Origin of the sequence: Pseudoalteromonas sp. SG41-2 (assembly GCF_014164535.1) — a bacterium.
GTDB lineage: Bacteria > Pseudomonadota > Gammaproteobacteria > Enterobacterales > Alteromonadaceae > Pseudoalteromonas > Pseudoalteromonas rhizosphaerae.
Map to the genome: position 1 here is coordinate 229,881 of NZ_JACJFK010000003.1, position 54,151 is coordinate 284,031.

Below are 54,151 nucleotides of genomic sequence, written 5' to 3' on the forward strand. Positions count from 1 at the left end.
TTTTTATTTGTTTAAATGCGTAAAGGCGATTGTATGGCTGTGCGGGTTTTGCGAAATTTGAATTTGTGTCATTTTAGGGACGTTTTGCAAGTTGTAATTGTCGACTGCCCAAGCTAGCATTTGCTCGATATTTAGTTCAAGTAATTCATCTTTGGGCGCCAATCCTAAAAATTCGAATGCACTCAGCAAAGCCGGTTTGGGGTTACTTTTGCTAATAGCTGGGGCATAGTTTTGTTTTGATAATTTAAACCCAGGTTTAGCGACTGCTAATGGTAAATGTGCGTAATGGGGGGCCGTGGCAGCTAATTGTTTAAATAAACTCAATTGGCGTGCGGTTGGTTCAAGCAAGTCTGCGCCGCGTACGACATGAGTGATACCTTGGGCAATATCGTCTGCGACCACCACTAGTTGATAAGCAAATAGCCCATCACTGCGCTTTATTAAGTAATCTTCGTGGGCGAGATCATGAGCTACATTTATCTCACCTTGAATGAGATCATGGTATTGGCATGTAGCATGTTGCTGAATTAACCGCAGTGCGCTGCTGTTCTGACTATGCTTTAAATGACGACAATGGCCTTGATAAATACCGCCAAGCGCTTTAATTTCTTTGCGCGAGCAGTGGCAAGCATAAATTAGGTGCTGGTTATTTAGATTATTAATGGTATGCGCATACAAGTCATGGCGTTGAGTTTGATAGACTACGTCTTCATCCCAGTACAAACCATAGGCTTCTAAGGTATTGAGAATATCTTTAGCGGCGCCGTCTACAACACGTGTTGTGTCGATATCTTCAATACGGACTAACCAAGTGCCTTGGTTGCTTTTCGCGTCAAGGTAGCTGCCCACAGCCGCCACAAGAGAACCAAAATGAAGTGGTCCAGAAGGTGACGGCGCAAAGCGACCGCGATAGTTGCGCATAGGCGCAGTAACGGCTGTGGTAGACATTGATTAATTACTAGTAATTAACCACGTCCAGATTGTTTTTCTTTGATTTCCGCAAGCGTTTTACAGTCTACACACAAGTCAGCTGTAGGACGTGCTTCTAAACGGCGGATACCAATTTCAATCCCGCACGAATCACAAAAACCAAAATCATCTTCTTTGATTAATTGGATCGTTTTTTCAATTTTTTTGATCAGTTTACGTTCACGGTCACGAGTACGAAGTTCTAAAGAGAACTCTTCTTCTTGTGCTGCGCGGTCAACTGGATCAGGGAAGTTAGCTGCTTCGTCTTGCATATGCGATTTAGTACGGTCAACTTCATTGCGTAAATCGTTGCGCCATGCTTCCAAAATAGTTTTGAAATGAGTGCGTTGTGCATCATTCATATACTCTTCGCCCGGCTTTTCCTGGTATGGTTCTAATCCGGCCTGAGCCAATAACCCTAATTTTTTTTGGTCTGGCATAACTTTCTCCTAAATCCTTAATATAATGCCCAGCATGAGCCGGCGGCTATAAATAACAGAATCCTATGGCCTAGGCAAATTTATTTTTCATTAATTAGTCTCACTTAAACCGCATCAATAAAATTAAAAAAGGTACGATAAGTGGTTTTTACACCGATTACTTTTAAATAAGTGCTTAAAAACTTGCCTTGTTATATGGGCGAAAACCTTAAAAACAAGTCGCTTTTAATTAAAAGTAAGCTTTTCTGTTAGTGTAATTTCAGCGCTCGAAATATCGGCTTTATAAGCAACTACTTCGACACCTTTAGTTATTGCTAAATCAACTAGTTGGGCGTACTTTTCGTCAATGTGGCGCGCCGCACTAACTTGCTTAATCCCTTGATGTAATACAGCAAACAGCAGCACTGCACGGTGGCCTTGTGCAACCATTTCAATTAATTCACGAATATGTTTTTGACCGCGAAGAGTTTCGGCATCAGGGAAGTAACCTTGGCCACTTTGTGGATCATTTTGACTGAGTAAAGTGACAGATTTTACTTCTACATAGCAGTCTGGGCGTTGGGGAGCTGTCAGTAAAAAATCGATACGGCTATTTTCATCACCATATTTAACCTCTGGCTGTATTTTAGTGTAGCCGCTAAGCTCGCTGATTAGCGCTGCGTGCAGTGCTTCTGCAACGATTTTATTCGCGATTGCCGTATTGACACAGATCAGATGGCCAAACTGGTTTTGCGTCAATTCTAATGAATGAGGATATTTTCTTTTTTGATTGTTACTGGTGGAATAAAAGGCTGCAAAATCAGGCTCCGCGCAACCAGTCATTTTACCTGTGTTGGCACAATGGGCGGTAAACTCTGAGCCATCGCTAAGGCGTAAATCGGCTAAAAAACGTTTGTAGCGTTTGATCAAAGTAGCGTGTTGGAGTGGTGTTGTATATTTCATTATTTTAGTTATTTGGTCTCAAGCAGTTGGGAAGTTGTTGTGGCTATAGTAAACTCATCGTCACAATTTTAGCGCAAAGAGTATTCTAACATGTCTGAAAAATTTGTTGTTCAATTAAGCGAGCAGGGTGCTGCATCGCATTGGGGCGAAACCGCCACGTTATCTTTTAATGAGCACGGTGCAACGGTTCATTTATCTGAACAAGAAACATTAGTAAATGTACAAAAAGCCGCGCGCAGTATTGCCAATCAAGGCGTTAAAAATGTCGTGCTAGCTGGTGATTGCTGGTGTACAGAAACACAGTGGGCTTTTTATCAAGGGTTTGTATCGCCTAAGTCATTACACGGTGTTGAATTTGCTGAAAATGCTAAAACAGATAGCCAAGAGCTTGCTTCATTACTTCGTTCTGCTACTTGGGCGCGTGAAATGATCAATGGCACGGCGGATGACATTTTCCCTGAAAGTTTAGCTGGTAAAGCTGCTGAATTTATTCAATCACTAGCTCCTGAACACGTGAGCTATCAAATCATCAAAGGTGATGCGCTACTTGAGCAGCAGTGGATTGGTATCCATGCTGTTGGTCGCGGTAGTGAGCGCCCGCCTGTATTACTTGCACTTGATTACAATCCAACTGGCGATGAAAATGCGCCTGTGGATGCAGCGCTTGTTGGTAAGGGGATTACTTTTGACTCTGGCGGTTATTCAATTAAAGCCAGCGAAGGTATGTTAGGTATGAAGTGCGACATGGGCGGTGCTGCAACGGTTACCGCAGGTTTGGCATTGGCTATTAGTCGCGGTATTAATAAACGTATTAAACTGTTTTTATGCTGTGCTGAGAACCTTATTTCAGGCCATGCATATAAGCTGGGTGATATCCTTACCTATAAAAACGGCACGACAGTTGAGATTGTTAACACTGACGCTGAAGGACGCTTAGTACTTGCTGATGGCTTAATGGCTGCAGCTGAAACAGGTGCTCCTTTAATTATTGATGCGGCGACACTAACAGGCGCTGCGCTAGTTGCTGTTGGTCAAGAGTACAATGCCTTATTTGGACTTGATAAAGAGTTTGTACGTGAAGTTGAAGGCTTTGCTGGACAAGAAATGGAAGGCGCGTGGCCACTACCACTTGAAAAGTGGCATCAACAAAACTGTCCTTCACCATACGCTGATACAGCTAACAGCCGTGCCCAAAAAGGCGGTGGTTATGGTGGCGCATCAAATGCTGCTGGTTTCTTGTCACGCTTTGTACCAAACGACGGCAAAGGCTGGGTGCATATGGATTTAGCGGCAGCGTTTAATATGGGTAGCACGAGTCAATGGGCTGCCGGTGCGACAACAGTCGGGATGCGCACAGTTGCACGTACTTTACTAGAAAAAGCGTAATCTTGAATATGTTTAAAAAAGCGCCGTTTTAGGCGCTTTTTTGTTGGCTATAAAAATGTAATTACAAACAGAAACAAGCTTTTTTAGTTTATTTGCGCTAAAATCTCGCCCCACTTTTGCATTTCAAGTGATTAAGGTTTGAAGTTATATTTCTTACATTAAAAGCGCTGCTTTTATTTAAGTCTTATTCATAAACTATACTTGAATGATCAACTCACACTGGGAATTCTAATTATGTCAGATAAGTGCTACATCACAGCGCAACAATTGCTTGAAGATTCATTTCGCGTTGCGGCGCAAGTATACCAAGATGGTTTTCGTCCTGATTTTATTATTGGTATTTGGCGTGGTGGTGCCCCAATTGGGATTGCAGTGCAAGAGTATTATGATTATAAGGGCATAGAGACAGATCATATCGCGGTGCGAACTTCATCATATTACGGTATTAATAAGCAGTCGAAAGAAATTAAAGTACATGGCTTACACTACATTATTGAAAATGCTAACGCAGGTGACTCGTTATTGATTGTTGATGATGTATTTGATTCAGGGCGTAGTATTTTTGCACTGAAAGAAAAGCTTTCGGAATTGATGCGTTTAAACTTACCTAAAGATATCCGCATTGCATGCCCGTATTACAAACCAAAAAATTCTAAAGTAGATATGAAGCCTGACTACTACATTCATGAATCAGAAGAGTGGTTAGTATTCCCGCATGAATTATCGGGTTTAACACCTGATGAGATCATCGCTGGTAAGACAGATTTAGTAAAAATACACGATATTTTATTAGCAAAATAAATCTATCGAGTAAAAATAAAAAAGGCCTTAACTAGGCCTTTTTTTATTTATCAATTAGCTGTCTAAACTAATATTATTTATAGATTTCAAACGCTTCTTTTAATCGTGCTAAATGAGCATATACGTAACTGCTTGACATACGATCTTGGTTTAAGAAAGTATTATCGAGGTCGATTGACGATTTGAGTATTGTCGCACTACTGGTGTTTATCAAATTTACTTTTTGATTAATTATAGTATTTACGCTATGTGTCCAGCTTTTAGTCCCTGTAACTTGCCAATTACCTGCATCCATATCTTTGCGTGGTGATAATGGAATACTAAAACCAATCCCCACTTTCTCTACGTCAGTGTCACTATACATTACGGTTATATTTGCATCACCAAACCAGAACTTAGTTTCAAGTTTATAGCCGGTATCTTCATTCCAGAATTGTCCACCAGAGATATGGAAAGAGACATCCTTTTCAGCCCATAAATAACGGTATGAATAAACCGAGTAGTCGCGTTTATCAGTGTCATAATCTTTATACTCAAAGTAGCCTAACTTTGCTTGTATCTTGTGGCGGCCTGCGGGGCTTTGCCATGCAGTTTCGTTGGTAATACCTGTATAATCAAAGTAATCTTGGAATAAACCGACTTGAGTCTGGTTATATATGTTAAACGGTAAAGCGAATGTTTGATATACAACGGCACGTTTAATCCCCGTTTCTTGGCGTGAATTACTAAATACACTACCTTTTTCAAAGTGATCTGTATTAGCTACATTAACTTGCCCAGTAATATTTACACCTGCACCTTGCCATAATGGTACATGTAAATCGGCTTGTAGAGCTAACGAGTAATCATAAACACCTAATTCAGTTGCATATCGTGATGATAACGATGGTGAAAATGAAACTCTAGGTACAAAATAAGGGCTCGTGCTTTGGGTATTTCCGGCCCATTTTACACCCACAGCATCTTTATCACTAAATTGAGTGCTGACCATTAAATCAGGAGTGATATTTTCATCAATAAAGCGACGGTAATTATCTAAATACCCATTGACTTGTAACAGTGGGATATCTTGTTTTGCCAAGCGAACAATAAATTCATTATTGCCAGTAGCAAAGCTTTCAGTTATGCGGCCTAAAACAAGCCCCAACGCATCAATTTCATTACGATTAAATACTGAGTTTTCAAATTCAACAATGATTTGTTTGCTCTCGCTAATACCAACACGGATATTTTCAAAACCATCGTTAACTAAGCTGCTTTTTAAGCTGTGAATTTGTTGATTGTTATTTTGTGCAGTGGAAACTTGTTGATTTTGTTTGGTCGCTGTTAATACTTTTACTGGTTCCGCAGATACTACTCGACTAACAGACTCTTCCGTTTGATTTGGGGATGTAGCAAGAGTTGCTCTCGTACGCTGATTTGAACTCTTAGATAACTTTGCCGCTGCAACTGGTTGAGGTGCTGGTTTTAGATTGTGGTAGTTATCTTGTGCTTCATCACTGAGCGGCATGCTAATATTGACACCCCAATAAGTATCATCACTAGCAAGTTCTGTATTTGAGTAAAAGCGGCTATTAAATGAAACCGTGGCAATATCATAAAGCCACTCTTTTGGCACCGTAATACGGGCGCCTAAATTAAATGCTTCTGCATCATGCTCAGCGAGTACTGAAAGCCAAGTGTAAGGTTGATATTCAATACCAGCAAACGCGCCGTCTAGTTGCCCTGTAAGCGTGTCAGATGCGCCAATACCGGCACTAAAGCGAAAATCCCACCACTGTTTAGAAGCAACAGCATAAAACGCTTCATACTGATTGGCTGCGCCACCGAAATCTTTAGCGCCAACAGCGACACTAAACCAGTCTTTTGGAATGAATGGAATTTGGTATTTGGCATTAAATGATAAGTCGCGGATTTGGCCTTTATTTTCATAGCTAAATGTTATGTCGTGCATCGACGATGAGGTAATCCTACCACTGACTTCTAAACCTTCAAAAAGTCCAGCTGAAAATGTAAAGTTATGACCGTCGGTGTACTTTCCTCTAGCTTCTAGCTGGTTACTGTAACCTATATCAATATTACCTTTGTCGATTACAACAGCGGTAGGAGTGTTGAAAATACCGGTAAATCCATTATATGCAATACCATGATTAATGTTTTGATCAGCAAAAACGGAGGTACTGGCACTGAGTGCGCAAAGTGTCGCGAGGGTTGTTTTATTATAAGTCACGTGATTAACCAATTTAGATTAGAGTTAGGTTTTAAACTTTTAAAACCCGATAATTATTTTAGCTATAAATACTATAAACCAAAAATAACTTAATAACGAGATAAACAAAAGCCGCGCAAATGCGCGGCTTTAGGAAGTACAGTTCTACCTCAGATTAAGAACCAGAACCAGAACCAGAACCAGATACTGGTACAGTATCAACTTCACACACTACTGGGATATCAAATGTAGCTGCAGTTGTGTTTGCCGCTACTGGAGTAGATGTCCACACATTAGTGTTGTAGTTAAGGTAACTAGCAGAGTAAGTGCCACCTTGCTCTAAGTTCAGGTTGAAAGTACCTTTCGAGTAAATAGTTTGCTTGAAGTTGCCATCTTTAAACAATCTGACTAGCGCAGGTGTTGCAACCGGTGGAGTACCTATTTCAAAATCTCCGGTATTGCTACACACTAGCTGTGTTGTTATTTTTTTAGTTACAATTGTTGGCGGAGCAATTGTAAGTGTTAGATCTTTATCATTTAAGTCACAGATATTGCTTACAGATAATGCCGATGCAGTGCTATCAGTGTCAGTTGACAAGCCATCTAAAACGTTAACACCATTGCGCAATACTTTAACTTTAACCGGGAAACCTGGAGGGTTGTTAAACGTTGCTGATCCATAATTACCGTTACGGCTAGTGAAAGATCTTCTATAGCCATTAATTTCAAGTAAAATAGTTGTTTCAGCTATATTAGCGTCACCATTTCTATCTAAAATATCAAATTTTACACTTGAACATTTATTGTTGTTGAAGTAATCAAGGTTCCAGTAAGATAGGTGATTTACATCTACTGATACATCAAATGTTGATGCATTACCGCTATCAGTTACTTCACCGTAGCTTTCGAATCCCCATTTACCAGCTTCTTCATCGTAACTCCAAACTGGGAAGATATCACCAACCGCAATTTTACGAGCTACAGGAGCTGCAACAGTACATACACCATTTTTGAAGCCATTTGCTTCGGCGTATGCTTTGATATCAGTAGTACCGGCAGGTAAAGTTACAGGACAAGGGTTTGAAGTCTTTTTGTCGACCTGCATTGCAACAGTGATTGAATTGCCTGCACCAAAAGATTTCACTTTATTACCAGCATCATCAACTAGCTCGATAGCAACAAAGCCACCTGAAGTAAATGAACCTTGCACTTGATCAGTACTGTTAGGATCAGAAGCTACAGATAGAGCTAAACCTCCAGGGAACGCATCTAATGACGACGAGGTTGCAGCTGCAGTTTCGGCTTCTTCATCATTACGTGTTGCTTCATTCGCAAAGTAGGCAACAGTCATTTTTGGAACTGTCGTTAACGGTTGATTATCTTTATCTAAAAATTGCGTGCCGCTTTTGATTTTAACGGTTGAACCGCCAACAGCAACACCTGCTTTGTTAATTGCTTGTGGTAATGTAATCTCTGTTTTATCGCCAGAAATTGATAACCCTGAAGCTGGGTCATACGACACAGTGGTATTTTCACCTTCAGGTACTAATGCAGTTAATTCTTTGGTGTCAGCAACAATCGCTACATCAGAATCTGCAAGTGTACGTGGTGTTAAACGAACTTCTTGTGCTACAACGTTATCAGTTGGTGATAACGTTAAAGTACCAGAGTTGTTTAAATATCCAGCAGCAGAAATAACATAGTCATAGCTAACACCATTAGCTGGGATAGAGTCTACTGTGTATGCAAACGAACTAGCTGTTGATGATTTGTCGGTATCAGCTAAAGCGTTGCCTGCAGCTGTTAAAAGGCCGTCTTCAGAAGAAGTAAAGCTAATCGTTGCTGTAACCGTATCAGCTAAAGCAGCACCCTTTACATCTACGATATTAACAGTAACTGAACCTGCTTGAGCTTCAATTGCTACTGGTGGTACAGCAACATCAACGGTTGGTTCAGGTGGAACTGGTGGCTTTACATAATCATTGTTGTCGTTATCGCTAAAACAGCCACTTAAAGTTGCTGTCAGACCAAGTGCAAGAGCTAGCTTGGTGAGCTTGAATTTATTATTTCCCATAATCGTTACCTTTCTTTCCTTTCTCTTTAAAGTAAACAGACTTAATTGCAGTTCTATAAATGTACCGAAGCGCGCACCAGGTCAGGCTTGCACCTATAATACAATAATTTGTTCATCAAGGATAAGCGCACATTATATATACGTCAAGTGAACATTATATATACTTTTATTAATTAAATAAGAAAATTGTTACCCTGTTATGTAATAAATCTCTTATTTAATTTTTACGGATTTAGCGCAGCTTCGTTATTAGCTTACTATGCTAAAGTAGTAGGCTGCGGTTGTAAATGTAAATAGTTGCATTTTAGGCAGTTAAACGTTGTTTTTTTCGGCTGAATTTTAATGTGAGTCAACTTCATAGCTGCGAAAAACTATCCACGTAATCGCTAAGTTTATCTAAATCAACCGCTTTGAGTCCATCATTTGAGCGTGCGACTAAACCTCTTTCCACCAGTTCCGATACTACGCGGCGATAGGCTCGCTCTGTGGTGGCAAAACGCTCAGCTTCAGCATTTACCGTTGGGTATGCGCGCAGCAGGGTGGGGTTATTATTTTCGGCACGTAATAAACAGTCTTTGGCGATATTGTAACCCAATGGCAACAATAGTTTATCTAAATTAATTTTTTGGTTTTCTTGAAACTTAGCGGCAATAGTTTGTGCTGTGTATAAACTCAGTTCTGGCTTTTCAAGTAACAGGGCACGCCAGTGCTTTAGCTCTATTAGGTTGTAGCTAACGTCACTGAAGCAGGTAACTGTATAAATGCAGGGATTATTGTTTAGCGCTTCAATTTCACCAATTAAGGTGTTGTTGCAATCAAGTTGGCCCAGCAGTAAGCGGCGGCCATTACCGACATCATAACTAAACGATACGGTGCCGCTTCTGACTAACACTAATTTTGTAAGAGGTTGATCTTGGTGGATCAGTACTTCTTTTTTAGATTGTTGATAACGGCTGCCAGCAAAGGTTAGTAGCTGGTCGACGAGATAACTAGAAAAATGATATTGAAACATCAACAATGCCCTTCGGACAATTGTCCTATTTATTACATCTTAATGACGTTAGCATTAAGATTCTAAGAATTTACGCTAACTTACTAGCTTAGTTAACTCGGTTAATTAAGCTTAATACCTGATATCCCGTGTAATGATTATTAAAGTGTGCTTTTAGCAGCTTTGGGTTTTTAGTAAGTTAGCCTTTTTATACTATTGCTATATTGTGGAATAACTTTGCCTAAACTACAACATTTGCAATGCTAACCTAAAGTACCGGAGAGAACAAATGAGTTGGGAATATTTGGGGTATTTTGCCTCAGCTTTACTTATTGCCTCTTTAACTATGAGTGATGTGAGCAAACTTCGTTGGTTTAATCTTGCCGGTTGTATTGCTTTCACAGCCTACGGTATTGCGATTGCTGCATGGCCTGTGGCTATCACTAATGGTTTGCTAACCTTCGTAAATATTTATCATTTAATTAAGCTCAAACGTCAACAACAAAAACCGCAATAATAGCGTGGTTTATTGCGCCTTACTCTGGTTATCAATTTGCGCTTTTTGGTAGCGTAATTCACCGCCAATCCATGTTTGATTTACGACAATGGTAAAAATTTCTTGTACTGGCACTTTAAAATAGTCTTTGTCGATTAAAATAAAGTCAGCCCACTTTCCTTGCTCTAAACTACCTAATTTAAATTCTTGATGTGCGGCATACGCAGCACCTAACGTGAATGCTCTGAGTGCATCTTCTCTGCTCAGTGCTTCAGTGACTCGCCAGCCATTAGCGGGTAATTGATTGTGATCTTGGCGAGTAACTGCTGAATACAAACCGTCAAAGGGGTTGGCCAGTTCAACTGGATAATCTGAGCCTGCAGCTACTACTGAGCCTTGCTTTAAAAACGTTTGCCATGCATATGCACCTTGTAATTGTGTATCGCTAAGGCGCTGCTCTGCCATATGCATATCAGAAGTTGCATGCACCGGTTGCATTGATGGAATGATTTTAAGTGCTTTGAAGCGAGGAATATCTGCTGGATCAACTATCTGTGCGTGCTCTATACGGTTACGTAGTAAAATCCCGCCGGTTTTTTTAAATACATTTTGATAGGCATCTAACACAATATGATTTGCTTTATCACCGATGGCATGGGTATTGGCGCTAAAACCATGGTTAAAGCTCAATGTGTACAGCTGTTCTAATTTTTGTTGAGTTTCGAGCATTAAACCTTGGTGATTCTTTCTATCTGCATAATCGGCCAGTAGTGCGGCGCCACGGCTTCCTAACGCACCATCAGCATATATTTTTACACTACGAATAGACATGAAATCGTTAAGATCTTTATAGCGACCGGCTCTGAGCATATCTTCAAGGGACGGATCTATTGCACTTAGCATTGCAACAATGCGCAGCGGTAAGGTGCCTTGTTCAGCTCTTTGCTTGTAAACTTGCCATGTTTGTTTATCAATCCCAGCATCGTGGGTTGAGGTTATACCTAAGCTGAGCAGATGTTGACCAGCTTGATTTAAGGCATTATTTACGTCTTGATCAGATGGCGTAGGAATATGTGCAGTAATTAAACTTTCGGCCTTATCGACAAAAATACCGCTAGGCTGACCTGCTTGGTTGCGAATAATTTCACCACCTGCTGGTGACTGTACTGTGGGTGTTAATTTGGCTAACTCCATCGCTTTGCTATTAACCCAAATCGCGTGGCTATCGACACGAGAAAGCACCACCGGAACATCTTTGACAACTTTATCTAAGTCAGCAGCAGTAGGAAATTGCTTATTAGGCCACAGTTCTTGATTCCAACCGCGGCCAATAATCCAGCCCTGGTTATTTTTAGCAAATACAGCAAGTTTTTTTTGTATTTCTGCAATCGACATACTGCCACGTAAATCGAGTTGCGCTAAATTATTACCAAGTCCTATCACATGACCGTGGGCGTCAATTAAACCAGGTAATAAGGTTTGTTGCTCGGCATCAAATACTGCAGCATTAGGGAAACTCGCTTTTAGTTTATCGTCTCCTACTTTTACTACTTTGCCATCTTTAATAACCAGTGTAGAAAATTGCTGTAATTGGCCACTGTAAGTTGGAGTGTAACCGTTAGCATTGTAGATCACCGTGGTATCAGCTAGCACAGGTAAAGATAAAGTGATTAAACAGGCGAGTAAGCATTTCATTGTTAGAATTCTTTTTCTGCTTTTGTTAGTTAAACAGTAACAGAGAATACTGAGTCTGCAAATTAAATATAATAAATTATTTATCGTTGTGCATTTCAACTATGCTGATGAATTAGCTATTCATTTATTTGCATATAGAGTAAATTCAGACAGTGATAATCTACCATCTTTATCGCTGTCATAGTTTTTAAAACGAGACCACAGGGCAGGATCTTTTGCTGACTCTGAACGCGTGATAAGACCGTCTTTATCGCGGTCTAAGTTTTTGAATTGTTCTGCTATATTATCAGTTGTTGCAAAACTGCAACAGCTACTGACAAATAACAAACTTAGTCCCAGTTGTGTACAAAATTTCATTGGGGAAACTCGTTAATCTAGATTATTAGTTAAAAAACGCTTAAATTCAGATAGGGAAATTTTATTGTCTTGGTTTTTGTCCCAACGTTTAAAGTTACTCAACAATTGTGGTTGTGGTTCAAGCTCATTATGCGTTAAATAGCCATCTTTATTGCTATCTAAATGATCAAAACGTTGTTTTACATCCAGTGCCATTGCGCTAAAACTGGTGGCTAGCGACACACTTAATATTATTAATATGCTTTTCATTATTTACATCCTACCAACAAAAAGAATAAAGCATTTGCCATAATTTAAATCCCAACATTAAATCCGTTTACACATTCCCTCCGGGATTATGGCAAATACTTTAAAGCCTTTTAAAATTTAAACTTTGCGAACTCTTGCTCAGATAACTGCTCGTCGTTATTATCATCAAGATCAGTAAACTGCTTTAATAGCGTGTTGTTTTGCTTGGCTTCAAGCAATGAAATTTGTCCGTCAGAGTCGGTATCTAATTGCGCAAACTTAACGTTTAATTGTGATGCTAAAACAGTGGCGCTAATGACTAAAAACATCAGTGAAAAAGCGGCGATAAGTTGTTTCATAGCAGTGTTTCCTTTGGGAAAATTATTGCAAAAATTGTTTAAACTCAGCAAATGAAATTTGACCATTTTGATCTTTGTCAATTTGCTCAAAACTTTCGTGTAATACCGCATCTTCAGATGCTTCTGCTTCACTCAATGTGCCATTACTGTCTTTATCAAGTTCTGCGAAGGTGGCCTCGACATCAATGGCAAAGCTGTTAAAGCTAAGCAGTAGGCTGATGCATAAGCACAGCGGTGTTAATATTTTCATATTATTTCCTTATAAACAGTCGTTGATACGGATGTTACAAGAACGATGCCAATTTTTTTATTGTAAAAATATCAGTGACTTAATGTTTTGGCATGATAATAAGTGGGAAAAAATGACTGGGCAGTGTGTCTTTTTTGCAACAACTTTTAACGGGTATTGATTAAGTTTTTAAAAAACAGTTGGTTAAGTTGTTTCAATTTAGCGTCAGTCGCTTTATATAGCGCTACACAGTTCGCCTTATTCATTATTCTTATTGATTCAGCTAGTGTATAAGTAACACCTTCCATAATCAGACATTTAACTAAAGGAGTAGCGATAATGGCCTCATTCGCTAAAAAGTACAGTGCATTACTTAGTTGGCGACCCAATTTAATAGGCCAGTTTTTGTTTAGTACTTTGTTATCGCTGCTGCCATTATCACTGGTAGTGATTGTATTTTTAAATGCGCTGAATAAACAGCTAGCAGTAACTCAACAAATCGTCAGTGAAAATTATCAAATTACCAAGTCATTTAATAATCTTAAGCAAGACCTCAATAGCTTAGAGCGTGCAACGCGACAAAACTGGGTGCTGAAAAGCGAATCACTCGATGAATTGATTGTTGATAAGTGGCAATCATCACTACAAAGCATTGATGAACTAACTTTTATAAGTTCTACGGGGGAGTATATTAAGCAATGGCAGCAACTCGCACAGGTATTGCAATTAGCGCATACTCAACTCGTTACTGAAGGACAACAAGATGCGCAATTGTTTATTCCTGTGAGTGAATTAATTGCGCGTCAAACGGTGTGGCTAAGAGATCAAAATGAGCTGCAAATAACTAAAAATCAGCAACAGTTAAAAGCTTTGCAAAGCTCATTTATCAATTGGTTAATAGCACTTATCCCATTAACTTTACTAGTAGGTGGTGGTTTTTTATGGCGTATAAGTGGTCGCTTAAAAGGATTAACGTCGGTTATTGATAAGCTTGGGCAAGGTCATTGGCAACAAAAAATAGCTGTACAAGGCTCTGCTGAGTTGGTTGAACTAGGAAATAAATTACAATGGGTGCAAGAGCAGTTGCATCAATTAGAGCAACAAAAAGATACTTTTTTACGCCATGTTACCCATGAATTGAAAACTCCATTAGCGTCAATGGTTGAGGGCACTGACTTACTTGCCGATGAAATCGTTGGGCCAATTAACAAAGAGCAGCAAGCGGTGTTGGCGTTAATTACCCAGAGCATGGTGCGTTTGCGCGCTATGATCGATAGTTTACTTAGTTACAATGCGATTCGCAGCAGCAAAGAAGACTTAAGTGAGCTGGAATTCTCGCAATTAATAACCAAGATAAACAGCCATTTTGAACATCGTTTAGTGGCGCGTAAGCAAAGCTTATGTTGGCATTGTGAGTTACCCGAGCAACCACTGGAAATTGCTGCAGAGCTTGTTGAAATGATCTTAATTCAGTTGATCTCTAATGGCTTAAAGTTTTCACCAGCAGGACAGGCGGTCAATATTGCTCTGTCATTAGCTGGTCGTACTTTGACTATGAGCGTTAGCGATCAAGGCACCGGTATTAAAGAGCAAGAGAAATCACATATATTCAGTGCCTTTTATCAAGGTAAGAATGCTAAAGATATAACCGCTCAAGGTAGTGGTTTAGGGCTCACCATTGTAAAAGAGTCTGTTGAGCAATTGATGGGTACTTTACACGTTGAGCATAATGAGCCACAAGGCTGTCGTTTTATAATTCAAATCCCAATCATCCCTCCAACCAATAAAAACCAAGGAGTTAATTAGCATGGGCGTGCGTTTAAATGCCATTTTAGTAGTTTGCATTACAACCTTAGGGCTCGCAGGGTGTGAGTTAACTGAGCAGCCAGTAAATAAAAGCAACCCTGAAGCTGAACAAGCGGGTAAGGTGACTACACCACAAGGGGATAGTTTACCAAATCCGAAACCTAGGCCGAAAACCGATCCTATGTATGCACCTGCCGAAACGGTTATTGGTTGGCATGCAAAGTCGTGCGGTGGTTTTCAAGTGGCAGCGAGTAAAACGGTTTATATTGGTGCTAAAGAGCTTCAGCATTATTTTGATTTTAGTTGCAAAAATAATGTATTAGCACCGGAAAAAGTATTAACGCAGCTGCTAAAACTGGATCAAGCTTATTATTGGCCAGATGATATAAAACAGTATTTATGGCTGCAAAAACAACAAATAAAACAGCAGATCAACGCTAAAAAACAGCAGCAAACGCTGAATAATAAAATGCAAGAAACCCTGTCATCACTGGCAGCCATCGAGCAGCAACTATTACTACGCGAAGAAACTAAGGAGCAGTAATTATGTCAACAGAGCAAAACCAAGGCGCGCGAATTTTACTGGTCGATGATGATGCAAGTTTATTAAAACTATTGGCTATTCGCATAGAATCTAAAGGCTATCAAGTGACTACCTGCGAAAGTGGTATCGCTGCGCTACAGTTATTAAAAAATAATGTGTTTGATGCTGTGGTTACAGACTTACGCATGGATGAAATGGATGGTATGGCATTACACCGTCAGTTACAAAATCGCTACCCAGCGCTGCCAGTGTTGATGATGACAGCTCATGGGTCTATTCCTGATGCTGTTGAAGCGACGAAGCAAGGTATTTTTGCCTTTATTACTAAACCGGTAGATAAAGATGAGTTATTTGATAGTTTAGCAAAAGCGATTGAAATTCATGGTCTCAGTGCCGATGAAAGTGCATCAAACAGCAATATCGTGACCCGCAGTGGTGCTATGCTGCATTTACTTGAGCAAGTTAAATTACTAGGTCCGACTCAGGTCAATGTGTTGATCTCGGGGGCCAGTGGTACAGGTAAAGAGTTACTAGCTAATGCTATTCATCAACATAGCCATGTTAGTGAAGGTCCGTTTGTTGCAATAAACTGTGGTGCGGTACCGGGTGAATTACTCGAATCAGAACTATTCGGTCACAAAAAAGGGGCTTTTACGGGCGCGATTAAAGACCACCAAGGGTTATTTCAGCAAGCGCAAGGCGGTACTTTATTTTTAGATGAAATTGGTGATATGCCACTTAATTTACAAGTTAAGTTACTGCGCGTATTACAAGAAAAAACTATTCGCCCTGTGGGCTTTGAAGAAGAAATTCCAATTGATGTGCGGATTGTATCAGCAACTCATAAAAACTTGCCTGATGCGATTGCTAATCAGCAATTTCGCGAAGATTTATATTACCGCTTAAATGTTGTGAATCTTAAATTGCCACCACTGTGTGAGCGCAGAGAAGACGTTAGTTTATTAGCACAGTATTTTAGCGCTACCATCGCTAAACGTATGAATCAAAAAGAAAAGCGTTTCGCCAATGATGCAATGCATGCATTAGTACGTCACGATTGGCCGGGTAATATTCGCCAGTTACAAAATGTAGTAGAGCAGGTTGTCGCACTTACCCCAGGTGAAGTAATATCAGCACAGCTGGTTGAAAGTGCGCTTAATAGTAATACCAACAATGTTGAGCCGCTTTCACTTAACGATGCTAAAAAAGAATTTGAGCGAGATTATGTGATTAATGCTTTAAAGATGGCTGGCGGTAACGTGGCTGAAGGGGCAAAACTAGCTAAGCGAAATCGCTCAGATTTTTATAAGTTGATCAAAAAACACAACATTGACGTTGATACTATTTGTTAGGAGAGAAAATGCAGTTATTTATGGTGTATTTAGGTGGGCGTATTCAGGGCTGCCATATTGAAATGCATGATGTTCGTTTTGTTGTTGGGGAATCGATTGAACAAACTTACTCAAAATTAAAAGCGCAGTGGGTCGGTGATAAAAGTAGCGTGCACATGGACAGCTATATGGCGGTAAATCACATTGATGGCTTTGCAGTAACCGTGGTTGATGAACCCGTGGCCCAATCGCAGCAGTTATACTTTGTAAATTTAGGAGCGTATCGTGCTGATAGCTTAGCTGAGCAGCATGACTTTGCGTTATATGTAGCAAGTAGTAGCGACGAAGCTAAACAAAGAGCAAAAGAGGATTTACTAGCAGGTTTAAGTCATATTCATAAAGATGACTTACATGATGTAGATGATTGCTTTGCAATTGACTTGCTCGACAGTCAATTACATATCAAGCTAACCCCGAGCGAGCAATCTCAAGCGATTAAGCCCGATTGGTTTGGTTACCATATATTATAAATAATCAAGAGAGTGTGTGGTACAAGCGTTAGCCGTTATCACTTTGTTCTGCACGCTCTTTGTCTTCACTGTTACTGGCAATTTTAAAAGCGATAATCACTAAGCCAAACATAGCAAAAGGTAACGCAGCAAGCATATACTCGGTAACATTGCTATCTTGGAAGCTGGCTTGTAGTAAAAAATGCCCAGCAATACACAGTAAAATAACAATCAGTAAGATCGGTAATAAAATAAGTTCTTTTTTAGCAGAATGAGTTTTCATTATTAGGCAGTACTTTTACAAGGTGCGCCATTGTAATGAGCAAACCACTTTTAGGTCAAACAACTAGGCTGATAAATTACTTTTGATTGCGTTATGTCATGTTTTTCAGTATCAGAGTTAGGTTCGCTACTGTTTAACTCATCACTATCTTCATAGCTGTATAAATCAAAAATAAAATCAATTTCTTCACGTTTCAGTATCGCTTGCATATTGCCTCCTATCTTATCAACTTAGTTAAGTAGTAAGCATATGTCTGCGCGACTGAATTGTAAGTGAACATTAACCGTACAAAATGTGTATAAATGTAATCCTTAATTATTATTAATAGGCAGTCGAACGGTAAAAGTCACACCATCAGCTTGTTGATTATTAGCCGCGCTAACTGTGCCTTTATGGTATTCACACACTAAACGTACTATATAAAGCCCTAAACCCAAGTGTGGTTGCTGCTGCAGTTGTTGACTACGTACCGACACCATTGAATCAAAAATATGCTCTGTTAATCCCTCGGGTAAAAGTGGACCTAGATTACTGACACATAACAGGGCTTCATTATCATGTTGATCAAGGCTGACACTTATAGCGCTATCTTCAACACTAAACTCTAAGGCATTATTGATTAGTTTATCTAGCAACTGAGCAATAAACTCAGGCGCGCCGTTAAGTAGTAATGGTTGCGGACAAATATTAAGGCTAAATTGCTGCTGTGCATAGGTTAGCTGGTAGCCTTGCATACAACCATTGATCACATTTCGCAAATCAAACGGTTCAGCTTCAGCGCTTTGAATACTTTGCTCAAGGCGAGTTGCTTCGCTCATGGTGGTGATTATTTTACCTAAACGCTCGACTCCTTCACTGGCACGATCAAGGTATTTTTGGCTCAGCTCACTTTGTGGCTGCATTTGTAAGTTTTCAAGGGAACTACGTACGACCGCAACGGGTGTTCTGAGTTCGTGAGATAATCGCGACGACATGGTTTCTAAATAGTTAGTGTAACCACCTAAGCGACTTACAATATTTGCAAAACTGCGAGATAAATCGCCAATTTCATCGTTTGAATCGCTGTAATTAATAGTGCCAGTTACTCGCCCTTGAGCATCAATGGCTTGCTCTGCGGTATCTCTTAAGCGACGAATACGACTGGAGATCCTTGATGCAAAAAAGAATAACGTTACTGTGCCTATTAGCATCACTGCTAAAATCACATTAAATAGTTTCTCTAACGATTTGTTGCGTAATGTGCGAACACCATTGGTAGTCTCTTCGGCCACTACAGCACCAATGACCTTATCTTGGATCCAAATAGGATATGCGGCTGATAAAATAACCGCTTTGTTATCTGGAGTGAGTCGCCAAGACGATGCTGGTGTGCCACTGAGTGCTTTACCTATATGTGTGCCTTGCATCGCTGCGACATCGTGCAAGGTATCTAAAAATTCATTTTCAGGGCGGGTAAGTACTTTATAGTAAAGTGGATGTAAGTAGTTTTTCTCAAATCGTTGCCACCAGGTTTTTGCTGGCTGGTCGTTAAGCCCATCAGCCCAAACGCCGTCGGCATGATGAATTGATCCTGACTGCGCTAACACGCGGTGATGATTATCAACCACCCAAATTCGGCTGCCGCTGTGACCCATACCTTTTAATATACGATTTATTTCAGGGGAGGGCACCAGCACTGAGCCAATATCATTGGGGTTTTGTAAGTTTGAAGTCGACATAGTCTGTGGCTCAGGCTTGCCTTGATCCCAATCTTCAATTGCAAAGCCGAGCTTATTGCCAAGCATAGTTAGCGGAAACCGCAACTCTATGTTGTAGCCAGTCTCTGTACTGACAAAATATCCTTGAATTTTTGTTATTGGGGTTTTGCTTTGTGCGTCAAATGCGTTGATCCAGCCATCTTGGCGAGCGGCAACAATATAGTGCTTAAATTCCCCTTGTGGGGTTTTTAACATGATCTGTAAGTGATCATTACGGGTTAAACTTAGGGTGTTTTTAGCGCGATAAACCACCGAGTCATCGGTAACTTTAAATACTGCATATAAAAAGTTTTCATATTTACCAACCATATGCTCAAACGATAAGTCCTCAAGCTGATGGTCTGGTTTATTAGTTTGTAAATAGCGCTCGTCGTAATGCCAAAAAAGACTTTGATAAGGCTGCCAGTCCGACAGTTTGCCATCAAGTTGAATGGGGTTACTAAGGTTATAGGCGTAGAGATCACGGCCTTTTATAACCTGATCTAAAAAATTGGTTTGCGAGTCAAATAATGCTGGGCGCTCATGCAGGGCCGTGGCGAGTGCTCGGGTAGTGCCGACTAAGGTTTTTTCTTGACCTTGACGCAGAAATTTTTCCATTTCCCACACGTATTCATAGCCAAGCCAAGGCAGTAAAAATAAAAAACACGACAGCAATATAAATTTACTGCGCAAACCAAAACGCAGCATTACACTTGCTCCCAGCGATAACCCATACCGTACACGGTATCTATACAATCAAAGTCAGTATCTAAAGCGATAAATTTTTTGCGAATACGTTTAACATGAGAAGTGATAGTGCTGTCATCAACGTAAATCTTTGCATCACTCATTAGTTCGTTACGGCTTTTTACATGCCCAGGGCGCTGTGCCAGTGAATGCAGCATCCAAAATTCAGTTACGGTTAAATCGACTATTTGCTGCTGCCAAAATACTTGCATGCGTTTAGTATCAAGCGTGAGCGGGCCGCGATTGAGTAAAGCATTTTGATCAGCGGGTTGCTCGAGTGCTTCCATACGTCGAAACAGTGCACCGATACGAGCCGCCAAATGCGCCATGCTGATATCTTTAGTGAGATAGTCATCAGCGCCCATGCGTAGGCCACACACTGTATCTATTTCGCTGTCGCGGGCGGTTAAAAAAATAATCGGCAAGGTTTTAGAAAGCGAACGCAGAGTTTGGCATAGTAAGAAACCGCCATCAATTTCATGACCTAAACCAATATCGACAATCGCTAAGTCTGGTAGTGCGTCATTAAAAGCATGCTCTGCACTTTGACGGTTGCTATAGCCGCTGACCAGATAACCCTGCGCGCTGAGCATTTCCATGTAATTTTCGCGGATCGCGGGTTCGTCTTCAATAATTGCAATCTTCTTCATTTACAGCACCTTCTTATATTCTAGTTGCACTATACCTAATTTTTTTGCTTTCGCACTGGCGAAAAAGCAATTGCCTTTTTTTTGCCACAATTGCTCAGCAGTTTGCCTTTTTTGCTCCCCTTTGTTGCCACTTGAGCTTGCTTTAATGGCGTTATACCAAATCGGGCAGCTACCAACCCATGAGTTGCCAACTATTAAGTAATTAAGCAAAAAAGGATTACACCATGAAAAAAATGATTATCGCTTGTACTGTCGCGACTATTTTTGCAGCACCTAACTTAGCCCACGCTGACACAGTTGCAGTTAAAGCAAAAGAAACTCATAAAGAAACGGTGATAGGTTTAAGTACGGGGGCAATTGTTGGCGGTATTGTTGGCGGCCCAATTGGTGCCTTTGTTGGTGCATTTGCCGGAGGCTTGATTGGCGAGCAAGAAGTGGCAGAAGATAAAATTGCCGAGCAACAACGTGCGTTAGTTGTGCTGCAAGATAAAACCGATGATTACCAGCATGTACTTGCTCAAAATGCGCAAATGAGTGAGCAGCTCGATAAGCTTGAGAGTAATAACGAACGCCTTGCATTAGCAAAAATGCACAACCTAATGGCAATGACCATTCAATTTAAAACCGGTTCAAGTGAGATTGCCCCGCACTTTGCCAGCCAACTTGATCAACTAGTGAATTTACTACAAAGCCAGCCAGACTTGCAGCTGGATTTAAATGGCTTTGCCGATCAACGTGGTGATGAGCTCGCTAACTTAGCGCTTTCAAAACAGCGAGTCGCAAATGTACAAAGCTACTTAATAAAGCAAGGTATTAGCCATACCCGCTTAACGACTACCGCATTTGGTGAGCAACAAACTGTGGCAGATAGCGATAATTATGAAGAAAACATGTTTGACCGCCGTGTAACGTTAACAACTCGTCCAAGCACGCAGCCGTATAACCAAACCGCGAGTAACTAATCGCCATTTTGCCAAGTAGCCGCCAAGGGAGTGATTTTTATGTTGAGTAAACCAAGCAAAGTGCTGACCCGTAGCCATTTATGGTTACGGGGAAGCCTTTTTACCTTCATCGCGTTTGTTAGCTGTGCGAGTAACGCCAGCACATCGCCAGAACTAACTATGTTCGACAGCAATGGTGCAAAGGCAGCGCCTGGCGTTATCTTAAAAAGTGATGCCACCATGACAGTCACCGGATTGATAAACCATGTCGTGGTAACTCAACATTATCGCAATGAAAACCCGTTTGCTGTTAATGCACGCTATGTCTTTCCGCTGCCAGAGGAAAGTGCGGTGCATGCTATGACTATGCACATTGGTGAGCGAGTGATCAAAGGTGAAATTGATAAAAAAGCACAAGCCGAGCTGCGTTTTCAACAGGCGCAACAAGCGGGTAAACAAGCCGCTTTAGTGCGCCAGCAGCGTGCAAACATGTTTGTCACTAATGTGGCAAACATCGGCCCCGGCGAAGAAGTACAAATAGAGCTGCAATATCAAGAAGTGATTGATTATCGCAGTGGTACATTTGCACTACGATTTCCAACCACGATAACGCCGCGTTACCATCCGATTAATGGGGTATTAAATGAAACAGCAGAGGATATGATTGACTCGCAGAGTAATGAGTTATCATCAGCGAGTATTGCTGCCACGGGGTGGATAGCACCGATTTACATGGCCACTAAAAATGCAGGCGCGGTTCAAGGCGAGTTTAAGCTAACGGTTAATATTGATGTTGGCCTAGAGCTGGTGGATATTCAGTCTAAATATCATCGTATTAATACCGAAAATCTGGCATTTGGTCAGTATCAAGTTACTTTAAATGAACAACGTGCCGTGAATCGTGATTTTTTACTGGAGTTTAAACCGCTGCAAAAAGAGCAAGCGCAAGCCGCATTTTTTACTGAGCAGCTCAGTAATGGTGAGCGTTATGGATTATTAATGTTGCTGCCGCCGGATGATCATTTTACGCAGACTCAGCGTCTAGCAAGAGAAATGATTTTTGTAGTCGACACTTCCGGCTCTATGCACGGACAGTCAATGGAGCAAGCCAAAAGTGCACTTCATTATGCGTTATCGTTACTTGATAGTAACGACAGCTTTAATATTGTCGGCTTTGACGATCAAATTATGCCTATGAGCGATAAACCTGTGCCGGCTAATGATTTTAATTTACGCCGTGCTGAGCGCTTTGTATATAATTTACAAGCTGATGGCGGCACTGATATTAAAGGGGCATTAGATGGTGTACTAGATGCTCGTGAGCATCTAGGGTATGTGCGTCAAGTGGTATTTTTAACCGATGGCAGTGTCAGTAATGAAGATGCATTGTTTAAACATATTAGTGCGCAACTAGGTGATAGTCGTTTGTTTACGATTGGTATCGGTAGTGCGCCTAATAGTTACTTTATGCGTCGAGCTGCAGATGTTGGGCGCGGAACGTTTACTTATATTGGCAGCAGTAGTGACGTGCAACCAAAAATGCAGCAACTATTTGATAAGTTAGCTCATCCTGCAATTACTCAACTTGCGCTAAGCAGTGATTTGGCAAATCAAGCTCTTGAATATTGGCCATCGCCGTTACCCGACCTGTACTTTTCAGAGCCGGTGATGGTTGCTATAAAGCTTGATAATAATGCCGGCGTTACTTTAGCGGGGCAAACGGCGCAAGGACCGTTGTCGATAAAGTTAAATACACAACAAGGGCGACCGGCTCATGGAATTGCAAGGTTGTGGGCACGGCAAAAAATTAAATCATTATTACTTTATAACGAGCAAGAGCAGGTTAAAGCACAGGTTGAGAGTCTAGCGCTTGAACATCAATTACTTAGTCCGTTTACCGCCTTTGTAGCGATTGAACAGACAGCATCGAGCACTGTTGCTGAGCAGAATGTGCAAGTGGTTAATCAACGACCTCAGGGTCTAGCAATGAGTTTGCCACAAACTGATGGGCAAAGCAGACTACATATTTTACTCGGTTGCATGCTGTTGGCTGGATTTGCAGTGTCGAGACTGAAAAAATGAAAGCAGTGATTGGCGCTATATTGTTGATTGTTGGCTTGGCGTTGCTTGGTCATGGTAGTTATATGCAAGCTAAAGCGTGGCTGGCACAACGCCTTATAGAGCAGGCTTGGCAAGTGGCACTGACAACGCCAGAGCAACAAGTTAAACCCTGGTTCTATGCTGATAGTTATGTAACTGCACAACTGAATTGGCCAAGCCAAAAGCAAACCTTAACAATATTAGCAGGAGCCAGTGGCCGTAACTTAGCGTTTGCCCCGAGTCACTTTTTAGCTAGTGCAGAGCTAGGCTCTGAGCAAGCAGGCGTGTTAATTGCTGGACATAATGACACTCACTTTGCTTTCTTACAAAAAGTGAATGTGGGTGAGCAATTTAGCTTACAAACGCAAAATGGCCAAATTGATCGCTATCGAGTGCGTGAGATTGCGGTTATTCATCAGTCCCAGTACGATTTTTTAGCGCATAAAGGCTTGTATTTATTAACCTGTTATCCGTTTGACTCTTTAGCCACCGGGACTGAATTACGATTATTAGTCTCTGCCGATAAATTGCTTTCAACTACATCGGCGTTATCTATGTCTACTACCAATTCTTGATGACGCTGACTTATCATTACACCTACAAATACCACGCCAATGCTGAGCCATTGGCTAAGAGAGAGCACTTCTCCCAAGATAATTGCTGATAATATTAGGGTGAAAATCGGTATTAAATTTGAATAGGCTGCGGCAGTGAGCACCGACACCTTACTAATTGCGTAATTATACAAACCATAGCCGCCTAAGGTGACGCAAGAGCCTAAATATAAAATACTTAATAATGCGCCAAGGTCGTGTTGATTTTCACTGGGTAAATCAATAAACAGTAAAAATGGCGCAAAGAACAGACTACCGCTAAAACCTTGCAGTGCAATTAAGGTTAATGGTGAGTAGCGAGCAACTAAATGTTTAACTGAAATAGTATAAAATGCAGCGCAGACCATTGCCATTAACTCCAAAAAGTTACCCAGCAATGGATTGGGAGCCTGCTCTGAGCTTGGCGACATTAAAGTTAATAAGATACTGCCGCCAATACAAAAAGTGAAACCAATAACAATGGCCTTACTGATGTACTCTTTGAGCATAAAAAACGCTAAAAGTGCTACGATAATCGGTAAGCACGATACAATAACCCCCGCTTGAGAAGCTGAAGTATATTCCATTGCATGGCCTTCAAATAAAAAATACAAACAGGGCTCAGCCAGCGACATCCCCACCAGATATTTCCAGTCACCTTGATGATATTTAAAGCGAATAACGTAACGCCATAAGCACAATGCCATGACTAAGGTGGTTAACATGCGTAAAAAAATCACCAGTGCAGGGTCATAAATGGCGATCGCGTATTTCAGCGCGATAAAAGAACTGCCCCATAAAAAGGTGGCGATTATTAAACATAAACTGGCTGGCATGAAGGTCGCTTTAAAGTGAATTAAAACACGATCCTAGCACGTCAGCACCGTGATTGAATATTTTTAACTTGTTCAAAAATCGATAACTGGTATAAATAAATCCTTCAATATTTTTGTGTAGTAAAAAGCATGCAAAGGGCACAGGTAATAGTGGTTAAGCTGGGAACGAGTGTACTCACTGGTGGAACCGATAAACTCGACAAAGCACACATGGTTGAATTAGTTCGCCAATGTTGTGAATTAAAAAAGCAAGGTCATCAAGTTGTGCTGGTATCAAGTGGCGCGGTGGCTGCTGGCCGAGAGCAACTATTAAAACCCTGCGGTCGTTCTTTGATTGATAAACAGATGCTTGCCGCGATTGGTCAAGGTCAGCTTATCCACATTTGGCAAAGCTTATTTGCTTTATATGGCGTCAATGTAGGGCAAATGCTACTGACTCGCGCTGACGTTGATGACCGAGAACGCTACCTCAATGCCCGCGATACTTTAACTGCATTATTAAGTTATGACGTGGTGCCAATCATTAATGAAAATGATGCGGTCGCAACTGCTGAAATTAAAGTCGGTGATAACGACAACCTCTCAGCACTGGTCGCTATATTAGCTAATGCCGACAAATTATTATTACTAACCGACCAAGAAGGTTTATTTACCAGTGATCCACGTACTGATGTTAATGCGCGATTAATTGACGAAGTGGCACATATTGATGATGAGTTACGCCAGCTTGCTGGTGGCAGTGGAACTAGTCTAGGCACTGGTGGTATGGCAACGAAATTGCAAGCCGCTGATATCGCTCGTCGAGCCGGGGTGGAAGTGATCATAGCCAAAGGTGCTGGTAAAAATGTGATCCTTAATTGTATGAGCGAACAGCTACCAGGCACACGCTTTGTAAAGCTAACAGCGCCAAGAGATGGCCGTAAAAAATGGCTGTTAGCTGGACCTAAAAGTAGTGGCCAAATAGTGATTGATGATGGCGCAGTAAATGCTTTACAGCAACAAGGCGCTAGTTTATTAGCCAAAGGCGTACGCGGTGTGCGCGGGCAGTTTGAACGTGGCGATTTGATTGATTTAGTCACCAGCGATCAACAATTAGTGGCCCGTGGATTAGTACGTTTTAGTAAAGCAGAAACCGATACTATTAAAGGTTGTCATTCAAGTGAAATTACAAAGTTGCTAGCTTTTGATTGCGGTAGTGAAGTGATCCATCGAGATGATTTGGTGTTGTTTTAGATTATCAAGCTACTACATTGTAAAACATTAAAGTCATCCCTTGAGGATATAAATGAATAGTTTAATAATACAGCAAGACTCAAGCTTTTATTCTTTGATGCCGGCCTTTTCACTGCGGTATTGAGTTTTGCTTTATATTTTTAAAATAACGTGGATTGCTTTACTTTTTAGGAGATGGATTCGCGTTCTTTGATGCTATTTTAGCTTTATATTCTGTGCTAAAATCTGTGCCCTTAAATTGTTGTAAACAGGGCCCAGTTGATGAAATTAGTTCGTTGGTTATTAGGTAGTTTGATCTTATTTTTTGATTTTGTTTTTACACCACGTAGTAAAAAACGTCCTGCGGGAGAGCAAGCTCAGCTTGATCAACTCACTGCACAATTTAAACTATATCAATTCAAAGCTTGCCCATTCTGCGTAAAAGTGCGCCGTGCAATTAAACGCGAAGGGTTAAAAGTTGAAACGCGCGACGCGAAAAGTAATGAACAGTATCGTCAAGAATTGCTCGAACAAGGCGGAAAAATAAAAGTACCGTGTCTACGTATCGAAAAAGATAACCAAGTCACTTGGTTATATGAATCAAACGATATCATTGCTTACTTAAATAAAGCTGCAGCTTAATATTCATTTTTCAAGCGCATTTGCTGTGTTAGCATTTAGCGCATATTTTATTGTCCATTGAAAGAGAACATAACCATGACAATTCGTACACGTGTTGCGCCGTCACCAACCGGTGACCCGCATCTTGGTACCGCTTATATCGCCTTATTTAATTACTGTTTTGCTAAGCAGCAAGGTGGCGAATTTGTACTTCGTATTGAAGACACAGACCAAGTACGTAGCACTTCAGAATCAGAACAAGCGATTATGGATAGTCTTCGTTGGTTAGGGCTTGAATGGGATCATGGTCCTGATGTCGGTGGTGAGTTTGGTCCTTATCGTCAATCAGAGCGTAGCGATTTATATAAAAAATATGCGCATCAGTTAGTTGATGATGGCAAAGCATTTTATTGTTTTGCAACTAGCGAAGAGCTGGACCAAATGCGTGAAGAGCAAATGGCTGAAGGCCTGCGTCCTAAATACGATGGCCGTGGTTTAAACCTTACTGATGACGAAATTAAAGCCAACTTAGCTGCCGGTAAGCCTTACGTGATACGTATGAATATTCCAAGCGAAGGTACCTTTAAATTTAACGATTACTTACGTGGTGAAATTGAGATCCCGTGGGAAAACGTTGATATGCAAGTGTTACTTAAAGCCGATGGTTTCCCAACGTACTTTTTAGCAAATGTGGTTGATGACCACCATATGGAAATTAGCCATATTTTCCGTGGTGAGGAGTGGATCAACTCTGCGCCTAAGCTGTTAAAATTATATGAAGATTTTGGTTGGCAAGCACCGGTGCTTGGTCACTTACCACTATTACGTAATCCAGATAAGTCAAAGCTATCTAAGCGTAAAAATCCAACTTCTATTAATTACTATAAAGAAATGGGTTACTTACCTGAAGCGGTACTTAACTACCTTGGACGCATGGGCTGGTCAATGCCGGATGAGCGTGAAAAGTTCACGCTTGCTGAAATGATTGAACATTTTGATATGAAGCGTGTATCACTCGGTGGCCCAGTATTTGACGTTGATAAACTAAGCTGGTTAAACGGCATGTGGATCCGCGAAAACTTCAGCAACGAAGAGCTAATTCAGCGCTTTGTAGATTGGAAGTTTAATGGGGCAATGCTTGCTAAAGTATTACCAGAGGCGAAAGCCCGCATTAATACCCTATCAGATATGGTTGATTTAGCCGGTCATTTTGTCGGTGGCATTCCAACTTACGACCCTGCGTTACTGACCGCTGGTAAAGCCGATGAAGATGTAATTCGCCAAGCTTTACAGTTCTTTATCTGGGAGCTTGAGGGCTTACGAAGCTGGGAAAAATCAGCAATATTTGCTATAGCTAAAGCGGTGTCTACTTTCCATGAGCTGAAGATTAAAGACTTTTTAGAGCCGATATTTGTCGCTATTACTGGCAAAACGTCTTCAACATCAGTACTTGATGCAATGGAAATATTAGGCTCAGATCTATCGCGCGCACGTTTACGTGTAGCACTTGCGCATTTAGGTATCTCTAAAAAGCAAGCGAAGAATATTGAGCGTGCGTATCGCGAGTATCCTGCTGCATAGGTAAAGTAATCTAGCTAAGCTTGATGATCATTAAAAGCCGAACTTTATTAACGTGGAGTTCGGCTTTTTTGTGGAAAAATAATGGAGTATTGCCAACAAGCAAAGCTAGTGTGTGGACGATGAAATTATAACAGTTGGCTGTTCTCACGCAATTTGTTAGCTCAGCAGTGAAAAGTGGGGTATCGGTGGTTTATTTTTTCGAAAAAAAAGCCGTGTTTTAAATCAACACGGCTTTGTTGTTTTAATTTGCTTTGCCCTAGACTTTGAACTCATCTACAGACAAGCGTAACTCTTCGGCAAGTTTAGCGACCTCAGAGCTTGATATATTAGTCTGATTAGCTCCTTCAGCGGTTTGTTCAGCAATGGCTACGATAGACTCAAGGCGCTCGCTGATCTCTTGTGAGACTTGTTGTTGCTCTTGTGCTGCGGTCGATATTTCTTCACTCACATCATGTGCTAAAGCAACCGCTGAGGTGATTGAATCCAGTGCTGCGTTGGCTAGGTCTGATTGTTCAACACAAGAATCAGCTTGTTGCTTGCCTTTAGACATTGCAGTTACGGCTGCTTCAGCGCCTGTTTGCAATGATTCGATCATGGCTTGAATTTCTTGAGTCGAGGCTTGTGTTTTACTAGCCAATGAACGAACCTCATCAGCAACAACGGCAAAACCACGACCTTGTTCACCGGCACGTGCTGCTTCAATAGCTGCATTAAGTGCTAGTAAGTTAGTTTGATCCGCGATACCACGAATAACATCAAGAATACTACCAATCGAGGCGCTATCTTGATGAAGCTTATTAATGACTAGTGAGGCTGATTCAACTTCACGAGCTAGCTGCTCAATGGTCGATTTATTCTGGCTAGAAATCCCCTTAACACGTTCAGCTTCTTTATCGGCATTTTTGATTTCTTTAAGTGCCTGTTGTGCGCTATTGCTTACTGTTTGCGAGGTACTGCTCATTTCCGTTGTCGCTGTTGCAGCTTGCTCTACCTGAGCTTGTTGATTACGGATTGCTTGGCTTGATTCACCGGTAATAGCAGACGTTTCTTCTGAGGCTGCGGCAAGTTGTGTGGAACGAGATATAATGCCTTTGATCAAGCTGCGTAAGCTGGCGATAAGTGTATTACAACTACGCGATAGCTCACCAAATTCATCTTTAGCCGTATCATCAAGACGTTGTGTCATATCGCCACTAGCAACAATATCAAGAATGCGGTTAACTTCTGCAAGTGGTTTAGTAATGCGATTAACTGTTATATAAGCCACTATTATAGCTAGTAAGGTAGCACTTATCATACCAACCCAAGTCCATAAGTTGGCTGAGTCGACGTCGATCCTAACTTCTTTTTGTAATTCAAAAGCAACATTACTCGCTTGAGCGACTAACTCGTTGAGTTGTTTTAATGCAGTTGCCGTAGCTTGCTCTGCCTCAGTAAGTTCCGTTTCAGTCATTGCGATCACATCAATTAAACGCTTTTTATTAGCTGAAATACTATTGTTGCCGAGAATGTTATCGCGAATAGAGACAAAGTAGTTGTTTAGATCGTTGTATAAACCCGGCTCAGCGGCTTCAACAACCGGTTTGAGTAGCTTTAAACTACGCTCAATTTCTTCTAAATAATAAAGCTGCTCATTTTTGACGATATCTAAGGTATTTTGGGTTTTAACTGTCAGCATGTCAGTGCTGTTAGTCACCAAAGATAAAAAGTTATTTTCTAATTTATTAGCTGCTTGATAGGCTCTGCTATCACTGCTTTCTAAACCATCAATATCGATAATATCCAAAACCACAGAGTTAGCATCTTCTGCAGCAAGCTCAATAGTTTCTAACTGTGCTCGTAATGATTTATTGAGTTCTAATTGAGTTTTTTTATCTTTTAATAAATCTTCTACTAATTTAATAAAACTTTTGTAAGTTCGTTCCACGCTTTGACTACTTTGATTTAGTTGAGCATTGTCACTGACAACTTGTCGTAATTGCGAGTAAGATTTATCAAAGCGTTGTTTTTGTTCGAACACTGATTTTTCAATTGGCGCAAGCTCTGCAGCTGAAGTGGTATAAAAGCTTGCTTGGGCAGCTTTACTCATTAAGATAAACTCAACCTGAAGTTCAGAACTTTGTTCCAGTGCAGGCAATGATAATTGATTTACTTGCTGCGCTGAATTATTAATATTTGCGATTCTGAACAGTGAATTACCCCCAATTAAAAGAAGTAATAAGGTGATACAAATAAAACCACCCCAAATACGCTGGCTGACAGTTAAGTTCATATAAAAATTCCATAAAGAGAGTAGCAATTAGACTTTATCGGCTTTATTGCGGATAAGTTAAGTAATTAAATTTAATTACTTTTAACATTTATAACTTTAAATCTAACAGAAGATGAGTTTTTTTTCAGGTTATTTAGATAGAATTAGCTGAATTAATGCTGAATAATTGTTTGTTTTTTAATTCTAGCAAGGTCATAGCTCCACCCCACACACAACCAGTGTCTAAAGCGTAGATATTTTCATGATCGGTTACACCTTCAAGAGCAGCCCAATGACCAAAAACAATATGTTGTTTAAAAGTTGTAAATTTTGGGTGCTTGAACCAAGGGATCATTGCAGTAGCGTTAGCAATACCACCTTTATAGCTTAACTCTAATTGTTCATCAAGAGTTAAAAATCGCATTCGAGTAAAGTAATTTACAATATAACGAAACCGCTCAAAGTCATTGAGTTGTTCACTCCAAAGGCTAGGATGCTGCTCATACATATGTTTGAAAAAATCGCGCGCATTCTCACCTTGATAGCAGGATTCAGCAAATTGTGCATGTTGTAGAGCCTGTTCAATTGACCATGCAGGGTTGAGGCCGGCGTGGCTAATAAATACCTGTTCTTTTTCAAGCCATAAAGCAAGTGGTTGCTGCTGTAACATGGCTATATAAGCAGGTAGCTTTGTGGAATCAAGCAGGGCGGTGAGCTTGTCTTTAGGATTAGCGGGTTTATCTAACATGTAATTGGCAATCAGGTGTAAGTCGTGATTACCCAAGGTAACGGTGATGCTATCTTGATGTGTATATATATAATCTAGGCAGGCAAGTGAGTCGGGGCCGCGGGCGACAATATCGCCCACTAAATAAAGGTGATCTTTGCTTGGGTTGAAGTCAACTTGCAGCAACAAAGCTTGAAATTCTTTATAACAACCTTGTAGATCACCTATCGCATAATTTGCCATTATTTAACCTAAATTCGGGAGAATAAATCTATCTCCTGTGGCTATTTTCAACGATAACTGCGTTGAATCTACTTGCAATAGGCCAGCTATTGACGCGTAAATTCGCCTTGTTATCTCTGAAAATCTCCGACAGGACAGCTTAAAGGCTAGTTATATCATTAAATCAATGCGTTAATAAATATCTTAACCCGATTTCAGGTTATTTAATGTAAAATATTAGGCAGTGATAAACGAAAAACATTAATAGGTGCATCAAACTCTGTACCGAACTCATTCTTCAAGGTGTAATAACCTTGCATCGTTCCTACGGGAGTATCTAGCACTGCACCACTGGTATATTTATAGCTTTCACCAGGACCAATAGTTGGTTTTTCACCGACTACGCCTTCACCTTGTACTTCGATTTCTTTACCATTTGCATCAGTGATCAACCAATAGCGGCTAATTAACTTTGCGCTGCATAGACTGTGATTTTTAATGGTAACGGAATAAGCAAATACATATTTATCAAGTTCAGGTTGTGATTGACCCTCAACATAAAATGTTTCTACCGATACTTTGATGGGTGAGCCCAAATTACTGCTTGTTGTCATAAATCCAATTAGCTATATCAATAAATTGTTGTAACGAAAGGCTTTCAGCACGCAACGTGATATCTATACCAATGCTAGTTAATTCATCTGCGGTGAGTAAATTAGCTAAGCTGTTGCGCAGTGTTTTGCGGCGCTGATTAAAGGCCTCTAAACACACAGTGTTAAGAATTTTAGTACTTTTTGCTGTACGTTGCTCTGGCTTTTTCGGTATTAAACGAATAACGGCAGAATCAACTTTCGGTGCTGGTTTAAAACACTCTGGTGGTACTTCGATGACAGGCATTGCATTACAGTAATACTGTGTCATTACACTCAAGCGACCAAATGTTTTACTACCAGGTCCTGCTACCATGCGTTTTACCACTTCTTTTTGTAGCATAAAATGCATATGCTCAATGTTGTCGGCAAACTCGAATAAATGGAACAGTAACGGTGTTGAAATATTGTACGGTAAATTACCAAACACTTTTAGTTTGTTGCGGTCAGCTTTGATCAAACTTGAAAAATCAAATTTCATTGCATCACCTTGATGCACAGTAAGCTTAGGCCCTAAAAAAGGATGCTCAGTTAAGCGCTGGGCTAAATCTTTATCTAGCTCAACAACCGTTAAGTGGCCACTTAGCTCACTTACCGGTTCAGTGATAGCACCTAGACCAGGACCGATTTCAACTAAATTATCTTCAGGTTTAGGATCAATCGCGGTGACGATTTTATCGATGATCATCTCATCACATAAAAAGTTTTGCCCAAAACGTTTGCGGGCGCGGTGTCCTAAATGTACTTTATCTGTCATTGATTTTGTGCTTTTTCATGGGCGAGCTTAATTGCTTCGCGGATCGCTAATTCAAAACTACCAACATCAGCATCACCAGTACCGGCTAAATCGAGCGCCGTACCGTGATCAACTGAGGTGCGTATAAACGGCAAACCAAGGGTGATATTAACCGATTTGCCAAAACCTTTGTATTTTAGCACAGGTAAACCTTGATCGTGATACATTGCCAGCACAGCATCAGCTTGTGATAGATATTTGTCTTGGAACAAGGTATCAGCAGGCAATGGCCCGATTAAATTCATACCTTCACTATTTAGCTGTTCAATGGTTGGGGTGATGGTGTCAATTTCTTCACGCCCTAAATGGCCATCTTCACCCGCATGAGGGTTAAGCCCACAGACTAAAATACGTGGTTTTTCGATACCAAATTTAGTTTGTAAATCATGGTTTAAAATACCCGCAACTTTACTTAAACGCTCACTTGTAATAGCACGTGATACATAAGCTAGTGGGATGTGCGTGGTCACTAGTGCAACTCTTAAGCCTTCAGTAGCTAACAACATCACCACATCAGGGGTGTTTGATTGCTGGGCAAAGTATTCGGTATGGCCGCTAAATGAAATACCAGCTTTATTGATAATACCTTTATTAACAGGGCCAGTTACAACCGCAGCAAACGTACCATTCATATTTTTTTCGCACGCGATACGTAAAGTATCGAGTACGTATTGGCCGTTGGCATCATTTAATACACCCATTTCAACTTCGGCACCTAAATCAACTTGGTGCAGATAGACACTCCCTGCTGGAGCGATTGCTGCTGCTGCGTTTTCATCAAATGGAATTAAATTGATTGTTAAACCAAGCTGTTTGGCTCGCTGTTGTAATAACTGCTTATCAGCAATCACAACCAGCTGCGCAGGCCAATCATGCTGTGCAAGTTGCAACAGTAAATCTGGGCCGATCCCGGCAGGTTCGCCGGGAGTAATTGCAATACGTAGAATCATTGGTTATTCATCAATTGGGAAAATTTCAACATGGGCTTGCTCACGCATTTCTTGCTGCCAGTTAAAGCTTTCTTCTTTAAATTTACGATTAAAGAGCATGCCATGAGCACGGTTACGTTTAGCTAGTTCGGTTTTATCAGCAATGCGTTTGTCTAATAGCTGCACTATATGCCAACCAAATGTGGTTCTAAACGGGTCACTGATCTCATTTTTATCAAGTGATAGTAGGGCGTCTCTAAACTGTGGCACATAGGTTGTAGGATCTGTCCAATCGTACTCTCCACCTTTAAGTGCAGAGCCTGGATCTTCTGAATACTCTTTAGCAAGCTCACCAAAATCAGCTGTACCTGCGCGTAACTCTTTGGCAAAACCATTTAGCATATTGCGGGCTTTTTCTTCACTTAAGATAATTGACGGCTTGATTAAGATATGGCGAGAACGAACTTCAGTTGTTTCAACAACCTGGCGACCACGAATATCTTGCACTTTAATGATATGAAAACCAGCGCCAGAGCGTAGCGGGCCGATAATGGCATCTTTTTTAGTGCCTTTAACTGCTTCAGCAAATAATGACGGCATTTCATTGATACTCATATAACCTAGCTGACCACCTTCAAGAGCTTTTGAACCACTTGATGATGAAATAGCGATGCGTTTGAATTCTTTACCTTCTCGTAAAAATTCGATGACTTTATCGGCACGAGTTTTTGCATCAGAAATTTCATCTGCAGTGGCATTATTTGGAATATCAATGAGGATATGACCAATGTCATACTCTTCCGTATTTTGACCTTGGCTTTCCATTATTTTTAAAAGGTTATCAACTTCTTGCGGGCTAATATAAATACGACGATCTACGTTTGCGCGCATCACTTGTTGAGTAGTAATTTCTTTACGAATTTCTTCACGATAAGACTGGAAACTCTCGCCTGACGCTTCAATCGTACGGCGCAAGTCTGCAATTGTTCCGCCTTGTTCTTTAGCCATACTAACCAAAGTTTGATCCAGTTGACTATCAGAGATTTCTAACCCCATACGCTCGGCTAATTGCATCATCAGCGCTTGATTTACTAAGCGCTCCATTGCTTGAATGCGTAGCGTATCATCCGAAGGTAATTCTTGTCCTTGCTCTTTGGCTTGGGTTTTTACACGGTTAACTATGGTGTCAACTTCACTTTGTAAAATAACCCCTTGGTTTACAATACCAACCACCTTGTCTATTTCAACAGGGGCTGCGAAAGCGCTTTGGTATAAACCAAGCGTCAAAAATGCTGATGCTAATAATTTTTTTAAATTCATACTTTTTCTAATACTCTTGCTAATAGTACGGTAATACTAGTTATTAAGAAAATACGGTCTACGATAGCCAAAAATACCTTGTTGTAATAATTTTTGTGCATCATAACGGCTTTTACTACCTAACCCTTTTAAGACAATATTAAACCCAATGCTTGAATCAAAAGTGGCTTGTTCTTGGCCTATCGCTTGATTTAAATCAGTTGCGATTTGGCGACGACCGGTAATTTGAAAGGCCCAACAGCAGGATTCATATTGCAATCCGCTGAACACCTCGACACTACGACCGCTTTCTAAATCGCGGTGATAGCTACTTACAAACTGCCATTGATCACTGAGCGGAATGCTAGTAAAAAAGCCAACTTGTTCGATTGTATTGCCTGAGACATCATTTGCATAGCGATGGTTCAATTGTACCAGCTGATTATCGTCACCTTTATAATCTAAAGTCACATTTGACTGGATAATCTGCTTTCCATCGGTGTCATACTGAATTCCGCCTGATAAATACCAGCGGCGGTGCCAATGTAACATGGTTTGTGCGGCAAACAAGGCATTATAGTTGGTATCTGAGTTTAACCCTTGTGATGTTGGCTTGGCAGAGTCACTTAAATAAAATATTTGACCGGCACTAAAATTAAACAATTCTTCGCTTTTATTATTAAATAAACGCGTGGTTGCACCTAATGTAAATTGATTCGCTGCGGCTATACGATCAACGCTTGAGAAGCGACTATCACGGAATAAACCAAAAAAATCATCTTGTAGTTTTGTCGTATCGTATAAACCTATATCGGATTGATCTTTATTTGGTGTATACAAATATTGCACTTGTGGCTCTAAGGTTTGAATCCCATCATCAGCGAAGATAGTGGTATCACGCTCAAAGTTTAATTGGCTGTATAAACGCACTTTAGGCAAGGTACGTGAAACTGATTTAGCATAATCGGTATTAGCTAAATCACCTTCTTGCTTATAGTTAGTGTGCAGTACGCTAAATTCAGATAAAAACGACCAAGCATGCTCTTGATAACCATAACTTACTTTGGGTTCGATGTGCACTCGAGTGGCTTTTTCTATGATTGCTGTATCATTAGTAAAGTGGCTCAGTTCACCGTCTAGGGTCAGTTCAATATCCTGAAAACTAAATGGTGCTGTTTGTGAAAAGCTAATTTGTGGCCATGCCGCATACGATTCAAGATGATCACCGAGCACTTCAAAGTTTTGTACTTTAATATCTGTACGCCAAGTATCACCTAAGTGTGATAACGAGCCAGTACGATACAGTTGGGTGTCAGTACGTGTTGCGTAATTAGAACCCAAATCAGTGAGATAGTTATCATCGCTGACGTTGGTTATATCAACATTTGCACGCCAGTTTTCGGCAAAATAACTTTGTTGTTGCCAGTGAAATAGAAAGCGCTCTTTGAGTTCTGGTTCGGAGTCGTCTTTGTCAAGGTATTCAAGTGCTACGAGACCTTCATTGATATCACTTAAATAACGAAACTCGGTTTGCAGCTGTAAGCCTTTTTTAGACATATAGCGAGGTGTAATCGTGGCATCAAAGTTTGGTGCAATATTCCAATAATATGGAGTAACAGTTTCTACGCCGTAGCGATCTGAACTGGAAATATTGGGTGTTAATAAGCCTGATTTTCTTCGATTATCAATTGGGAAAGTGAAATAGGGTAAATAAAGTACTGGCGTATCCATAATACGTAATACCATATCATGGGTTTCGCCCCAGCCTTCTTCACGGGATAATAAAATTTGTTCAGCTTGAATTGCCCACACGGGCGTATCGCTTGGACAGGTAGTAAAGCTTGCGTTCAGCAGATCTAAGCCAGACTTATTAATGGTGAGCTTTTCTGCACCGCCGTGTGCTTGTTGATCCGTCAGCTTATAATCGGCACCAAGTAGGCTGATTTCAGAACTATTTAAATCAGCATTAAGACCTGAGCTATTTACTTCACTGATAGTGTCACGGTAAGTAATAGGGCCAGTTGCATTAAGTAACCCACGCTGTTTGTCAATTAGCGCACTTTGTGCGGACAAACTCATAGTAAGGGTGTTAATATCAACATTACCGGTAAATTCTGCGCTTTGGGTGCCAAGCAGTTCAATATCATCTGAACGGATATCGATCATGCCTAAGTCAAGGCCAGCAAGCGGTTGCCAAGCTCTGGTTTGCATTGAATTGCCACAAAAGTTGTGTGTCAGTTCAGTTTCGGCGAACGATGGTGCGCTGATCACACTTAGCATCATCATGCCCCAGGTTTTGCTCATTTATTAACCTTAATATGCTGTCGTTGGATGTAAGAATGACATAATAAAGGAAAACAATGGCAAATACAGTAATTGACTTAGTGAAAAATAGATATCTTGTAAAATGAATCGTTATAAAAGTTTACAGCAGTTTTTAAATCCGCACTTCGAAGATGAAGTATACCAGCTAGCTGCGATCACCGGAGACGCCAGCTTTCGTCGTTATTTCCGCCTAAATCGCGGTCAAGATAGCTATATAGTTATGGACTCAGATCCAGCTAAGCTCGATAACACTCCTTATATAGAACTCAACAAAGTTTTTTCTGAGCATGGTTTCAAACTACCAAAAATATTACATGCTGATGAAAAGCAAGGGTTCTTCTTATTAAGCGATTTAGGCAACACACATCTTGCTGATATGCTGGATGATAAAGAACGTATCAATCACTATAAACACCTTATAAAACTTAGTGCACAATGGGCAAAAATGCCGCCTGTTGAGCACATGAAAGATTTTGATCGGGCATTTTTAGAATTAGAACTAAGTATTTTTTTAGAATGGTTGGTAGAGAGATTTTTAGAGCTAGAAGTTACTGCTGCAGAACGTAATTTATGGCAAACGAGCTGTGAGTTATTAATTGAAAATATACTCGCGCAACCTAGCGTCACCGTACACCGTGATTTTCATAGCCGTAATATTATGCACAGTGAACAGCAATGGGCAATTATTGACTATCAAGATGCCGTGCAAGGCCCGGTATGTTATGACCTGGTATCGTTACTGCGTGATTGTTATTTTAAACTTCCTCACGATGAACTTGAATACTTACTTGAGCATGCATTTGCTGAGTTTGAGCAACAGGGCTTGCTCAGTAACATCAGCTTTGCAACCTTTAAACAATGGTTTGATTTAACCGGTATTCAACGCCATTTAAAAGCGGCGGGTATTTTTTGCCGGTTAAATTTACGCGATGGTAAACTCGGTTATATGGATAATGTATTACCGACACTGCGCTACATTAGTGATGTGGCGCAAGATCATTCATCGTTGGTGGAGCTGGGTAAATGGATCAACAGTAAGATTATTCCTGCTACCTTAGTCGCACTTAATAAAGTGCCAACTAAATAATGAAAGCGATGATTTTAGCCGCGGGTCGCGGTCAGCGAATGATGCCACTTACCGCAGAATTACCTAAACCTATGTTAAAGGTGCAAGGAAAACCATTAATCGAGCATCATATTGAGCGACTAAAAACAGCAGGGATCACTGATTTTATTATAAACCTTGCTTGGCAAGGAGATAAGATCCGTGCTTACTTTGGCGATGGTAGCCAGCTTGGAGTACATATTGAGTATAGCCAAGAGCCTGAGCAGGGATTAGAAACTGCAGGTGGTATTATTCAAGCATTACCTTTGCTTGGTGAGCAATTTATTGTTATTAATGGCGATATATTTACCGACTATGATGTTAGTTCATTACTGCATATTCACTTAGATGCGGGCGAGGCACATATTGTGTTGGTTGAAAATCCAGCCCACAACCCAAATGGTGACTTTACGTTGCGTCATCTAAGCGCAGATAGCCCCAAGTATACATTTTCTGGTATTAGTCGCTTTCATCAGCAATTTTTTGCAGGAATTACAGCGGGTACTCATCGCTTAGGGCCATTATTAAAAAGTAAATTGGCTGAGCATGTTGTCTCTACGGAGCTGTACATAGGTAACTGGGACGATATCGGAACTCCAGAACGATTAGCTCAATTGAATGAGTTGTTGATAGAGCAACAAAAAACTCATTAAGTAATTCACATATAATAGGAGCGCCTCATGTGGGGTAAAATTTTAGGTGCCTGCTTTGGCTTTATGTTTGGGCGTATTATAGGCTTATTTATAGGCTTATACCTGGGCCATATGTTTGACAAGAGTTTAAAGCAGAACTTTGATAAAGCCGGCGGCTTTTCAAGCTTATTTAAAGGCGATGATGATATTAATCAGCGCCAAGCGTTATTTTTTACCAGCTGTTTTGGAGTAATGGGGCACATTGCTAAGTCAAATGGCCGCGTAAGCGAAACCCACATCCGTGCTGCCAGTTTATTTATGGATGAAATGGGACTCACTGGTGATGATCGCAAAGAGGCACAAGATGCGTTTAAAACGGGAAAAGACGCTGATTTTTCATTAAAAGAAACTGTTTTCGATTTTAAAGAGCGTTTTGCTCGTCGCCATGATTTATTACAACTGTTTTTAGAAATTCAAATCCAAATGGCGTTTTCTGATGGGGTGTTAGCTGCGCAAGAAAAGGAGCTACTCCAAGAGGTAAGTAAGTTATTAGGGATCTCTAAAACTCACTTTGCATTTGTACTTAAACGTTACCAAGCTGAATTTTCATTTCGTCAGCAACAACAACGCTATCAACAGCAGCAACAACGTCAACAAGGGCAAAGCAGCAGTTATCGTGAAGGCTCAGGGCATCATGTACCGCCAAATAGTGGCATGAGCCGTACTCAAGCGCTGGCTTTGCTGGGGCTAAATAATGAGGCGAGTGAACGAGAAGTAAAAGTAGCGTACCGTAAATTAATGGCGCAGCACCATCCTGATAAATTAGTTTCTCAAGGTTTACCTAAACATATGATGGAACTGGCAGTCAAGAAAAGCCAAGATATTCAAGCCGCTTACGAATATTTAAAAAAGGCGGCGTAAAAACCCGTCTACTTCTTTGGTCAAGCGCTCATGTTGCTCAGGCTCAGAGCGCAAACCAAACAGCTCACGTTGGCGGTAATCATATTTACTGTGACGTTTAACCCAGCGTTTTCTATCCGCCACACTCAGCAGTAAGTCCGGGTTATCTATGTTGTAGTAAATATCCAATAACGGCGGGCTAATAGTCGATATAATCGCGTTAAGTTGTTGGTTACGTTTACTGTTTGGTAAATAACTGCTAAGGCTGACAAATGCATCTATGTTGGTATTTGGATATTCGCCATAGTGTTCGAGCAATACTCCCGCAGAGGCACCTTGTGCAATAACAACAATTTTCCCATCTTCATCCAATGCACTTTGATACAACGCATTAAAGCGTGCAATTAAGTTGAGTTTATAATTATCTATTATCGCATTGCTTATATGAGCGATAGCATCAACATGTACAACAGGAGTGGCTGTGTCAGCTGATGGTTCGCCATTGTCTGAACTTGTAGTTTGCTTAGCCGCTGCAGGTTCAGTTGTTTCACTTTCATCCGCAGGTGGCGCTGCCTGCCAATCAATATCGGGTACCGTCATGGCAATTGTGGCATAGCCTAAATCGTTAAGTTGCGTGCGTAAAAAGTTGAGCCCGTTGTTATTGGTAGGTAAGTGTTGCCAATCAGGGATAATCAATACCACACCGCGCTGCTGGGCACTCATGTGTTGGCGATATAAACTTAAAAACTCAGTATCACCAGCGAGTAGCGGTTTTAGTTCATCTTGCGGCATTAGGCGTGATAAATCATTACTGCTGATTGTTGACCATGGTGTGGGTGCAATAAAGTCGGCTGCTTGGGCTGGCATGGCCAAGAAAGTCGCGTAAACCAAACTAATTAATTGCCATACTTTAAACTGTTTGCCGATAGCCATATAAACCACCACGATGAATCAATAAGTTGTTATCGGCGTGTACAGCAAAAAGTTTAGTGTGATTTTAAGCTCGTAATTAAAACTCTGGCTCAGCTTCAAAAGTCATAATTTGTGCTGTTCCCGGGTGAGTGAGCTGTAGCATTTGTGCATGCAATTGCAAGCGCGGGGCAGCAGCCAGGGCATCAGGGTGAGCATAGAGCCTATCGCCTAAAATAGGGTGCCCCAATGACAACATATGCACACGTAATTGATGTGAGCGTCCGGTAATAGGGGTAAGTTCCACACGAGTGGCGTGCAACTCATGCTCCAGTACAGTGTAATGAGTTAAAGAGGGCTTCCCCTTGTCATGATCAACCATTTGCTTAGGGCGGTTTGGCCAATCACAGATCAGTGGCAAATTGACTGATCCCGTTAATGGCTCTAGTTTACCGTACACTCGTGCAACATAGCGCTTTGCAGTTTGGCGTTCTTGAAACTGCATACTTAAATGACGATGAGCCGCTTTATGCATTGCTAAACAAATAATTCCAGAGGTTGCCATATCTAAGCGGTGAACTATTTTTGCCGTAGGAAAAACACGGTTAACGCGAGCTATCAAACAATCGGCGTGTTTAGGATCTTTTCCCGGCACAGTCAAAAGTTCACTGGGCTTGTTGACGATCAGTAAATCATCATCTTGAAATAAAATGGTTAAATACGGATCTAATGGAGGATTGTAGTTAATTAACACGGCCGACCTCAATGATTTATGAGCGCGCTATTTTAGAGAAGTCATCGCTTATACACAATCAATAACGTATTAGATTAGACGCGAGAGTATTAATGAGCGAGTTAATTGGCAAGTAGTCGTTAAGCTGAGGGTATTTTTGGGCAAAAGAAAAGCGCGAACTATCTCTAGTCGCGCTTGCGGAATCTTCTAATTTTTTGCATCCTGCAATTGAACTTAATCAACTCCTAAACTTTACTAATCCATGTGATCACACTGTTACTTATTCGTTCTGCGTGATATAGGCTATCCGTGCCTCTGTCCTATGTGCTTCCTTTTGATCCTTTTTGGTAATCTCTATTACCGGTCCTTTACGCATCGTCCTGATGCTATCCCTTAGTTAACAGTTCCATTGCGATACCCTTTAGGGCCTGTCCATCTGTCCGCTTTTATAACATCCTGTTTAACAACTCTCTTGCGAGCCCTGTTGTTATTCCTTTTCGCATCATCTTGACGCTGTCCGTATATTTACTATCCTTAGTGCTACTCATCCTGAGCCTGTCCGTGAATCCATTTTTTCCTAACGTAACCTTTAATTCGAGGTTTATGAGTAATCATTCCTTGTCCGTTTACTCATTTAAGCGTCACTGCTTAACCGATGAAGTAAGTATAGAGAGTATCGGCAAACAAAATAGGCTAAAAATAGTAATGAAAATACAGTCATTATTTTGAAATTTAATAATAGTTATTATATTTCATGTGGTTAGTTTGTTTTTAGACTTTTTTTATGATGCTTTATACTCAATAGCTGTCATAACCGTGAGATATATCGCACAAGTGATTTCCATTATGGGCGTGGTTGCCTTTAATAGTGGATGTAATTGTAGTGTTGCTTAGACGATTTCTAATCGTATATGGTTTAAGTTTATTGCATATATCCCTTAAATGATTAAAAACCAATATCTATTAAGGCGCTTTGTAATTCTTTAAAATAAATGCGACTTGCCGATAAATAAGCGGCTATGAATTGTGGGGAAATTGCTCAACAAGACACGTTTGAGCCGCTATTTAGCGCTTCAAGCTCAAAGGTAGTTGCAGAATTTCTTGGTCAGGGCATATACTTAGGTGCAGATGTATTAACAGCAACTGAATATAGTAATGCTTACGGGGGCTGAGTCATTAGTTACTTATCGTCGAGTAAAGCAAGTTGGGTAACTTTATGTTCGCCCATACCATCTTGAGTTAATACCTTTTCAATCACAAGGCTGTAGTGCAAATACGGTGACTATTTTAAATCATCGTTTTGTTGTTCTGCATTTTGTGTATAAGGTTATGCTCGATGGACAATAAATTGAAGTTGCTGTTTAGTTGGGCCAATCATTTTAGCAAATGAGTAGGTGACAATAAAAATAACACCACACACGGTTAACTTTTTCGCTGATTAAGTGTTTTAGTATTTTTAATTTCATTAAAAACGCCGTGTATGAGATTTTGAGTTAAGGAAATATCATGGCGCAAGCGCAATCTGGAATTTGTGCTGAAGCAAACTTGCACGGTTTACATTTGTTTTTTAATGTATTTGATGGCCACGATGAGTCATTACGCAAAAAATTAAAATACGTTAGCGCTATCCAAGATGAGTTTTCAGATCAGTTTTCTGAATCGATGCTCTCCAGCCTAGTTGCAGTAGGGGCGCAGTACTGGCCGCATATTCTGCCTGAATTTCTGCCTAGTGAATTACAGAGCTTTCCTAATATTACTCATAATGATCATATTATGGGGGCTCAGCCTTTTGATTTATTTGTCCAAATTCGTTCCGATAGGGAAGATGTAAACCATTTATTTGCTTTGCAAATTCTCAAGTTATTTGCCCCCGATGTTGAATTGGTTGAGCAAGTGAGAAACTTTCGATTTTTAGATGGTCGCGATTTTAATGGTTTTATACTCGGTGGTGACACTCCTCATGGTCGCCAAAAGCGCATCACAGCGTTAATCAATAAACCCAACCATTTTGAAGATCAAGGCAGTTATGTACATATACAGCGCTATAAGCATGATTTAAGTGTGTGGCAAAACCTACCACTGAGTGAGCAAGAACAAATAATGGGACGCACTCGCTTAGATAATACCTTGATTATGCCAGCGACTGAAAATAGTCATGCTGTACGCACTGAGTTAAAAGATGAGCAAGGGCAACCACTGCAATTAAATCAAAACATGCCTTATGGTGACGTTTACGAACAGGGTATATTAGCGATTAGTTATGCGGCACAGGGAAATGCATTTGAGCAAGTATTACGAAGTCGATTAGGTGATGGCGATTGCTACGATCATTGGCTTGATTTTACTCAAGCCGATATGGGTTCTGCGTTTTTTGCCCCATCAATTAACTTTTTAAAGCAGCTATAAAAAGTTTGAACCGGTAGATTTATACCGTATCAAATAAAATACGCACGCGTTCAAGAGTTACATCAATTTCAGATACTTTAGCTGGAGCGATAAAAATAGTATCGTCACCAGCAATGGTGCCTAGTACGCCATCTGCTTTACCTAATGAATCTAATAGCCGAGCAATTAATTGTGCAGCTCCTGGGCTGGTTCGAATAATGATCATCATTTCGTTATGCATTATATCAATCACTAACTGACGTAATGGGCTTTTCGCTGTAGGTACGCCCATTTCAGCAGGCAAACAATAGACCATTTCTTGTTTGGCATTACGAGTGCGTACCGCGCCAAACTTGCTTAACATCCGCGACACCTTACTTTGACTAATATTATCAAAGCCTTGCTCTTTTAGGGCGTCAACAATCTCACCTTGTGAACCAAAGTTTTCTTCTTTTAAAAGTGCCTTAAAGGCCTTTACTAATGCTTCTTGTTTATCTTGTGGTTGCATATTATAGGTTCTTATTCATAAGTGATGCGCTAATTGTACACAATATTGCATACTTATGCAGTAGTTGTTTGCTTTTGCGATGGATTTTAGTGCTGTAAACCAGCAAGTTTACAACTATGGTCTAAATTATATGTGAAATAAGCAGGATAAATTTGTCTTTAGTCGTTAATTTCATTATCTTTAGAGCCACAAATATTTCCTACCTCAAATTACGGAGAATTCCAATGAAAGTTGCTGTATTAGGTGCTGCTGGCGGTATCGGCCAAGCGTTGTCTTTATTATTAAAAACAGGCTTACCAGCTGGTTCTGAATTATCACTTTATGATGTTGCTCCAGTTGTTCCTGGTGTTGCTGTTGATCTTTCTCATATCCCAACAGACGTTAAAGTTGCAGGCTTTGGTGTTGATGCACTAGATCAAGCGTTAACTGGTTGTGATATCGTTCTTATCCCTGCTGGTATGCCACGTAAGCCTGGTATGGACCGCGCTGATTTATTTAATGTTAATGCTGGTATTATTAAAACATTAGCAGAAGGTATTGTTGCTAACTGTCCAAAAGCATTAGTGGGTATTATCACTAACCCAGTAAATGGCACAGTGCCAATTGTTGCGGAAGTATTCAAAAAAGCAGGTACTTACGACGCGAAACGTGTTTTCGGTATTACCACTCTTGATGTGATCCGTTCAGAAGCATTTGTAGCTGAACTTAAAGGTGTTGACGTTGCAACTGTGAAAGTACCAGTAATTGGTGGTCACTCAGGCACAACAATCCTTCCGTTACTATCTCAAGTTGAAGGCGTTACTTTCACTGATGAAGAAGTTGCTGCGCTTACTCCACGTATCCAAAATGCAGGTACTGAAGTAGTAAATGCAAAAGCTGGCGGTGGTTCTGCAACATTATCAATGGGCGCTGCTGCTGCACGTTTTTGTATGTCTTTAGTTAAAGGCTTACAAGGTGAAGACGTTGTAGATTACGCTTACGTTGCTGTTGAAAATGGCGATGCTGCATACTTTGCACACCCAGTACGTTTAGGTAAAAACGGCGTAGAAGAAATTCTTTCTTACGGTGAACTAAGCGCATTTGAAGAGCAAGCTAAAAACGACATGCTTGATACGCTGAAAAAAGACATCCAAGAAGGTGTTGATTTCATCAACGCTTAATTGCTAAGACGATTGATACAAAAAAGCCTGCATTTGCAGGCTTTTTTATGCTCGAAGGATTTTTATACATTAGGTGTTTATTAGTGATTACGATCAACGGCAATACGAGCCAAGCTAACGAGTGCTTCTTTATACGGTGATTCATCTAATACAGATAGACACGCAATCGCTTTATCAGCTTCTTCGTTGGCTTTATTCATCGTAAACTCAAGTGCTTTGGTTTCATTGAGGGCACTTAGAATAGCTTCTAAGTGGTCCATACCATTACTGTGCTCAATGGCATCACGGATCAACTGTACTTGCTCAGCATTACCGTGGCGCATAGCATAAAGTAGTGGCAGGGTAGGTTTGCCTTCGGCCAGATCATCACCGATATTTTTACCTAACTGCTCAGCATCAGCATTGTAATCAAGCACGTCATCCACCAATTGAAAAGCGGTTCCTAAATGCATACCGTAAAGATTAAGCGCTTGCAGTGTCGAGTCGTCTTTTTCGGTAATAATCGCAGCAAGGCCTGTTGCAGCTTCAAATAATTTAGCTGTTTTAGAATAAATTACCTGCATGTAGCTATCTTCGGTGGTATCAGGGTCGTTACAGTTCATTAATTGCAGCACTTCACCTTCGGCAATCACGTTGGTTGCATCAGCGAGTATTTGCATAACTTGCATTTTACCAATACCAACCATTAGCTGAAATGAGCGGGTGTAGATAAAGTCACCAACAAGTACGCTGGCTGCATTACCAAACTCAGCATTTGCCGTCGGTGTTCCTCTGCGTAAATTTGATTCATCAACGACATCATCATGCAGTAATGTAGCTGTGTGAATAAATTCAACAATAGTTGCTAAAGTAACATGATCTTTGCCTTCATAGCCAAGTGCTTTAGCCGCTAAAATAGCCAACATAGGGCGAACACGCTTGCCGCCGCTGTTTACTATATATAAGCCTAGTTGATTGACTAATGCTACATCAGAGCGCATTTGCGCGTAAATTAGTTGATTGACGTCATTCATATCGTTTTCGATTAACGCCTGGATAGCTTTTATATCCATTGATCTCCGAGCCAATTTTAATGGGTATACGGGGCTGATTGTACAACAAAAAACAGCTTTGCTCGACAGTTTGTGACGATTCGCTGAAAAAACACGGTTAAGTAGCTTAATTTAGCCTTAATTAGTAAAGATAACTTTTATATTTGAGAAAATTTACGGTAATTCAACATGGTTGTTTTTTATTCTTAGCGCGTGTTTGTTCGTGGTGTAATTTATTTGTCATGAAACGCTAAAAAGGCTTGGCATAATGCCAATTTAATATAAAATAGGTGAAAATATTGAATCGCCTTCAATGCAGCTATTTTTTATTCATTTAATTAATAAAACAGGCTTGCTAGTTTTTGCACATTAGCGTAAACTTCGCGCCCTATTGAATAATGTTTTAGTTGCGTCGATTTGAGGGCGCACAGACGGAGTTAATTATGTACGCGGTTTTCCAAAGTGGTGGTAAACAGCACCGTGTGACTGAAGGTCAAACAATTCGTCTTGAGAAATTAGACGTTGAGACTGGTGCAGCAGTTGAATTTGATTCAGTACTTTTAGTTGCTGATGGTGAGAAAATCGAGATCGGTGTACCGTTCGTAAACGGTGGTAAAATAACAGCTGAGGTTGTTTCACATGGTCGCGGTGAGAAGATTAAGGTTGTTAAATTTAGACGCCGTAAGCATTCTCGTAAGCAAATGGGCCATCGTCAATGGTTCACAGAAGTTAAAATCACTGGCATTAGCGCTTAATTAGAGGTACTTAGAAATGGCACATAAAAAAGCAGCTGGTAGTACTCGTAACGGTCGCGATTCAGAAAGCAAACGCCTTGGTGTTAAGCGTTTTGGTGGCGAATCAGTTCTAGCGGGTAGCATCATTGTTCGTCAACGTGGAACTAAATTCCATGCTGGCACAAACGTAGGTATCGGTAAAGACCACACTATCTTCGCAAAAGCAGATGGTAAAGTTCAGTTTGAACAAAAAGGTCCTTTAAACCGTAAATACGTAAGCATCGTATCTGAGTAATCAGAATCGGTTCTTAAAAAACCCCGCCTTTGCGGGGTTTTTTGTTTTGAAAATAAATATATACCTAAGCCAAGCCTGCAATCAGCTTGGCTTAGGTATATAATAGTGAAATTAACAAGCCAATCCCTAAAGTGAGTAATCATGAAGTTTGTAGATGAAGTAGAAATTCGCGCAGAAGCTGGAGACGGTGGCAGCGGCATCGTATCTTTCCGTCGTGAAAAATATGTCCCAGATGGTGGACCAGACGGCGGTGACGGTGGAGATGGTGGTAGTGTTTATCTACAAGCTGATGAAAACTTAAATACCCTTATCGATTATCAGTTTGAGCGTTTTCATAGAGCTGAACGTGGTACTAATGGCCGCAGTCGTAACTGTACCGGTAAAAAGGCTGATGACTTATATGTGATGGTGCCTGTAGGTACTCGGATCATGGATGTTGATACCCAAGAAGGTCTTGGTGATTTAACTCAACATGGTCAAAGAATTTTGGTTGCAAAAGGCGGTTTCCACGGCTTGGGGAATGCGCGTTTTAAATCAAGTACTAACCGAGCGCCTCGTCAAAAAACATTGGGCACACCAGGTGAAGTACGTAACCTTAAACTAGAGCTATTATTATTAGCTGATGTTGGTTTATTAGGTTTGCCAAATGCAGGTAAGTCTACTTTTATTCGTAGTGTATCGGCAGCGAAACCAAAAGTAGCTGATTACCCATTTACTACGCTGATTCCAAATTTAGGTGTGGTACGTCCAGAAGCAAATAAATCATTTGTTATTGCAGATATCCCAGGGTTAATCGAAGGTGCCTCTGATGGCGCTGGCTTGGGTATTCGCTTCTTGAAACATTTAGAGCGTTGCCGTGTATTACTGCATATTATCGATGTAATGCCTGTCGATGGTTCAAACCCAGTAGACAATGCATTTGCAATCATCAATGAGTTGCACCAGTACAGTCCTAAGCTTGCTGAAAAACCACGTTGGTTAGTATTTAATAAAATAGACTTATTACCTGAAGATGAAGCACAGGCGCTATGTGAGCAAATTGCTGAAGAGTTGGGCGAGACTGAAAATATTTATCATATTTCTGCAATTAATAAGCTAAATACTCAACCATTAATTCATAACATCATGACGCTACTCGATAGCATGCCAAAAGAAAAATTTGTGCCAATTGAAGATGAAGAAGTTGAATTCAAATGGGATACTTATCATAAAGATGCCACTAAGAAGAATGATGACGACGACTGGGATAGTTGGGATGATGACGATTATGACGTTGAAGTTGTCTATGAGCGTTAGACTAAAGTAAATTATTTTAAAAGGAGCTGGTGCTCCTTTTTTCTTGTTTAATAAAAAAGTATTAGGTTTTAATGTGAAGATTTCAATGATTGCAGCTATGGCTAAAAATAGAGTGATTGGCCAAGATAATAATATGCCATGGCATTTACCTGCTGATTTACAGCATTTTAAAGCGGTTACTATGAATAAACCAGTAATTATGGGGCGCAAAACATTTGAGTCAATTGGTCGCCCTTTACCTGGTCGACGCAACATTGTTATTAGCCGAAACACTGACTACACTGCAGCTGGAATTGATGTTGTAGCATCCCCAGAGGCCGCTATTTCATTGGTGTGTGAGTCTGATGAAGTAATGGTGATTGGTGGCGGGAATATATATCAACAATTTTTAAAAAGTGCCGATACACTTTATTTAACGTTTATTGATCTTGATGTTGCAGGAGATACACAGTTTCCTGATTACGAACAATCAGCAAACTGGCAAGTTGTAGAAGAGCTGTATAATCAACCGGATGATAACAATATTTATGGTTATAAATTTGTCACATTGGATAAAGTTAAGTAACATTATTGCGGTTAGGCTTATAGGTTGATACAATATTAAACAACTAGGGTAGTTATAAAGTATTACACAAGGGTCTACAATGATAAAATTATCAACACTCGTTATTGCTGCAGCTGTTATTTCTGGTTCTGTTGCTTTTAGCGCGCCAGTAAAAGCGGATGATCAGTTAGCTGTTTCAATCTGTGAATACATAGCTGCGGACGATAAAAACCGTTTACGTGATAAGTTAAAAAGCTCACGTGTAAAAATTCGTAATATTTATGATGCAGTACAATGTAATGGTCTTAACTTGCTACGTCATGCAGTTGCCAGTAATGCCGTAGATACCGGTGAATATATTGTGAAAAACTTATCTAAAAGCTCTTTAGAAGATGGAGCAGATATAGCATGGGCCGAAGCAAATGGTCATGGCGGTTCTGCATTAATACCAGCAATTAAAGAACGTGCTGGTTTATAAGTTATAATAAATCATTAAAAAAGTCGCGATATCGCGGCTTTTTTGTATCTGAAACAAAAGTTTAACAGATTCGACCTCTATTGTAATTTTATCTGGTAGAATAGGCAGGTTATAAGCAGTTTAAGCAGTGAACAACTATGTTAAGTCCTTTTTATCAGCAACATGCTGATTATGTCTCTATTTCTCGTGAACAAGGGTGTCGTTTCGCAAAGTGCGTTGCTGATGATTACAATCCACTTCATGATAAAGATGCAAAACGTTTTTGTGTGCCTGGAGATTTATTATTTTCATTGGTATTAAGTCGTTATGGCATCAGTGAAAAAATGGAATTTACCTTTGCCGGCATGGTTGATGAGAATACCAAACTCAACTTCCCTGAGGGCGCAGATGAGTTTGATATTACCAGTGGCGATAAAGTCATGCTGAAGGTTAAGCGCGAAGGTAAAACTAGCCAGTGCCAAACACTCACCGATAGTCTAATAAAAAATTATGTTGAGTTTTCAGGTACAACTTTTCCGCATGTTATTATTCCACTTATGGGCAAACAAGATGTCATGATCAACCCAGCTCGCCCTATGATTATCTATGAGTCAATGTTGATTAATCTCGATACATTAGAGATCCATGCACCGACGTTAGAATACGCAGAGCCGAGTTTTGAATATACAGGCAAGCGTGGGAAAATCACTTTGCGCTTTAACTTGTTAGAAAATGGTGTAAAAGTCGGCTGTGGTGAAAAGCACATGTTGGTATCAGGTATTCAACAATATTGCCAAGATACGGTGGATGATCTAATTACCTTCTATAACCAACGAAAAGAAACCCTCAAACCAGCTTGAACATTTAGCAAGCTTAGAAAGGCGCTGCAAAGCGCCTTTTTTGTTATTCGCTTTGGGCGTACAATAGCGCCATTATTTGTTACACAAAGCTAAACTTATGTCTGCGACTACTTTCTCTGAGTTAAAACTCGATCCTGTACTGCTTAATGCACTTGAACAAAATCAATATCATACCCCTACGGCGATACAGCTAAAAACTATTCCGCTGATTTTAGCTGGTCATGATGTTATGGGGAGTGCACAAACAGGAACAGGTAAAACAGCTGCTTTTGTATTACCTCTGTTACATAAATTACTTAATACACCAAGTAAAGATGAGCCAGGTACTGCTCGAGTACTTATTTTGACACCAACTCGAGAGCTTGCTCAGCAAGTCTTTGCTAGCTTTGAAAAATACGCGCAAGGTACTGATATTAAAGGCGCGCTTGCTTATGGTGGTGCCAGTATTGGCCCGCAAATTAAAGCCATGAAAGATGCACAAGTTGTAGTGGCAACGCCAGGGCGATTGCTGGATCACATAATCAAAGGCAGCATTAAACTATCTAGTGTTGATTCACTGGTGTTTGATGAAGCAGACCGTATGCTTGATATGGGCTTTATTGACGAAATTAAACGTATATTGCGCCATGTTCCCAGTGATCGTCAGACCTTACTATTTTCAGCGACCTTTGACGATAGTGTATTTGAGCTCAGTAAAAAGTTATTAAAAGATCCAAAACTTGTTGAAGTCAATAAACGTAATTCTGCGGCTGTAGAAGTTGAGCAAATCATTTACGCGGTTGATGAAGACCGTAAACGTGAGCTTGTCTCGCACATGATTGGCATGAAAAACTGGCGCCAAGTACTGATCTTTACTCGCACAAAGCAAATGGCCGATCAACTCGCCAAAGAAATGTGTAAAGATGGCTTAAAAACACAGTCAATTCATGGTGATAAATCTCAAGGTGCACGTGATAGAGCACTGCAAGATTTTAAAGAAGGTACCACTCGTGTACTCGTGGCAACCGATGTTGCAGCTCGGGGTCTAGACATAGCGTCGTTAAAGTATGTGATTAATTTTGAATTACCCTATATAGCTGAAGATTATGTCCACCGTATTGGCCGCACTGGGCGCGCTGGCGAGCAAGGCTTAGCGATGTCATTAGTCAGCCTTGACGAGCAGTGGTTACTTGAAGAAATTGAAGTGTTGCTTGATACTCGTCTAACGCCGCAGTGGTTAGCGGGCTATGAACCGGATCCAAATAAAAAGCCCAAAGATAATCGCAAAAACTCTAATAAGTCGCGAAAAGATCGAGATAAAAAACGTATTACAGGGCAAAGAGCACCTAGTAGACGCCGTAAATAAAAGCTTTCAGTTTTTAGTTATCAGCTGTCAGAAAAAACCTCAGCACGGCGCTAGATTAAGCGCCGTGGTTCGTTTTATATTTTCAAAGTAAGTAAATACGGTAAATTACCGGATTTGTTAAATTAACTCAGCTAAGCCATGCAGATAAAAACAAGGGTAATCCCCCCCAAATAATAGAAGCAAATGAGCTATGCCGTGAACGTAGTATGGGTAACTCAACCTTTTATAAATGGCGCGCTAAATACAGCGTCATGGATTCATCTTTAATGACGCGAATGAAAGAACTTGAAGATGAAAATCGCCGTTTAAAGAAAATGTGTGCTGAAGAGCGACTAAAGTCTGGGGTCATTCAAGAGGCCATGGCAAAAGTGGTAAAGGCTTCTGAGCGTAAAATATTAGCGCATGAAGTCGTTAGCACAAATAAAATAACGCGAACGAGTTAGCAGCCTTGCCTGCTGCATCAAATCAATGAGTTAACTTGCTTAACTGCTCAGGCTGGTCGCGACTGCGCGTAAGAAAAATATCATTGCTTAACGGTTAAACATTAGGTTTAATAGGCACATAATAAACGCTGAGTAGCACAGGGATTGCTTAGATACGATAGACTCGCCAATGAAATTGGCGTGCCTATCACTTAGGTCATAAAAAGCCTTTCTATATATGTAAAGTCCATAGTATAAAGAGCACCAACGCTGACACACCGAGCAGGTAGCGCCTCAGTCCAACAAGCGATTATGCAACACAAACTGCATGTCGCATAAATACTAAAATGTTAGTTGCAAGGCATTACCAAGGCAGTAGTCACCATCATTACAGGAATAAAGATGAATAAACCTAAACAAAACCAAGCTAAAGTTTTTCTTTGCCGTGTACTATCTTCGTATAGTTTTCTGGCAATTTCCTTGTTAATCTCTTTGTATGTCTTTTGGTTGGGTTTCATTTCCAACGACCTCCTACACTTCAAAAATCTTGTTACTGCTTGGTTAGTAATAGGTTTAGTTTTATCATTCAAACATACCCTCATACTTTCAGACGAAGATTATGAGAACTATGTAAATGCAAACTATCCAGAAAAACTTAAAGGTATATTCCCAAACACTTCGGATATAACTGAGGGAAACATAGATAAGTACTACACAAAAGCCAACAGTAAACTGAAACATGAAAACTTAGGATTTACTATAACTTTCATATCTACATTATTTGTTTGCATTGTTGATTACTTACCTACATTAAGTTCTCTACAAAACCTATTACAAACTTGCAACTAATCGGGTAGCCGGAGGTCTCTAACCTCCAGCCCCCACACCACCCATCATGCGGGTCCGCAATGGGCGGTTCATCTCCCGTAATGAATATTGATCCAAATACCTCTCAGTGACACTAAACCTT

Annotated in this window: 53 protein-coding genes and 1 pseudogene; 27 read left to right on the plus strand and 27 right to left on the minus strand. The window is 40.5% G+C overall.

What is annotated here, in order from left to right:
• Window positions 1-3 precede the first annotated feature (3 nt).
• From gluQRS to sfsA, 3 genes are all read right to left on the minus strand, one after another.
• A complete protein-coding gene (gene gluQRS / locus H5186_RS03785; protein WP_182717172.1) occupies window positions 4-948 on the minus strand; it encodes a tRNA glutamyl-Q(34) synthetase GluQRS in 945 nt (314 codons plus the stop codon).
• Window positions 949-965: 17 nt separating this feature from the next.
• Window positions 966-1,409, minus strand: a complete 444-nt coding sequence (gene dksA, locus H5186_RS03790) for an RNA polymerase-binding protein DksA (protein ID WP_145235383.1) — start codon at window positions 1,407-1,409, stop codon at window positions 966-968.
• 225 nt (window positions 1,410-1,634) lie between these two features.
• Window positions 1,635-2,351: a DNA/RNA nuclease SfsA gene (gene sfsA / locus H5186_RS03795; protein WP_182794139.1), complete on the minus strand. Its 717-nt coding sequence runs from the start codon at window positions 2,349-2,351 to the stop codon at window positions 1,635-1,637.
• A gap of 90 nt (window positions 2,352-2,441) precedes the next feature.
• On the opposite strand from sfsA, the gene pepB reads away from it, so the two are divergent.
• Window positions 2,442-3,737: an aminopeptidase PepB gene (pepB, locus tag H5186_RS03800; RefSeq protein WP_145235388.1), complete on the plus strand. Its 1,296-nt coding sequence runs from the start codon at window positions 2,442-2,444 to the stop codon at window positions 3,735-3,737.
• Window positions 3,738-3,971: 234 nt separating this feature from the next.
• Complete coding sequence (locus H5186_RS03805) at window positions 3,972-4,538, plus strand: phosphoribosyltransferase (protein ID WP_145235390.1); 567 nt, start codon at window positions 3,972-3,974, stop codon at window positions 4,536-4,538.
• 73 nt (window positions 4,539-4,611) lie between these two features.
• Here H5186_RS03805 and H5186_RS03810 read toward each other — a convergent pair whose 3' ends face one another.
• The 3 genes from H5186_RS03810 to H5186_RS03820 form a co-directional block, all read right to left on the minus strand.
• Window positions 4,612-6,768: a YjbH domain-containing protein gene (locus tag H5186_RS03810; protein WP_149982110.1), complete on the minus strand. Its 2,157-nt coding sequence runs from the start codon at window positions 6,766-6,768 to the stop codon at window positions 4,612-4,614.
• Between the two features lie 154 nt (window positions 6,769-6,922).
• The gene (locus H5186_RS03815; RefSeq protein ID WP_182717169.1) at window positions 6,923-8,821 is read right to left on the minus strand and encodes a hypothetical protein; all 1,899 of its coding nucleotides are present in this window, start codon (window positions 8,819-8,821) and stop codon (window positions 6,923-6,925) included.
• A 355-nt stretch (window positions 8,822-9,176) separates the two neighbouring features.
• On the minus strand, window positions 9,177-9,833 hold the full coding sequence (locus H5186_RS03820; RefSeq protein ID WP_145235393.1) for a Crp/Fnr family transcriptional regulator: 657 nt from the start codon (window positions 9,831-9,833) through the stop codon (window positions 9,177-9,179).
• A gap of 268 nt (window positions 9,834-10,101) precedes the next feature.
• Between H5186_RS03820 and H5186_RS03825 the strand changes: the two genes are divergently transcribed.
• Window positions 10,102-10,329 carry a YgjV family protein gene (locus tag H5186_RS03825; RefSeq protein ID WP_145235395.1) on the plus strand — a complete coding sequence of 76 codons (228 nt, stop codon included), beginning with the start codon at window positions 10,102-10,104 and terminating at the stop codon, window positions 10,327-10,329.
• 9 nt (window positions 10,330-10,338) lie between these two features.
• Here the strand turns inward: H5186_RS03825 and H5186_RS03830 are convergent, their stop codons facing one another.
• From H5186_RS03830 to H5186_RS03850, 5 genes are all read right to left on the minus strand, one after another.
• Complete coding sequence (locus H5186_RS03830) at window positions 10,339-12,003, minus strand: amidohydrolase (protein WP_182794140.1); 1,665 nt, start codon at window positions 12,001-12,003, stop codon at window positions 10,339-10,341.
• A 120-nt stretch (window positions 12,004-12,123) separates the two neighbouring features.
• Window positions 12,124-12,360, minus strand: a complete 237-nt coding sequence (locus H5186_RS03835; RefSeq protein WP_149982107.1) for an EF-hand domain-containing protein — start codon at window positions 12,358-12,360, stop codon at window positions 12,124-12,126.
• A 12-nt stretch (window positions 12,361-12,372) separates the two neighbouring features.
• Entirely contained in the window at window positions 12,373-12,609 is a 237-nt protein-coding gene (locus H5186_RS03840; RefSeq protein WP_149982106.1) for an EF-hand domain-containing protein, read from the minus strand.
• Window positions 12,610-12,719: 110 nt separating this feature from the next.
• Entirely contained in the window at window positions 12,720-12,947 is a 228-nt protein-coding gene (locus H5186_RS03845) for a hypothetical protein (protein ID WP_145235404.1), read from the minus strand.
• 22 nt (window positions 12,948-12,969) lie between these two features.
• Window positions 12,970-13,197 (minus strand): EF-hand domain-containing protein, encoded by a 228-nt coding sequence (locus H5186_RS03850; protein WP_145235406.1) that lies wholly within the window; start codon window positions 13,195-13,197, stop codon window positions 12,970-12,972.
• 315 nt (window positions 13,198-13,512) lie between these two features.
• Here H5186_RS03850 and H5186_RS03855 point away from each other — a divergent pair, with 315 nt between their 5' ends.
• From H5186_RS03855 to H5186_RS03870, 4 genes are read left to right on the plus strand one after another with little or no spacing between them, the layout of a single operon-like run.
• Complete coding sequence (locus H5186_RS03855) at window positions 13,513-14,982, plus strand: HAMP domain-containing sensor histidine kinase (protein ID WP_182739833.1); 1,470 nt, start codon at window positions 13,513-13,515, stop codon at window positions 14,980-14,982.
• Window position 14,983: 1 nt separating this feature from the next.
• Window positions 14,984-15,526 (plus strand): hypothetical protein, encoded by a 543-nt coding sequence (locus H5186_RS03860; protein WP_182794141.1) that lies wholly within the window; start codon window positions 14,984-14,986, stop codon window positions 15,524-15,526.
• Between the two features lie 2 nt (window positions 15,527-15,528).
• Complete coding sequence (locus H5186_RS03865) at window positions 15,529-16,878, plus strand: sigma 54-interacting transcriptional regulator (protein WP_182783704.1); 1,350 nt, start codon at window positions 15,529-15,531, stop codon at window positions 16,876-16,878.
• 8 nt (window positions 16,879-16,886) lie between these two features.
• Window positions 16,887-17,387: a DUF1543 domain-containing protein gene (locus H5186_RS03870; protein WP_145235413.1), complete on the plus strand. Its 501-nt coding sequence runs from the start codon at window positions 16,887-16,889 to the stop codon at window positions 17,385-17,387.
• Window positions 17,388-17,415: 28 nt separating this feature from the next.
• On the opposite strand, the gene H5186_RS03875 is transcribed toward H5186_RS03870, so the two are convergent.
• The 4 genes from H5186_RS03875 to pdsR form a co-directional block, all read right to left on the minus strand.
• The gene (locus tag H5186_RS03875; RefSeq protein ID WP_145235415.1) at window positions 17,416-17,649 is read right to left on the minus strand and encodes a hypothetical protein; all 234 of its coding nucleotides are present in this window, start codon (window positions 17,647-17,649) and stop codon (window positions 17,416-17,418) included.
• 50 nt (window positions 17,650-17,699) lie between these two features.
• Window positions 17,700-17,858: a hypothetical protein gene (locus tag H5186_RS03880; protein ID WP_179959192.1), complete on the minus strand. Its 159-nt coding sequence runs from the start codon at window positions 17,856-17,858 to the stop codon at window positions 17,700-17,702.
• A gap of 102 nt (window positions 17,859-17,960) precedes the next feature.
• Window positions 17,961-20,093, minus strand: a complete 2,133-nt coding sequence (pdsS, locus tag H5186_RS03885; RefSeq protein WP_182717163.1) for a proteobacterial dedicated sortase system histidine kinase — start codon at window positions 20,091-20,093, stop codon at window positions 17,961-17,963.
• The gene (gene pdsR / locus H5186_RS03890; RefSeq protein ID WP_145235419.1) at window positions 20,093-20,782 is read right to left on the minus strand and encodes a proteobacterial dedicated sortase system response regulator; all 690 of its coding nucleotides are present in this window, start codon (window positions 20,780-20,782) and stop codon (window positions 20,093-20,095) included. The genes pdsS and pdsR overlap by 1 nt, the downstream gene beginning before the upstream one ends.
• Before the next feature lie 224 nt (window positions 20,783-21,006).
• Between pdsR and pdsO the strand changes: the two genes are divergently transcribed.
• The 3 genes from pdsO to H5186_RS03905 are packed head-to-tail and all read left to right on the plus strand — an operon-like array spanning window position 21,007 to window position 24,398.
• Window positions 21,007-21,744 (plus strand): sortase-associated OmpA-like protein PdsO, encoded by a 738-nt coding sequence (gene pdsO / locus H5186_RS03895; protein WP_182762064.1) that lies wholly within the window; start codon window positions 21,007-21,009, stop codon window positions 21,742-21,744.
• Window positions 21,745-21,783: 39 nt separating this feature from the next.
• Window positions 21,784-23,805, plus strand: a complete 2,022-nt coding sequence (locus tag H5186_RS03900; protein ID WP_182762066.1) for a marine proteobacterial sortase target protein — start codon at window positions 21,784-21,786, stop codon at window positions 23,803-23,805.
• A complete protein-coding gene (locus tag H5186_RS03905; protein ID WP_182794142.1) occupies window positions 23,802-24,398 on the plus strand; it encodes a class GN sortase in 597 nt (198 codons plus the stop codon). The genes H5186_RS03900 and H5186_RS03905 overlap by 4 nt, the downstream gene beginning before the upstream one ends.
• Here H5186_RS03905 and H5186_RS03910 read toward each other — a convergent pair.
• Complete coding sequence (locus H5186_RS03910) at window positions 24,290-25,252, minus strand: DMT family transporter (RefSeq protein ID WP_182794143.1); 963 nt, start codon at window positions 25,250-25,252, stop codon at window positions 24,290-24,292. The two genes, H5186_RS03905 and H5186_RS03910, sit on opposite strands and share 109 nt — an antisense overlap.
• Before the next feature lie 129 nt (window positions 25,253-25,381).
• Between H5186_RS03910 and proB the strand changes: the two genes are divergently transcribed.
• From proB to gltX, 3 genes are all read left to right on the plus strand, one after another.
• Entirely contained in the window at window positions 25,382-26,485 is a 1,104-nt protein-coding gene (proB, locus tag H5186_RS03915) for a glutamate 5-kinase (protein WP_182794144.1), read from the plus strand.
• A gap of 261 nt (window positions 26,486-26,746) precedes the next feature.
• On the plus strand, window positions 26,747-27,106 hold the full coding sequence (locus H5186_RS03920; RefSeq protein WP_145235432.1) for a glutathione S-transferase N-terminal domain-containing protein: 360 nt from the start codon (window positions 26,747-26,749) through the stop codon (window positions 27,104-27,106).
• Between the two features lie 75 nt (window positions 27,107-27,181).
• Window positions 27,182-28,666, plus strand: coding sequence for a glutamate--tRNA ligase (gltX, locus tag H5186_RS03925; protein ID WP_182717159.1), 1,485 nt, complete (start codon window positions 27,182-27,184; stop codon window positions 28,664-28,666).
• Window positions 28,667-28,922: 256 nt separating this feature from the next.
• Here the strand turns inward: gltX and H5186_RS03930 are convergent, their stop codons facing one another.
• From H5186_RS03930 to lptD, 7 genes are all read right to left on the minus strand, one after another.
• Complete coding sequence (locus H5186_RS03930) at window positions 28,923-30,938, minus strand: methyl-accepting chemotaxis protein (protein WP_149982095.1); 2,016 nt, start codon at window positions 30,936-30,938, stop codon at window positions 28,923-28,925.
• Between the two features lie 133 nt (window positions 30,939-31,071).
• The gene (locus H5186_RS03935) at window positions 31,072-31,887 is read right to left on the minus strand and encodes a symmetrical bis(5'-nucleosyl)-tetraphosphatase (RefSeq protein ID WP_182717157.1); all 816 of its coding nucleotides are present in this window, start codon (window positions 31,885-31,887) and stop codon (window positions 31,072-31,074) included.
• A gap of 203 nt (window positions 31,888-32,090) precedes the next feature.
• On the minus strand, window positions 32,091-32,480 hold the full coding sequence (apaG, locus tag H5186_RS03940; protein WP_145235442.1) for a Co2+/Mg2+ efflux protein ApaG: 390 nt from the start codon (window positions 32,478-32,480) through the stop codon (window positions 32,091-32,093).
• Complete coding sequence (rsmA, locus tag H5186_RS03945; RefSeq protein ID WP_145235444.1) at window positions 32,464-33,273, minus strand: 16S rRNA (adenine(1518)-N(6)/adenine(1519)-N(6))-dimethyltransferase RsmA; 810 nt, start codon at window positions 33,271-33,273, stop codon at window positions 32,464-32,466. The genes apaG and rsmA overlap by 17 nt, the downstream gene beginning before the upstream one ends.
• The gene (gene pdxA / locus H5186_RS03950) at window positions 33,270-34,262 is read right to left on the minus strand and encodes a 4-hydroxythreonine-4-phosphate dehydrogenase PdxA (RefSeq protein ID WP_182717156.1); all 993 of its coding nucleotides are present in this window, start codon (window positions 34,260-34,262) and stop codon (window positions 33,270-33,272) included. The genes rsmA and pdxA overlap by 4 nt, the downstream gene beginning before the upstream one ends.
• A gap of 3 nt (window positions 34,263-34,265) precedes the next feature.
• On the minus strand, window positions 34,266-35,561 hold the full coding sequence (gene surA, locus H5186_RS03955; protein WP_182762070.1) for a peptidylprolyl isomerase SurA: 1,296 nt from the start codon (window positions 35,559-35,561) through the stop codon (window positions 34,266-34,268).
• Between the two features lie 36 nt (window positions 35,562-35,597).
• Window positions 35,598-37,844, minus strand: a complete 2,247-nt coding sequence (lptD, locus tag H5186_RS03960; protein ID WP_182717155.1) for an LPS assembly protein LptD — start codon at window positions 37,842-37,844, stop codon at window positions 35,598-35,600.
• A 103-nt stretch (window positions 37,845-37,947) separates the two neighbouring features.
• Between lptD and H5186_RS03965 the strand changes: the two genes are divergently transcribed.
• Genes H5186_RS03965 through djlA form a run of 3 tightly spaced genes read left to right on the plus strand, consistent with a single transcriptional unit; the run spans window position 37,948 to window position 40,523 of the window.
• Window positions 37,948-38,952: an aminoglycoside phosphotransferase family protein gene (locus tag H5186_RS03965; RefSeq protein ID WP_182717154.1), complete on the plus strand. Its 1,005-nt coding sequence runs from the start codon at window positions 37,948-37,950 to the stop codon at window positions 38,950-38,952.
• Entirely contained in the window at window positions 38,952-39,623 is a 672-nt protein-coding gene (gene murU / locus H5186_RS03970; RefSeq protein WP_182717153.1) for an N-acetylmuramate alpha-1-phosphate uridylyltransferase MurU, read from the plus strand. Before H5186_RS03965 ends, murU begins: the two co-directional genes overlap by 1 nt.
• Window positions 39,624-39,650: 27 nt before the next feature.
• Complete coding sequence (gene djlA, locus H5186_RS03975) at window positions 39,651-40,523, plus strand: co-chaperone DjlA (RefSeq protein WP_182717152.1); 873 nt, start codon at window positions 39,651-39,653, stop codon at window positions 40,521-40,523.
• On the opposite strand, the gene H5186_RS03980 is transcribed toward djlA, so the two are convergent.
• Both H5186_RS03980 and rluA read right to left on the minus strand, forming a co-directional pair.
• A complete protein-coding gene (locus H5186_RS03980; protein WP_182794145.1) occupies window positions 40,506-41,435 on the minus strand; it encodes a DUF3530 family protein in 930 nt (309 codons plus the stop codon). The genes djlA and H5186_RS03980 overlap by 18 nt on opposite strands.
• A 76-nt stretch (window positions 41,436-41,511) precedes the next feature.
• On the minus strand, window positions 41,512-42,165 hold the full coding sequence (rluA, locus tag H5186_RS03985) for a bifunctional tRNA pseudouridine(32) synthase/23S rRNA pseudouridine(746) synthase RluA (RefSeq protein WP_182794146.1): 654 nt from the start codon (window positions 42,163-42,165) through the stop codon (window positions 41,512-41,514).
• A 1,485-nt stretch (window positions 42,166-43,650) separates the two neighbouring features.
• On the opposite strand from rluA, the gene H5186_RS03990 reads away from it, so the two are divergent.
• Window positions 43,651-44,550, plus strand: a complete 900-nt coding sequence (locus H5186_RS03990; RefSeq protein WP_149982085.1) for a Dyp-type peroxidase — start codon at window positions 43,651-43,653, stop codon at window positions 44,548-44,550.
• 19 nt (window positions 44,551-44,569) lie between these two features.
• Here H5186_RS03990 and argR read toward each other — a convergent pair whose 3' ends face one another.
• Window positions 44,570-45,037, minus strand: a complete 468-nt coding sequence (gene argR, locus H5186_RS03995) for a transcriptional regulator ArgR (RefSeq protein WP_145235470.1) — start codon at window positions 45,035-45,037, stop codon at window positions 44,570-44,572.
• A gap of 224 nt (window positions 45,038-45,261) precedes the next feature.
• On the opposite strand from argR, the gene mdh reads away from it, so the two are divergent.
• Window positions 45,262-46,197, plus strand: a complete 936-nt coding sequence (mdh, locus tag H5186_RS04000; protein ID WP_145235472.1) for a malate dehydrogenase — start codon at window positions 45,262-45,264, stop codon at window positions 46,195-46,197.
• Between the two features lie 80 nt (window positions 46,198-46,277).
• On the opposite strand, the gene ispB is transcribed toward mdh, so the two are convergent.
• On the minus strand, window positions 46,278-47,249 hold the full coding sequence (gene ispB, locus H5186_RS04005; RefSeq protein ID WP_145235474.1) for an octaprenyl diphosphate synthase: 972 nt from the start codon (window positions 47,247-47,249) through the stop codon (window positions 46,278-46,280).
• Between the two features lie 422 nt (window positions 47,250-47,671).
• On the opposite strand from ispB, the gene rplU reads away from it, so the two are divergent.
• From rplU to H5186_RS04050, 9 genes and pseudogenes are all read left to right on the plus strand, one after another.
• On the plus strand, window positions 47,672-47,983 hold the full coding sequence (gene rplU / locus H5186_RS04010) for a 50S ribosomal protein L21 (RefSeq protein WP_006794538.1): 312 nt from the start codon (window positions 47,672-47,674) through the stop codon (window positions 47,981-47,983).
• Window positions 47,984-47,999: 16 nt separating this feature from the next.
• Window positions 48,000-48,257, plus strand: a complete 258-nt coding sequence (gene rpmA / locus H5186_RS04015; protein ID WP_064665557.1) for a 50S ribosomal protein L27 — start codon at window positions 48,000-48,002, stop codon at window positions 48,255-48,257.
• A gap of 141 nt (window positions 48,258-48,398) precedes the next feature.
• On the plus strand, window positions 48,399-49,553 hold the full coding sequence (cgtA, locus tag H5186_RS04020; RefSeq protein ID WP_149982083.1) for an Obg family GTPase CgtA: 1,155 nt from the start codon (window positions 48,399-48,401) through the stop codon (window positions 49,551-49,553).
• Between the two features lie 85 nt (window positions 49,554-49,638).
• Complete coding sequence (gene folA / locus H5186_RS04025; RefSeq protein ID WP_220491262.1) at window positions 49,639-50,118, plus strand: type 3 dihydrofolate reductase; 480 nt, start codon at window positions 49,639-49,641, stop codon at window positions 50,116-50,118.
• 79 nt (window positions 50,119-50,197) lie between these two features.
• The gene (locus H5186_RS04030) at window positions 50,198-50,575 is read left to right on the plus strand and encodes a DUF3718 domain-containing protein (RefSeq protein ID WP_145235479.1); all 378 of its coding nucleotides are present in this window, start codon (window positions 50,198-50,200) and stop codon (window positions 50,573-50,575) included.
• Between the two features lie 137 nt (window positions 50,576-50,712).
• A complete protein-coding gene (locus tag H5186_RS04035) occupies window positions 50,713-51,414 on the plus strand; it encodes a DUF3581 domain-containing protein (protein WP_149982081.1) in 702 nt (233 codons plus the stop codon).
• 97 nt (window positions 51,415-51,511) lie between these two features.
• Entirely contained in the window at window positions 51,512-52,759 is a 1,248-nt protein-coding gene (locus H5186_RS04040; RefSeq protein WP_182794147.1) for a DEAD/DEAH box helicase, read from the plus strand.
• A gap of 185 nt (window positions 52,760-52,944) precedes the next feature.
• Window positions 52,945-53,175 (plus strand): annotated as a pseudogene (locus H5186_RS04045) (transposase); the annotation flags it as partial.
• A 408-nt stretch (window positions 53,176-53,583) separates the two neighbouring features.
• Window positions 53,584-54,030: a hypothetical protein gene (locus H5186_RS04050; RefSeq protein ID WP_182794149.1), complete on the plus strand. Its 447-nt coding sequence runs from the start codon at window positions 53,584-53,586 to the stop codon at window positions 54,028-54,030.
• Window positions 54,031-54,151 lie beyond the last annotated feature (121 nt).

Bases quoted from the DNA above. Each gene is read 5' to 3' on its own strand.
- folA (WP_220491262.1), top strand. From the start codon at position 49,639: ATGATTGCAGCTATGGCTAAAAATAGAGTGATTGGCCAAGATAATAAT.
- proB (WP_182794144.1), top strand. From the start codon at position 25,382: ATGCAAAGGGCACAGGTAATAGTGGTTAAGCTGGGAACGAGTGTACTC.
- H5186_RS04050 (WP_182794149.1), top strand. From the start codon at position 53,584: ATGAATAAACCTAAACAAAACCAAGCTAAAGTTTTTCTTTGCCGTGTA.
- lptD (WP_182717155.1), bottom strand. From the start codon at position 37,844: ATGAGCAAAACCTGGGGCATGATGATGCTAAGTGTGATCAGCGCACCA.
- H5186_RS03870 (WP_145235413.1), top strand. From the start codon at position 16,887: ATGCAGTTATTTATGGTGTATTTAGGTGGGCGTATTCAGGGCTGCCAT.
- cgtA (WP_149982083.1), top strand. From the start codon at position 48,399: ATGAAGTTTGTAGATGAAGTAGAAATTCGCGCAGAAGCTGGAGACGGT.
- pdxA (WP_182717156.1), bottom strand. From the start codon at position 34,262: ATGATTCTACGTATTGCAATTACTCCCGGCGAACCTGCCGGGATCGGC.
- dksA (WP_145235383.1), bottom strand. From the start codon at position 1,409: ATGCCAGACCAAAAAAAATTAGGGTTATTGGCTCAGGCCGGATTAGAA.
- rpmA (WP_064665557.1), top strand. From the start codon at position 48,000: ATGGCACATAAAAAAGCAGCTGGTAGTACTCGTAACGGTCGCGATTCA.
- H5186_RS03920 (WP_145235432.1), top strand. From the start codon at position 26,747: ATGAAATTAGTTCGTTGGTTATTAGGTAGTTTGATCTTATTTTTTGAT.
- H5186_RS04035 (WP_149982081.1), top strand. From the start codon at position 50,713: ATGTTAAGTCCTTTTTATCAGCAACATGCTGATTATGTCTCTATTTCT.
- H5186_RS03840 (WP_149982106.1), bottom strand. From the start codon at position 12,609: ATGAAAAGCATATTAATAATATTAAGTGTGTCGCTAGCCACCAGTTTT.
- pdsS (WP_182717163.1), bottom strand. From the start codon at position 20,093: ATGCTGCGTTTTGGTTTGCGCAGTAAATTTATATTGCTGTCGTGTTTT.
- H5186_RS03930 (WP_149982095.1), bottom strand. From the start codon at position 30,938: ATGAACTTAACTGTCAGCCAGCGTATTTGGGGTGGTTTTATTTGTATC.
- H5186_RS03865 (WP_182783704.1), top strand. From the start codon at position 15,529: ATGTCAACAGAGCAAAACCAAGGCGCGCGAATTTTACTGGTCGATGAT.
- H5186_RS03830 (WP_182794140.1), bottom strand. From the start codon at position 12,003: ATGAAATGCTTACTCGCCTGTTTAATCACTTTATCTTTACCTGTGCTA.
- H5186_RS03900 (WP_182762066.1), top strand. From the start codon at position 21,784: ATGTTGAGTAAACCAAGCAAAGTGCTGACCCGTAGCCATTTATGGTTA.
- rplU (WP_006794538.1), top strand. From the start codon at position 47,672: ATGTACGCGGTTTTCCAAAGTGGTGGTAAACAGCACCGTGTGACTGAA.
- H5186_RS03980 (WP_182794145.1), bottom strand. From the start codon at position 41,435: ATGGCTATCGGCAAACAGTTTAAAGTATGGCAATTAATTAGTTTGGTT.
- surA (WP_182762070.1), bottom strand. From the start codon at position 35,561: ATGAATTTAAAAAAATTATTAGCATCAGCATTTTTGACGCTTGGTTTA.
- pdsO (WP_182762064.1), top strand. From the start codon at position 21,007: ATGAAAAAAATGATTATCGCTTGTACTGTCGCGACTATTTTTGCAGCA.
- H5186_RS03805 (WP_145235390.1), top strand. From the start codon at position 3,972: ATGTCAGATAAGTGCTACATCACAGCGCAACAATTGCTTGAAGATTCA.
- H5186_RS03845 (WP_145235404.1), bottom strand. From the start codon at position 12,947: ATGAAACAACTTATCGCCGCTTTTTCACTGATGTTTTTAGTCATTAGC.
- H5186_RS03990 (WP_149982085.1), top strand. From the start codon at position 43,651: ATGGCGCAAGCGCAATCTGGAATTTGTGCTGAAGCAAACTTGCACGGT.
- apaG (WP_145235442.1), bottom strand. From the start codon at position 32,480: ATGACAACAAGCAGTAATTTGGGCTCACCCATCAAAGTATCGGTAGAA.
- H5186_RS03835 (WP_149982107.1), bottom strand. From the start codon at position 12,360: ATGAAATTTTGTACACAACTGGGACTAAGTTTGTTATTTGTCAGTAGC.
- gluQRS (WP_182717172.1), bottom strand. From the start codon at position 948: ATGTCTACCACAGCCGTTACTGCGCCTATGCGCAACTATCGCGGTCGC.
- H5186_RS03860 (WP_182794141.1), top strand. From the start codon at position 14,984: ATGGGCGTGCGTTTAAATGCCATTTTAGTAGTTTGCATTACAACCTTA.
- H5186_RS03875 (WP_145235415.1), bottom strand. From the start codon at position 17,649: ATGAAAACTCATTCTGCTAAAAAAGAACTTATTTTATTACCGATCTTA.
- argR (WP_145235470.1), bottom strand. From the start codon at position 45,037: ATGCAACCACAAGATAAACAAGAAGCATTAGTAAAGGCCTTTAAGGCA.
- pepB (WP_145235388.1), top strand. From the start codon at position 2,442: ATGTCTGAAAAATTTGTTGTTCAATTAAGCGAGCAGGGTGCTGCATCG.
- H5186_RS03850 (WP_145235406.1), bottom strand. From the start codon at position 13,197: ATGAAAATATTAACACCGCTGTGCTTATGCATCAGCCTACTGCTTAGC.
- H5186_RS03910 (WP_182794143.1), bottom strand. From the start codon at position 25,252: ATGCCAGCCAGTTTATGTTTAATAATCGCCACCTTTTTATGGGGCAGT.
- H5186_RS03935 (WP_182717157.1), bottom strand. From the start codon at position 31,887: ATGGCAAATTATGCGATAGGTGATCTACAAGGTTGTTATAAAGAATTT.
- rsmA (WP_145235444.1), bottom strand. From the start codon at position 33,273: ATGACAGATAAAGTACATTTAGGACACCGCGCCCGCAAACGTTTTGGG.
- H5186_RS04030 (WP_145235479.1), top strand. From the start codon at position 50,198: ATGATAAAATTATCAACACTCGTTATTGCTGCAGCTGTTATTTCTGGT.
- ispB (WP_145235474.1), bottom strand. From the start codon at position 47,249: ATGGATATAAAAGCTATCCAGGCGTTAATCGAAAACGATATGAATGAC.
- H5186_RS03825 (WP_145235395.1), top strand. From the start codon at position 10,102: ATGAGTTGGGAATATTTGGGGTATTTTGCCTCAGCTTTACTTATTGCC.
- murU (WP_182717153.1), top strand. From the start codon at position 38,952: ATGAAAGCGATGATTTTAGCCGCGGGTCGCGGTCAGCGAATGATGCCA.
- H5186_RS03905 (WP_182794142.1), top strand. From the start codon at position 23,802: ATGAAAGCAGTGATTGGCGCTATATTGTTGATTGTTGGCTTGGCGTTG.
- sfsA (WP_182794139.1), bottom strand. From the start codon at position 2,351: ATGAAATATACAACACCACTCCAACACGCTACTTTGATCAAACGCTAC.
- djlA (WP_182717152.1), top strand. From the start codon at position 39,651: ATGTGGGGTAAAATTTTAGGTGCCTGCTTTGGCTTTATGTTTGGGCGT.
- H5186_RS03820 (WP_145235393.1), bottom strand. From the start codon at position 9,833: ATGTTTCAATATCATTTTTCTAGTTATCTCGTCGACCAGCTACTAACC.
- H5186_RS03815 (WP_182717169.1), bottom strand. From the start codon at position 8,821: ATGGGAAATAATAAATTCAAGCTCACCAAGCTAGCTCTTGCACTTGGT.
- H5186_RS03880 (WP_179959192.1), bottom strand. From the start codon at position 17,858: ATGCAAGCGATACTGAAACGTGAAGAAATTGATTTTATTTTTGATTTA.
- gltX (WP_182717159.1), top strand. From the start codon at position 27,182: ATGACAATTCGTACACGTGTTGCGCCGTCACCAACCGGTGACCCGCAT.
- H5186_RS04040 (WP_182794147.1), top strand. From the start codon at position 51,512: ATGTCTGCGACTACTTTCTCTGAGTTAAAACTCGATCCTGTACTGCTT.
- pdsR (WP_145235419.1), bottom strand. From the start codon at position 20,782: ATGAAGAAGATTGCAATTATTGAAGACGAACCCGCGATCCGCGAAAAT.
- H5186_RS03965 (WP_182717154.1), top strand. From the start codon at position 37,948: ATGAATCGTTATAAAAGTTTACAGCAGTTTTTAAATCCGCACTTCGAA.
- mdh (WP_145235472.1), top strand. From the start codon at position 45,262: ATGAAAGTTGCTGTATTAGGTGCTGCTGGCGGTATCGGCCAAGCGTTG.